We start from the raw sequence: 57,671 nt of genomic DNA on the forward strand, positions 1-57,671 counted from the left end.
TTTAGCAAAGAAAGCTAAGGCATAGAGAAAAACGCTTTAGCAAAGAAAGCTAAGGCATAGAGAAAAACGCTTTAGCAAAGAAAGCTAAGGTATAGAGAAGAACGCCTTAGCAAAGAAAGCTAAGGCATAGAGAAAAACGCTTTAGCAAAGAAAGTTAAGAAATAGAGAAAAATGGTATTCGGCCTTTATAAAGGGAAGATCGAAAATGGAACGGAAGAATTCTTTGAACAATAAGAGAAGGTAAGGAAGATAAAATGGACTGTGCTTTTGGAAACGAAATTGGCTTAGAGGAAGAAGCGCTTTGCCTCCGAAAGGCGGAGCCTTCAGATTTGGATGCGGTAGCCGGGCTGGAAGCGGAATGTTTTCCCAAGGCGGAGGCGGCTACGAAGGAGCAATTTCAAGAACGCCTGAAAGCCTACAGCAACCATTTCCTTCTTCTTTTTTATGCTGGAAGGCTGATTTCCTTTATCAACGGCTTCGTCAGTAATCAAAAAGATTTGTTCGATGAAATGTATGAAAATGTCAGTCTCCATGATGAAGACGGAGACTGGCAGATGATTTTTGGGGTCAATACCCACCCTGAGTTTCAAAAAAGAGGCATTGCCACAAAGATGATGCAGGTCTTTTTGGAAGAGGCTAAGAAAGAGGGAAGAAAAGGGGCAGTGCTTACCTGTAAAAAAGAAAAAATACCCTTCTACAGTCGCTGTGGCTTTGTCTTAGAAGGGAAGTCTGCTTCTGTTCACGGTGATGCGGAATGGTATCAGATGCGGCGGCGCTTCTAAAGATAAGGAATTGTGCAATACCACAATAATGCTTATATATTCTTAAGGTCACAATTCGATAATCTTTAGAAGCACTTTAAATCCATGCCCCGTCAAAGGGTATCACCTGGGCTGTAAGGTAGAGCGGAGCGTTGGAAAGAAGGTAGAGAAAGTCTGCGGCTTCTTCTACGGTAGCCATTCTGCCGTAGGGAATTTCCTCTTCTAAGCTTTGCTTTTCTTCAGCGCTAAGCCAGGAATTCATATCCGTGTCAACAGCGCCGAAAGCTACGGCATTAACAGAGATGTGAGAAGGGGCGAGCTCTTTTCCCAGAGCTTTCGCAAAGGTGGAGATTCCGCCTTTGGTGAGGGAATAAAGACTTTCCATGGAAGCCCCTACGTTTCCCCAAACGGAAGAACTGAAAAGAATTCTTCCTTCCTTTGCTTTTAAAAGATAGGGCAGGAGGTTTTGGCAAAGGGTGAAGGGTTGTAGGAGATTTGTTTCCAAAAGAGCCTTTGTTTCTTCCTCCCTGTAGTCTTGCAATAATTTGATAGCGTCTTTACCGCTGTTGGCGATAAGAATCAGTTTAGAAAGGCTTTTTCCTTCAAGAATACGGGAAAGGCCTTCTTTTGTGCCCAAATCTTTACAAAGAAAAATTTCCGGACAGTTTTCCGGCAAGTCTGACTGAATTTCCTTTTTCAATTCTTCCAAAAGCGTCCAGTTTTTTTCGCAATTTAATAAGAGGCTGTAACCTTCTCTTGCAAAACGCTTGGCCGCGGCTTTACCGATTCCTCGGGATGCACCGGTAATAATAGCAATGTTCATAGCTTCTTTCTCCATTAAAACAAACTGTTTGTAGAAAAACGAGATGCCATAGGGGGCATCTCGTTTAATAAAAATCTATTTCCTAATGATAGTTCAGTGCCTTCCTGATAAAAGTAAAGCTCTTCAGCGCACAAATACCTTATTAGTTAAAGCCGTAAAACTTCTGTGTCAGCTTATACGCCATAATGGTTAACTTGTTTCCAATCTTTCCGGGAAGATTTACGCCTTGTCCAAGGAAGCCGGAACGCATCCTCCACCATAGGGGGAAGTGCTTCTCTCGAAGCTCTGCCCAAAGCTCTTTCTTTCTTTGCAGGTTTTCCTCTGTACCGGACTTAATGGCCAGAACAGAAGATACGGTGGTAATGATTTCCAAATACAAAATCATATATTTCCGAAGCTTTTTGGGCTGTACCTTAAGGACATCGCAGCAATCAATCATCAGACGGTTTACCCTATACTGCTGGTCCAGACGGGAAATCATAACGGTTTCATTTACGGACTGATCCTCTCTACCGATGTAGTAGTGGTAAAGATTTTGATTTAGATAATAAATCTTCTTTACATGGGGGAGAGGTTCATATACAAAGAGATTATCCACATAGAAGGTATGCTTAGGAAGCTGTAAGCCGCAATCCTTTAGCATTTTGGTCCGGTAAATAACGGAATGCATTAAAATGTACTGTCCCAGGTGAAAGTTCTTCATTTCAGCCCAGCCAAACACCTTATCTTCGGGGAAAGCATTGGCATAGGACATGACCTTTTTATTCTCCTGTCCCACCTTATCGTAGATGAAGTTGGCCACCAGCATGTCAATGGATTCACCGGAAAGGGTTAAATTCCGGATTCTTTCCAAAATATCCGAGAGAACCTTGGAATCTAACCAGTCATCGGAATCCACTACCTTAAAATAAAGTCCGCTGGCATTTCTAAGGCCTGTGTTCACCGCTTCACCGTGACCGCCGTTTTCTTGATGAACAGCCTTGCAAATGCCGGGATATTTCTCTTCGTACTCCTTGGCGATTTCCAAGGTATTGTCTTTTTTGGAACCATCGTCAACAATGATGATTTCTACTTCTTCCCCGCCGGGAAGAATGCTTTCAATGCAGTTCCGCATATAAGCGGCAGAATTATAACAGGGGATTGCAAAACTAATTAATTTCATAAAACCTCACCATAGGGGAAAAGAGGATAGCATACGTTGAATCGTAGAAAAAAATTTCGCCGTTTCTCTATTCTCGTATCTTTCCGTTAAAATGTAGTGTTTTTAATCTTCCTTACTATAGCATAAAGGAAGGAAGAAACAAAGAAGAATCCATGGAGAAAGAAAAGGAAGGTTACTGTCAAGTAATCGTTGGCAACTCCTTCATACAGACTAATGAATGTCTTGCTTCGGGTTAGGCTCTGCCTCAAAGACACACTACGTTTCCTACTCGCTGCACTCGCTTTTGCACTCAGGCTCCTGCGCAAACTCGCCCTTCGGGCTCAAACATGCGCCCGCCTTCGTTGCTAGAGTGCAGCTCCCTACGGAAGCCTCGCGACCGTCTTTTTCGTGCATAGCCTAAGCCCTAGCAAAGATTCTTTAATACCCCGCCATAGAAAGCAACTTCCTGCGATCCCCTCTTATTTCCGTATCAAGCCCCAACATGCGGCCTATGACCGGATACCGGTATCCTTTTCCAATCTTTTCTCTACCCATCCGTCATAAGCGATTGCCGCCTTCATTTCCGCCTTGGGATAGTTTCTTCTTGCACGATCTTTTCCCTGTAGATTAAGCCAAACGCCATCCGCTTCTTCAAATAATACAGGAACTTCCCGGCTCCCCCTTAAATCTTCCTTCTTTCCTGTTTCTACCAGTTCCTTCTCATCATGTACCGGCTTATCTCCAAGAGCCTGAATCACATTCCAGACTGCAGCATGGCTAATAGATAGTCCTGTTGTTTGGCTCAGTTTTTCTGAACAGTTACGATAAGACATTTCTTTCCTCATGTAACTTGCCATCATATCTTTCCAAGATTTCTTGCTCAATCTCCTTGAAACTTATGCCTTTTTCCTCTAACATAGAATTCACCATACAGCTCCTGACCTTAATATTTTTTGCCAACTATAGAATAGGTTATTTCTGTATGATGAAGAAGAGGCTTCGGCCTCTTCCTATTTTTTTGCCAACTAAAATTTTACTCTAAGTCTCTTAACTGTAAATTCTCGCTACTTATGTTAGTGTTGATTTTTTATATTGTTAAACATGCCTATTACATTGTTGACTTCTCTATTTTTATATTGATAAATTGCACAAAAAGTAATACTATAATTATAGGTAGAGCTATCATTGTTCATATAAAATGCTACCAATATTAAGTTGATAGTCTGCCCCAATATTATCTTTAATACTTGTTGGTCACATTTGAATAGGAGATAATCGTGAGCTCTTTATTTTATGCTAAAGTATCAAAGAGGTATCCTGCTTTTGAACTACAGCCATTTGACTTCTATCTCAATGAGTGTGATATAGTTGGGCTAATTGGCGCTAACGGTGCCGGAAAAACTACTTTTTTGAATTTGCTGGAAGGCAGATGCCTTCCGTCATCCGGCGAGGTTTATTACAAAGGCAGGGTTATGAAGCCTATTTCATGGAAAAAAAATCCTGTTGTTTCATTCTATGATGGCATTTGTCCATTTTGCGAGAAGTTTAATCCCAGAGACATTTGCACAGTCATGGCTGATTGGTATCCTAAATGGAGTTCAGAGCAATATTTTGATTATCTGAATTTCCTAAACGTACAGATTATTGCTATAAAGCAAATGTCTCTTGGGACAAAAAATAAATTAATGTTGGCCACCATGCTGGCTCAAAACCCTGAAATATTATTTTGTGATGAATTAACTACCGGACTGGATCCTGTTGCAAGAGAAAAAGTTTTGCATTTATTGAAAGAATATATTAATAAGACACATTCAGCCGTTATCTTCTCCACTCACATTATTAGCGACTTAGAAAAATTTGCTTCCAGAATCATCTTACTCGATAACGGTAAGGTTGTTTTGAATACTGATATTTCTTGCATTTTGGAAGGAAATAAAATTTCTTTAGAAAATGTAGTATATGACTATCTAAGTAAATCCACTTTAGCGAAAGGAAATGATAATTTAATTTTGTAATTATCAAATGAATAATATATGAAAGGGTTGCTTTATAAAGATTTTAAGTCCATTTTGAAGTTAATATCCCCTGTATATTTAATGTCTCTTATTCCAATTATTGTCTATATTGGAAAAGATATGTTTCTGTTTATGTTCTCCATAATTATTGGGATATTATTCGGAATGCAAGTTTCAATAACTATTTCCGTAGATGAAAAAACAAAACTTGTTAATTATTATCGTATACTACCACTTTCCTATCATGTCATTGCTATGGAGAAATATATTTTCACGCTCATCATTTCTCTCCTTACAGGTATCATAATCTTCCTTGTTACTTTCAGTTATTCTGGACAGCTTAGCCTTTTGTATCCATTCATTGGTTTCTACGTTGCGCTAATTTATAACATGATAGTAATTCCCGCATCATTTTATTTTGGTGTAGAAAAAGGAAGATATATCCTCATAGGATTTACCATTCTTCCTATTATCATTACAAAATTTAATAATGTTTTATTAAAACTATATTCTATTCTTCAGACCAACTTGATTGCATTAGCAGTGATTTTACATTTGATTATTTTTGTCATCTCATACGTAATTTCAGTAAAAAGCATTGAAAAATATCGCATATAATTTCGATTTATAAAACATCAGACAGGCATAGTTCTTGCCGCCTCGGTTGGTTTTATGTGGTAACTTAATTTTACCGACGGCAATAGACTATGTCTGATAACATTGTACAGCTCAATGAGGATCTTATAAAGAGCAAGTCAAGGATCTGGTACGCGGTAGATGCAAAAATGGGGATAATCGAAGAAATATTTAAAAAGAGACATGGATCAATATTTATAGAAGAAAAAATGCTGTGAAAAGTGAAGAAAAACAAAGAAAAGGCTTGTTTTTTCATTGCTTTCGTGTTAGTGTGTAACAGTATTTGTAACGTAGGAAGGGGCAAGCAGCAGCTTGTCCCTTTTGCTTGAATGGAGCGTTGGCATGGAAATTGAGAGAACGAAAGCGTATTTGGAAGAAATTCTTCCCGGAATGGGCTATGTACTGGATAGTGTGACTTTTACCCTGGAGGCAGGAACCCATTATCTTAGAGCATTTATTTTTAGAGAAGACGAACAGGACATGACGGTCAATGACTGTGCCATGGTTTCCAGACGGCTGTCCAAGTGGTTGGATAAGGAAGACTTTATCGAAGAAGAATATATTTTGGAAGTATGTTCTTTAGGCTTTAAGGATAATCCGGGGGGAGAGGAGCTTTCCGAAGTGGAAGAAGAACTGCTTTCCGAGGAAGAAGCTACGGAAGAGTAAATTGTAAAGCACAAACAGGTGAAAGTATAATACAGGCGGAATAAAAGGCGGTTAGGATAGAAAACGCCTGATGATAAAAATAAAGAGGAGTAAAAACGATGAACGAGGAATTACGCTTAGCGCTAGACATGTTAGAGAAGGAAAAGAAAATTTCCAAGCAGGCTTTAATTGAGGCTATCGAGCTTTCATTACAAACCGCTTGCAAGAATCACTTCGGTTCCGCAGACAATGTGCACGTAAGCATGAATCCGGACACTGCAGTGTTTTCCGTATTGGCAGATAAAACAGTTGTAGAGAAGGTGGGAGACAAGTCCACAGAAATCAGCTTGGAAGAAGCCCATGAAATGGATCCTTCCTATACCTTGGGAGATGTGGTGCAGGTACCCATTGATTCCAAGTCCTTCAGTAGAATTGCAGCCCAGAATGCCAAGGGCGTGATTGTGCAGAAGATTCGTGAGGAAGAGAGAAAGAACCTCTTTGAAGAATATTATGCTATGAGCAAAAAGATTTTCACCGCCCTTGTGGAAAAGAATACCGGAAGAGCTCTGATTATGAATTTGGGCAAGGTAGATGGTTACCTTGCGGAAGCGGAGCAGATTCCGGGAGAGAATTTGACTCCCGGACAAAGAGCAAAGGTCTATGTGGTGGAAGTGAAGGACAGCCCCAAGGGACCAAAGCTAATGCTTTCCCGTACCCATCCGGAGTTGGTTCGTAAGCTGTTCTTTGAGGAGGTTTCCGAGCTTAGAGAAGGCATTGTGGAGATTAAGTCCATTGCCAGAGAGGCAGGTTCCCGTACCAAGATGGCAGTCATTTCCAATGAAGAGGATGTGGATGCAGTGGGTGCCTGTGTAGGTCTTAACGGAAACCGTGTAAATACCATCGTGGAAGAGCTTCGGGGAGAGAAGATTGATATTATCAACTATGATGAGAACCCGGCATACCTGATTGAGAATTCCTTATCCCCGGCTAAGGTAATCGCAGTTATTGCGGATCCGGACAACAAGGAAGCTTTGGTCATTGTACCGGATAATCAGTTGTCTCTGGCCATCGGTAAGGAAGGACAGAACGCAAGACTTGCGGCAAAGCTGACCAATTACAAAATTGATATTAAGTCCGAGTCTCAGGCTCAGGAACAGGGAATCTTCGATGAAATGGGAATTGATTACCATGGAGAAAGCCTGGAGGAAGAAGATTTAGGCTATGATGAGGACTATGAGGATGCTTCCTATGAAGAAGGGGAAGAGGAAGCGGAAGCTTACGAGGAAGAATAAATAAAAGAGAGACTTGGTTTTCGAAAAAGGATTGGTCTTTTTCGAAAAGCATTTTCATAGAACCGATAGAACCATAGGGATGTTTTCCGGGAGGGAAAATGAAGGTAGAGCCACAACGAAGCTGCATAGGCTGCGGAGAAAAGAAGGACAAAAAGGACTTGCTTCGGATTGTCCGTTCTCCGGAGGGGGAATATGCCGTGGATTTGCAAGGAAGAAAAAATGGAAGAGGCGCTTATCTTTGCAAGAATCTTTCTTGCCTGGAGAAGGCTGAGAAGAAAAAGGCTTTTTTCCGTTCCTTCAAGGAAGCAATCCCCAAGGAAGACTTGGATAGACTGAGGGAGGAAATCAAAGAAATTGCAAAATAAGATATTGGGACTCTTGGGTTTGTCCATGAAGGCCGGAAAGGTCAAGGCGGGAGAGTTTTCCGTAGAAAAGTCCATTAAAGCCCATAAGGCCAAATTGGTGCTGGTGGCTGCCGATGCTTCGGAAAATACGGAAAAAAAATTCCGACAAAGTTGTTTTTATTATCAGATTCCCATATTTTCCTTCGGAACGAAGGAGGAGCTGGGGAGAGGGATTGGAAAGGAAATGCGTTCTTCTCTTTGTATAGAGGATGAAGGCTTTGCAAAGAGAATGATTGAGATTTTAGATGGAGGGAATGCGGATGTTAGAAGATAATAAGAAAGAAAATATTGAACAAAAAAGTGAGGAAGCTCCCGTTAAAAAGAAAAAATTAGCGGTAGTTTTCCATTCCCAAAATTCGGTGAATCACAAGAATCATCCTCTGGGAAGAACACAGTTTTCCGATAAGGCAAAGGCCAAGGTAAAGAAGGAAGCAGGGAAAGAGGAGGGAGGAAAGAAATCCCCCAATGGAAGACCCTTGCCTCCCGGAACTGCAAGGGTTACTCCTTTGAAGGCTTTAAATGCTATTCAAAAAAAACAGGCTGAAGAGGAGAAGAAGCTGGAAGAGGAAAGAATCCTTTTAGAAAAGCAGGAAGCGGAAAGAAGAGCCCAGGAAGAAGCTGCAAAGGCCAAAGAAGAGGCGGAAAAGAAGGCTTTGGCGGAAAAGGAGAGTCAGGAAAAGGCGAAGAGACCCACTATTTCCGGAATCAAACCTTCCGTTTCCGGAATTGCGGCTAAACTTGTTCCCGGAAGAAGTCAGAGTAGAGAGGCTACAGGAGAGCGCAGAAGTAGTGGCTTCGGAACAGGAAAGCCTGCAGAGAAGAGATTTACTCCCGGAGGAAGAAGCGATAGTCGTGGAGAAGGCAGAAAGGATGGGGATTTTGCAGGAAAGCCCCGTTTCGGTGCTACGCCTAAAAAGCCTGCTATTGCTGCGGCTCCGGAGATTGTGGAGAAGCAAAGCAGAATCAAGCATGATGCTACAAAGCCTCAGAAGAAGGTTTACGGAAACAAGAGCTTTGAAAATGAAAAGGCCAACATTTCCCAGAAGAATCGTGCTGCCAGAAAGCAGAATAAGTACGGCGCTACCCAGTCCTACGAGAGAGATGAGCAGGTAAAGGTAAAGAAGACCGGAAAGGGTGCATTTATTAAGCCGGAAGTGGTGAAGGTTGCGGAAGAAACCATTAAGTCCATTACTTTACCGGAGGTAATTACCATTAAGGAATTGGCGGATAAGATGAAGCAGAAGTCTGCGGACCTTATCAAGAAGCTTTTCTTAAAGGGACAGATGGTTACCCTGAATACGGAATTAACGTATGAAGAGGCGGAAAATATTGCGGTTGAGTACGACATCCTTTGTGAAATGGAAGAGAAGGTAGATGTTATCGCTGAGCTGGTACAGGATTCCGAAGTGGATGAAGAGAAGGATTTACAGCCCCGTCCTCCTGTAGTAGCGGTTATGGGACACGTTGACCACGGTAAAACCTCTATTCTGGATGCGATTCGAAATACCAATGTGACCAGTAAGGAGCATGGCGGAATTACCCAGTCTATCGGTGCTTATCAGGTAACGGTAAAGGTTAACGACGAAGACAGAGTGATAACCTTCTTGGATACTCCCGGACATGAAGCCTTCACTGCTATGCGTATGCGTGGAGCCCAGTCCACCGATATTGCTATCCTGGTTGTTGCTGCAGATGACGGCATTAAGCCCCAGACCATTGAGGCGATCAACCATGCCAAGGCGGCCAATACAGAGATTATTGTAGCCATCAATAAGATTGATAAGCCTGCGGCAAATATTGACAAGGTAAAGCAGGAATTAATGGCCTATGATTTGGTGGCGGAGGACTACGGCGGAACCACCATTTGCTGCCCTGTTTCTGCAAAAACCGGAGAAGGACTGGAAAGTCTTTTGGAAAATATTGCTTTACAGGCGGATGTGCTGGAATTAAAGGCGAATCCAAACCGTAAGGCCTACGGTGTTGTGATCGAGGCGGAGCTGGACAAGGGAAGAGGTTCCGTAGCCCGTCTTTTGGTACAAAAGGGTACCCTGCATATCGGAGATGTGGTGGCTGTAGGATCTGCCTTCGGTAAGGTTCGTGCCATGATTGACGACAAAGGAAAGAGAATCAAGAAGGCAACACCTTCCATGCCTGTAGAGATTTTAGGATTGAACTCCGTGCCTAATGCGGGAGAAATTTTCCAGGTGAAGGACAACGAGAAGGAAGCCAAGGCTTATGCGGATACCTTTGTTAGTGAAGGAAAGCAGAAGATGGTGGAGGATTCCCGTAAGAAGGTTAGCTTAGATGCCCTCTTTGACCAGATTAAGGCCGGAGAGCTGAAGGATCTTCCGATTGTCATCAAGGCGGATGTACAGGGATCTGTGGAAGCGGTTCGTGATTCCTTACAGAAGATTGAAAATGCGGAAGTTCAGGTGAAGGTGATTCATGCCGGTGTTGGTGCCATCAATGAGTCCGATATTAACCTGGCTATTGCTTCAAATGCCATCGTCATCGGATTTGACGTTAAGCCGGATCCAACCGCAAGAGATATTGCCGAGCGGGAAAATGTAGACGTAAGACTTTACAATGTCATTTATAAGGCTATTGAAGATATTGAGCTTGCCATGAAGGGAATGTTGGCTCCTGTTTATGAGGAAAAGGTTATCGGTCATGCGGAGGTTCGTATGATCTTTAAGTCCTCCGGAGTTGGTGTTATTGCCGGTTCCTTCGTTCTGGACGGAAAGGTACAAAGAGGTGCCAAGGTTCGTTTGACCAGAGGCGGAGAGCAGTTATATGATGGAACCATTGCTTCCGTAAGACATTTTAAGGATGACGTAAAGGAAGTGGGAACCAAGCAGGAATGCGGTATTGTATTAGAAGACTTTACCGATATTCAGGAATTGGATCAGTTGGAAGTTTACGTTATGGAAGAAGTAAAACAGAGATAAGAGGGAGGGGAGCCGAAGGCTCCCCTGTTCCTACTTTTTTAGGAAAGTATAAAGAGGTAAAAAGTGAAAAAACTGAGCTTTAAGAACCAAAGAAGAAATGAGGATGTGAGAAGGTGTCTTTCTCTTTTGATTCGGGAAGAGGTAAAGGATAGCAGGGTTTCTCCCTTCTGTGACGTTACCGGTGTGGACCTTACTCCGGATTTACAATACTGTAAGGTCTTTGTTTCCTGCCTTGGCAGTGAAGAGGAGCTGGGAAAAACCATTGAGGGATTAAAGGCTGCCGGGGGCTTTTTACGAAGAGAATTGGCCGGGAGTCTTAATTTAAGACATACACCGGAACTGCAATTTATTGCGGATCACTCCGTGGAATACGGTTCCAGAATGGATGCTTTGATATCTCAGGTTAGCAAAGAAGATAAGGAAAGAGCTGTGGGGGAAGTAGTAAATCAGGATAATCGCTATAAAGAGGAGGAAGAATGAGAGACAAGCTGGAGGAATTATTAGCTTCTTCCCAACGGATTTGTCTACTGGGACATACCCGCCCGGACGGAGATTGCCTGGGATCTACTCTGGGTTGGAAGAATTATTTAAAGAATCGCTATCCGGAGAAGGAAGCACAGGTTTATTTGATGGAGGCCCATGAGAAATTTTCCTATCTTCCCGGTTTTTCCGACATTCGCCACGACGTGCCAAAGGAGAGTTATGACCTGGCTCTGATTTGCGACTGCGGAGCTTATGAAAGGTTGGGAGAGTTCGGCTCTTTGGCAAAGTCTGCAAAAAACTGTTATGTGGTGGACCATCATGTAACAAGTAATGGGGAGGATTTTCCTTTTCATACTATTTTACCCGATGCCTCCAGTACCTGCGAGGTGAGCTTTGATCTGATGGAAGAAGAGTTTTTCGATAAGGCGGTGGCTACCTGCATTTATACCGGCTTAATCCATGATACCGGAGTTTTTAAGTATAACTGTACTTCTCAGCATACCATGGAGATTGCAGGGAAATGCATAGCTAAGGGAATTCCTTTTTCCTACATCATTGATGACAGCTTCTACATGAAGTCTGTGGATCAGCAGAAAATGACGGGGAAGGTCTTGCAGGATGCAAAGCTTTATTGTGAGGATAGAATCCTGGCTTCTTCCTTAAGCCTAAAGGATATGCGTTCCTTTAATCTGGAACAAAAAGATCTGGACATGGTGGTCAGTATCCTTCGGGAAACCAGAGATGTGGATGGGGTGATTTTCCTCTATGAGGTAGGGAATCAGCTGTATAAGGTGAGCCTACGTTCCAACAACAATGCCTTTGATGTTTCACAGGTGGCGGCCTTCTTTTCCGGCGGAGGACATAAGATGGCAGCAGGTTGTAGCCTAAAGGGCAGTCCGGAGCAGATTTTGGAGAAGCTTTTCGGAGAAATGAGAAAGCAGCTGGACGCAGAGGGCTTCAAAAGCAATAAAAAATGTAGAGAGTAAGCATGGATGGAATTATTAATGTATATAAAGAAAAGGGGATGACCAGCTTCGACGTTCTTCGGGCTCTTCGAAGAATTCTAAGAGAAAAAAAGATGGGGCATACCGGCACCTTGGACCCCATGGCGGAAGGTGTGCTTTTGGTCTGTGTCGGAAAGGCTACCAAATATGTGGATGCTTTGATGGCGAAAGAGAAGATCTATCAGGCGGAATTGACCTTAGGGATCGAAACGGATACGGAGGACATTACCGGAAAGATTCTTTCCGAAGAAGAGGTTTCTATTTCGGAGGAGGATATTGAAAAGATTCTTCCCCGCTTTCTGGGAAAGCAGGAGCAGATTCCTCCCATGTACAGCGCAAAAAAGCTGGAAGGAAAAAAGCTTTATGAACTGGCAAGAGAAGGGAAAACGGTAGAAAGGAAGCCCAGCCAAATTGAAATTTTTGCTCTGGAAATTCTTTCCTATGATTGTCCTAAGCTTCGTTTTCGGATTCATTGCTCCAAGGGAACCTATATTCGTACCCTCTGTAAAGATATCGGAGAAGCGCTGGGGACCAAAGCCTGTATGTCTGCGCTTTTGCGAGAAAAAGTGGGAGAGTTCTCTTTACAGGATAGCTTCAGACTTTCGGAAATTGAAAAGCTGGAAGGAGCAGGGGAAAGAGATACATACTTGCTGCCGCCCCTTTACAGTCAAAAAGACAGCATTTTAACCTTCGGAAAGTTTGATGGTCTTCATCTCGGACACCAAAAAATATTTGAAGAGTTGTTTAAGGAAGGAAAGGCGGAGAATTTAGTGCCTTCCGTTTTGTCCTTTACCACCCATCCTTCGGTTTTATTTTCCGGAGAGCGGCAGGACCTTCTTTGTACGGAGGATGAGCATTATACTCGTTTGCAAAATGCAGGATTTTCCCAGATTTTTCTTTTTCCCTTAACATTGGAAACCGCCAAGATGCCTCCGGAGAAATTTCTAGAGGATATTCTGGTAAAGGCTTTAAAGGTAAAGCACCTTGTGGTGGGAACGGATTGCAGCTTCGGCTATAAGGGAAAAGGTGATGTGGCCTTGCTTCAGGAAAAGGCTGAGGATTTCGGCTATAAGCTGACCGTGGTGGAGAAGGCATTAACCCGGGATGCCACCGGGAAATCCGTAGAAATTTCCAGTACCTATATCCGGAAATGTTTGGAAGAGGGGGCTGTGGAAGAGACGGCAAGGCTTTTGGGACGGTACTATACCCTGTCCGGCACCGTGGTGCACGGAAAGAAAATCGGGCGAAGCATCAATTTCCCCACGGCCAACATTCTCCCGAAGGAAGGAAAGCTTTGCCCCATGGAGGGTGTGTATCATACTCGCGTGCTTCTGGGGAAGGACTACTATGAGGGAATGACCAGCATAGGAAAGAATCCCAGTGTGGCGGAGAATAACCCGCTGACCATAGAAACACATATTCTGGGCTTTCAGGGAGATATTTACGGAGAGAAGCTTCGCTTGGAATTTATCAGCTTTATTCGGGAGCAAAGACATTTTAAGGATATCGAAGAGTTGAAGAGTCAGCTGGAGAAGGATTTGGCCTTTGTAGAGGAAGAGAGTAAAAAGAGGAAGTCGTAAGAATGTCTTTTCCTGGCTTCGTGAAACTTACGGTTTTTGCCAAAGCAAAGTGTGAAAATCCTTGACGAAAGCCGGAAATTCGCGTATTATAGTCTGGCATTTATGGACTGATTTTGGAGAAGAAGAAAAGTTATCATAAAATGCACAGCACTTCGCGTTAGGCCTAGGAAGGCGATTTCCTAACGCCTTCCTCAGTCTAACGTGTGTTAACGCAAGAAATTGCTAAAAAAAGGAGAATCAAATGATTACAAGAGAGAAAAAAGCAGAGTTGGTAGCGAAGTACGGAAGAAAGCCCGGAGACACCGGATCTCCTGAAGTACAGGTAGCGATTCTTACAGAGAGAATCGTTGAGCTTACCGAGCACTTAAAGAGCAATCCTAAGGATCACCACAGTAGAAGAGGACTTCTGATGATGGTAGGTCAGAGAAGAGGTCTTTTAGACTACTTAAAGAAGACCGACTTAGAGGGTTACAGAAGCTTAATCGAGAAGTTAGGCATCAGAAAGTAAGAAGAATCAGGGCGGAAAAGCATGGCTTTTCTGCCCTTTTTTACTGTTCATTTTCTTATTTTCCTGTATAATAGGAATCTATGACAAAAGCTATCCGGAAGGTAGTCCGAGATCACTGAAGAGGCGGTGAACCTCACAGTTTCTTCAGTGGCTTTGGATCTTCCGGATTAAACAAAGGAGGATTTATGTATAAGAGTTATTCAATGGAACTTGCCGGAAGAACCCTGACGGTGGATGTGGATAGGGTTTGCGCGCAAAGTAACGGTGCCGCATTGATGCACTATGGAGACACTACGGTGCTTTCCACCTGTACCGCTTCTGCAAAGCCAAGAGACGGTATTGATTTCTTCCCCCTTTCCGTGGAGTACGAGGAGAAGATGTATTCCGTAGGAAAGTTCCCGGGAGGATTTAAGAAGAGAGAAGGAAGAGCCAGTGACAATGCGATTTTAACCGCAAGAGTTATCGACCGTCCTATGCGTCCTCTCTTCCCTAAGGACTATAGAAATGATGTTTTATTAAACAACCTGGTATTATCCGTGGATCAGGATGCGTCTCCGGAACTCTTGGCGATGCTTGGTTCTTCCCTGTCCACCTGTCTTTCCGATGTTCCCTTTGACGGTCCCTGTGCAACCACCCAGATCGGCATGGTTGGGGGAGAATTTGTGGTAAATCCCGGAAACGGAGAGAAGGCGGTTTCCGACCTTTTATTGACTGTAGCTTCCACAAAAGAGAAGGTTATCATGATCGAAGCCGGAGCTAACGAGCTTCCGGAGGACAAGATGATTGAGGCAATTTATCTTGCCCATGATGTAAACCAGCAGATTATCGGTTTCTTTGAGAGCATTATCGAAGAATGCGGAAAAGAAAAGCACAGCTATGTTTCCAGCGCCATTCCTGAAGAATTATTTGCGAAGATGAAGGAAGTGGTAAAGCCGGAGGAGATGGAGAAGGCTGTATTTACCGATGATAAGGCGGAAAGAGATGCCAATGTTTCCCTTCTTAGTGAAAGATTGGTAGAAGCTTTCCAGGATGATGAGGAAGCCTTAGCCATTTTACCGGATGCCATCTATCAGTATGAGAAGAAGACTGTTCGCAAGATGATTTTAAAGGATCATAAGAGACCGGACGGAAGAGCCATCGATGAGATTCGTAAGTTAGAGGCTGAGGTAGATCTTCTCCCCAGAGTACATGGTTCTGCCATGTTTAAGAGAGGACAGACCCAGATTATGAATATTACTACCCTGGCACCTCTTTCCGAGGTTCAGAAGGTAGAAGGTTTAAATGAATTTGAAACGGAAAAGCGTTATTTACACCAGTATAACTTCCCCGGATATTCCGTAGGAGAGGCTAAGGCTTCCAGAGGTCCCGGAAGAAGAGAAATCGGTCACGGTGCTTTGGCAGAGAAGGCTTTAATCCCTGTACTGCCTTCCGTGGAAGATTTCCCCTATGCGATTCGTTCCGTTTCCGAGACTATGGAGTCCAACGGTTCTACTTCCATGGCTTCCACCTGTGCATCCTGTATGTCTTTGATGGCTGCCGGTGTTCCTATTAAGAAGCCTGTTGCCGGAATTTCCTGTGGTCTTGTAACCGGAGACAGCGATGATGAGTATTTGGTACTTACTGACATTCAGGGCTTGGAAGACTTCTTCGGGGATATGGACTTTAAGGTAACCGGAACAGAGGACGGAATCACTGCTATCCAGATGGATATTAAGATTCACGGCCTGACTCGTCCCATCGTGGAAGAGGCTATTCGCAGAGCAAGAGAAGCAAGACTCTTTATTATGAACGGTGTTATGAAAGAAGCGATTGCAGAGCCTAGAGCGGAGCTTTCTCCCTATGCACCGAAGATTTTGACTATGTCTATCAATCCGGAGAAGATTGGAGATGTTATCGGAAAGCAGGGTAAGACCATTAACGGTATCATCGAAGAAACCGGCGTGAAGATCGATATTGATGATAACGGAACTGTTTCCATTTCCGGAACAAACCTGCCTGATTTGGAAAGAGCGAAGAAAATCATTGAGTCTATTGTAAACGATATTGAGCCGGGACAGATTTTTGAAGGAACCGTAGTCAGAATGATGGATTTCGGTGCATTTGTACAGTTAAGCCCCAACAAGGACGGCATGATTCACATTTCCAAGCTATCTGACCAGAGAGTGAATAAGGTAGAGGATGTGGTTCATATCGGCGATAAAGTTCGTGTAAAGGTTCTGGAAGTGGATAAGATGGGCAGAATCAACCTTTCTATGCGCCCACAGGATTTGGTAGAGAAGCAGGAAGCGTAAGCACAGCTTAAGGGGGAAAAATGAAGATTAGAACGAGATATGCACCTTCCCCTACCGGAAGGATGCATGTGGGAAATTTGCGAACCGGCATGTACGCCTATTTGATTGCCAAGCATGAGGGAGGTGACTTCCTCCTTCGTATTGAGGATACCGACCAGGAAAGAGAAGTGGAAGGCGCTGTGGATATTATCCGTAGAACCCTGGAAGCTACAGGACTTTTCTGGGACGAGGGGCCGGATAATCCCGGAGACTGTGGACCTTACGTGCAGTCGGAACGAGTGAAGACCGGCGTTTATATGGACTATGCCAAGAAGCTGGTGGATAAAGGAGAGGCTTACTACTGCTTCTGTGACGAGGAACGTTTAAAGAGCCTGCAAACCGAGGTAAACGGAGAGACGCTTTTCCATTATGACAAGCATTGTCTTTCTCTTACTAAAGAAGAGGTGGAAGAGAAGTTAAAGCAGGGCCTGCCCTTTGTTATTCGCCAGAATAATCCGACAGAAGGCAGCACTACTTTCCATGATGAGCTTTACGGGGATGTTACCGTGGAGAACAGCGAACTGGACGACATGGTGCTGATTAAGTCCGACGGCTATCCTACCTATAACTTTGCCAATGTTATAGATGACCATTTGATGGGGATTACCCATGTGGTTCGTGGAAACGAATATCTCTCCTCCAGCCCTAAGTACCAAAGACTCTATGATGCCTTCGGTTGGGAGTCTCCGAAGCTGATTCATTGTCCTTTGATTACGGATGAGAATCATAAGAAGTTATCCAAGAGATCCGGACACTCCTCCTTTGAGGATTTGATTGACCAGGGCTTTGTGGCTGAAGCGGTGGTAAACTTTGTGGCTCTTTTAGGCTGGAGCCCTGAGGAAAATGAAGAGATTCTTTCTTTAGAGGATTTGGTTCGACTTTTTGATTATCACAGAATTTCCAAGAGTCCTGCGGTTTTCGATATGGGTAAGCTTCGTTGGATGAACGGAGAGTACATCAAGAAAATGGACTTCGACAAGTTCTATGAGAGAGCTCTCCCCTTCGTGAAAGAAGCTGTAGGTGAGGGATTGGATCATAAGAAGATTGCCGAGATGGTAAAGAGCAGAATCGAAATCTTCCCGGACATTCCCGAGCAGGTTTCCTTCTTTAAGGAAGTACCGGACTATGAGCTTTCTCTTTATGAAAATAAAAAGGCAAAGTGCAATTTAGAGAATTCTTTAAGCCTTCTGGAAGAGGTTCTTCCTTTATTGCAGGAGGAAAATGACTACAGTAACGACCATTTGTATGAGAAATTACAGGCCTTCGGTCAGGAAAAGGGCTATAAGACAGGCTTTATGATGTGGCCTATCCGTATTGCCCTTTCCGGAAAGCAAATGACTCCTGCAGGAGCCACAGAAATTCTTTCCGTACTGGGTAAGGAAGAATCCTTAAAGAGAATTGAAAAAGCAATAGAGAGATTAAAAGAAAAGAGGTAATGGCATTGGATAAGCAGGAATTTTTAGAGAGATACAGACATTCTCTTGCACATATTTTAGCAAAAGCCATGGTGGAGCTGTATGGTCCGGAGGTACAGTATGCGATCGGACCACAGATTGAAGATGGTTGTTATTATGACTTTGCTCTGCCCAAGTCCTTGTCCGAGGAGGATTTTAAGACCATTGAGGACAAGATGAGAGAAATCATCAAAAGAAGAGAGAACTGGACCAGAGAGGAGCTATCCCGCGAGGCGGCCTTGGCGCTCTTTGATAAACAAAAGTTCAAAAAGGAGCTGATTCAGGATCTTCCTGCCGATGAAGTCATCAGCATTTATCGTACCGGCGATGATTTTGTGGATCTTTGCCGGGGACCTCATGTGGAGAATTCTCAGGAACTCATGAATGTGGCCTTCCAGATTAAATCCATTTCCGGAGCTTACTGGCGTGGAGATGAGCACAGAGATCAGTTACAGCGTGTTTATCTTTTTGCCTTCCCGGATAAGAATGCCTTAAAGGAGCATTTGAAGTGGTTACAGGAAGCCCAGGAGAGAGACCATAAGAAGCTGGGTAGCCAGCTTGACCTCTTCATGTTTGATGAGACTGCTCCCGGAATGCCATATTGGCTTCCCAGAGGTTGGAAGATGTATCAGGCGCTTTTAGCCTATTCCAGAAGTGTGCAGGCAAAGCACGGTTACACGGAGATTTCCGCACCCCTTATCAATAATAAGAAATTATGGTTGATTTCCGGACACTGGGCACACTACATTAACAATATGTTTATGGTTCCCGGCATTTCCGGCTGGTTAAAGGCTGATGCTGACCTTTCCGGTGTACTGGAGCATCCTACTGATGCCAGTCTTGGGGAGAAGATTGTAAAGATTCAGGCAGGCTCTGTAATCTACAATCGTGAGAATATTGATACCATGGCGGCAAAGCCCATGAACTGCCCTAACGCCATGATTACCTATAAGAGAAGAAATCGTTCCTATAAGGAGCTTCCAATTCGGTATTCCGAGTATGATGTACTCCATAGAAAGGAAAAATCCGGACAAATGAACGGACTTTTCCGTGTACAGGAGTTCCGTCAGGATGATGACCATACCTTCGTAATGGAATCTCAGATTGAGGCGGAAATTGCGGACATCATCTCCATTGCGGATGAAGTATACAAGACCTTCGGTGTTACTTATCGTGCAGAGCTCTCCACAAGACCTGATGATTTCATGGGAGATATCGAGGTTTGGGATAGAGCGGAGGCTGCTTTAAAGAAGATTCTCACCGACAAGTACGGAGAGGGCGGTTTTGAAATCAATGAAGGAGACGGTGCCTTCTACGGACCAAAGATTGACTTACAAATTAAGGATGCTTTGGGAAGAGAGTGGCAGTGTGGAACTATCCAGCTGGACTTCCAGCTTCCTCACAACTTTGGCTTAACATACCAGACTGCTGAAGGAAGCACCGCTATGCCGGTGGTAATCCATAGAGCAATTTACGGTTCTCTGGAACGTTTTATCGGTATTATTATCGAGAACTTCAAGGGAAGCTTCCCTTTCTGGTTAAGCCCTGAGCAGGTAGGCATCGTACCGATTCGAGAAGAGCATAACGACTACGGAAAAGAAGTTTATGATGCTCTGACGGAAATCGGAATTCGAGCTGAAGCTGATTACAGTGACAAGAACATGAAGGAGAAGATTAAGGGCTATAAGAACTATAAGAATCCATATATTCTTGTGCTGGGAGACAGAGAAAAAGAAGAAAGAACCGTATCCATCAATATGCGCGGTTCCAATAAGCAGATTAACAATGTTCCATTAGATGCTTTCTTAAAAGCTTGTGAGAAGATGCAGAAGGAACACAGCTTAGAGCTGATGGATGAGTTTTAATGAATTTGTTCTAAATATAATAGAAAAATAGAGACAGAGATAGAAGAATGATTTATCGCTTTTTGCAGTATAACTTGGAACAGGGGCACGCTCTCGCTAAGCTCGCCTCGTAGCGGTTCTAAGCTTTCAAAAGACAAAAGCTAAGAACCGACGGGCTCACATTACCCCTTATTCTCAAGCTATACTGCAAAAAAGCGTAGTACAGATTCGTTCTTCCTCTGTCTATTTTATTTGAAAATATTTAGAAAAAATTCATGGAAAACTCAAAAAAAACATCTGCTCAAAGCTGTTAATGCGGTATAATAAAAAAGTTTTTATAGAAATAGGTATATAGAAGCATTATTGTACAAGGTTTCTGTTTTACAAGAAGATTATATGTAAGAGATAGCTAAGGATCTATATCTTCTATTTAAAGGAATATCTTGATGTAAAATGCTTATTTTATTACCGGAATCAAAAGCATTTAGAGTAAGGAGAGTCTATGAATAGTGAGCATGTGAGAGAAGGGGTACAGTCTGCGCCTCATAGAAGTTTATTTAATGCCTTAGGCTATACCAAGGAAGAGATGAGAAAGCCCATGATTGGTGTGGTTTGTTCTTATAACGAAATCGTACCGGGGCATATTAATCTGGATAAAATTGCGGAAGCGGTAAAGATGGGTATTGCGGAAGCCGGCGGTATGCCGGTGGAGTTCCCTGCCATTGCGGTTTGCGATGGTATTGCCATGGGACATACCGGCATGAAATATTCTCTGGTTACCAGAGACTTGATTGCGGATTCCACAGAATGTATGGCAAGGGCACACCAGTTTGACGGTTTGGTCATGATTCCGAACTGTGATAAGAATGTGCCCGGTCTTTTGATGGCAGCAGCCAGAGTAAATATCCCTACGGTTTTCGTATCCGGCGGACCTATGCTTGCCGGTAAAGTAAGGGGAGAGAAGCGTTCTCTTTCTTCCATGTTTGAAGCTGTGGGAGAGTATGAGGCAGGAAAGATTAATATGGAGGAGCTGAAGCTCTATGAGGAAAATGTTTGTCCTACCTGCGGTTCCTGCTCCGGTATGTATACCGCCAACTCCATGAACTGTTTAACAGAGGTTATCGGTATGGGACTTCCCGGAAACGGAACCATTCCTGCGGTTTATTCTGCTCGTATTCGTTTGGCAAAGATGGCGGGCTATGCCATCATGGATATGATTGAGAAAAATATTCGCCCCAGAAGCATTATGACAGAGGCGGCATTCCGAAATGCGCTTACGGTAGATATGGCTTTGGGATGCTCCACCAACACCATGCTTCATCTTCCTGCCATTGCTCACGAATGCGGCATTGAGTTGAAGGTGGAAAATGCCAACGAAATCTCTGCAAAGACTCCGAACCTTTGCCATTTGGCTCCTGCAGGCTATGCCTATATGGAGGATTTGAACGAAGCTGGCGGTGTTTATGCGGTGATGAAGGAGCTGTCCAAGAAGAATCTTTTGGACCTTTCCGGCATTACTGTTACCGGAAAGACTATGGAGGAAAATATCGCCCATGCCAGAAATAAGGATGAGGAGATTATTCGTCCTATTGATAAGCCCTTTATGCCTATCGGGGGTATTGCGGTGCTGAAGGGAAATCTGGCTCCGGATACCGGTGTGGTAAAGCGTTCCGCAGTGGCTCCGGAAATGATGGTGCATGAAGGACCTGCCAGAGTCTTTGATTGTGAAGAGGATGCCATTGCTGCCATCAAGGGCGGAAAGATTAATCCCGGAGATGTGGTAGTAATCCGTTACGAAGGACCTAAGGGCGGTCCCGGAATGAGAGAGATGTTGAATCCGACCTCTGCCATCGTGGGTATGGGCCTGGGCAGTACCGTGGCTCTGATTACAGACGGTCGTTTCTCCGGCGCTTCCCGTGGCGCTGCTATCGGACACGTTTCTCCCGAGGCGGCAGTAGGTGGACCTATCGCTCTGATTGAAGAAGGAGATATAATTTCCATCGATATTCCAAACTATAGCTTGAATGTAAAGCTTAGTGATGAGGAGCTGGAGAAGAGAAGAAAGGCTTGGAAGCCGAAGAAGAGACCTGATCTGGACGGATATCTGGTTCGTTACCGTGCACTGGTTACCAGCGGAAACCGCGGAGCGATTTTAGAGCTTCCAAAGGATTGGGAATAAAGAGATAAGCGAATCTATTACAAAGAATTGGGAATAAAGAGATGAGCGAATCTATTACAAAGGATAAATCTAGAGCGGAAGAGAGATGGATGTATAGCTTCCTGTGAGGAATGAAAACATAGAAAACAAATAAGTTTTAAGGAATTCACTGAAAATTGTATTTTATAAATACGATTCCTCTAAATTTCCTTTCCATGGATTGTAATATTGAAAATATTGAGTAAAATAAGTAGGGTTTGCCTTTTCTCTAAGGTAAACTCTATTTCTTTTCTTTTTTTGGGGGCTTAGTCTAAAAATAGCAAGATAGGATAAATAGTTTTTACAATAATACAAATTGTTTTTTATGGATATTTCCTAAAAAATCAAATAAATAGGAAGTATTATAGATTTTTACGTAGCCAGAGAAATCATTTTACGTTAGAATAATGAGATTAAGAATTTTGTAAGGAAACGATAAGCCTGTAAGGAGGACCGGTGGCACAGATGGGAGATAAGGAACGAAATAAAATTATTCGTTTTGCTTTGCTTTTGGCAAGCTTTCTTTGTCTGCTTCTTTTTGTGTTCTTAACTTTTTTTGCATGGCAGAACTTTTTCAGTCAGAAACCGAAGGAATGGAAGGAATGGAAGGAGAGCGATGAGAGCTATATGCTCCCGGAGAAAAAGAACATTCTTTTTCTGAGCTCCTACGATACATCTTCTCCGCTTTTTGCCAGTGAGCTGGAGGGAATAGAATCCATCATTAATCAATCTAATATTCATTTGGATACCATCAACATGGATTTTCAGCATTTTGGACATGATAAGGATATCGAGGCAATTTATACCTTTGTACAAACCCGTTTGGAGAACAGAGAAAAGCCCTATGATGGCGTTTTGGTGGGGGATGATAGAGCTTTGGAATTCGTTTTGGAAAAGCAGGAGGAGCTTTTTCCGGATATTCCCATCATTTTTTTCAGCATCAACAATCAGGAACTGGCAAAGAATGCAGCTAAAAATCCCAAGTTTTCAGGATATTACAGTCCCTCCTATTTAAAAGATACTTTAAGCTTGGCAACTTCCCTGCAAATGGGTGCGGATACCATTATGGTGCTTTATGATAATACTTATTGGGGAAATCAAGCTAAGGAAGAGTTTTTCTCCCTGCAACGAAGCTTTTCCTCCTATCGTTTTGCGGGCCTGAATTTTTCTCAGATGAAAAAAGAGGAGTTTCTGGAAGCCATTGAGAAATTAGATGAAAAAAGTATTGTGCTTTACATTTCTACCACATTGGATGAGGACGGCAATTACTACCCGGGCAATCAGGCTAGGAAAATGATTTTGTCCAGAGTCAATGTTCCGGTGTATAGCTATGCTATGTTGGATAATGTAAGGGGATTTTTGGCCGGAAGAGCACCGGACATAAAACAAATGGCCAAGGATGCCAGCCTGCTGATGTTGGATGTGTTATCGGGCAAGAAGGATGTGGAGAAAATCTCAGCGGAAGAAGATAGCTCGGGAAAGCTTGTGGTGGACAATCGTGTTCTTAGTGCTTACCATCTTTCCAAAGCACGACTTCCGAAGAACGTTGTCTTGGAAGATACACCTCAGCAATGGATTATGCGCTATGCCCGCTTTTTATTTATTGCCGCTTTCCCTCTGTTGGCGGTATGTATGATTGCTGTTTACTTCCTCATGAGTCGTTTACACAGTAAGAAGGTTCTGCAGGAATTGGAAGAGAAAAATGAGAGTCTCTTGCTGGCGAAGGATGATTTGGAACATAAATTAAGCTACGACTTATTGACGGAGCTTTTGAACCGTCAAACCGCATTGGCAAGGCTTACGGATTATATTGGAGACAGCAAAGATTACTCCTGTGTTTTAGTGGACATTGATAATTTAAAAGAGTTAAATGAATCCAGGGGCTATGATACGGGAGACTTATATCTGGTAGCTGTGGCCAATCGACTTCGTCGCTTTGAAAAGGATCATGGCGTCATTCTTTCCCGTTACGGTGGAGATGAGTTTATGATTATTTTCCCCAGAAAATGTTTGCAGGAGGATTCTCCGGAGCTGGCGGAAATCCTTTCTATCTTCCGAAGGGCAATTACCGTGGGAGAAGAGACGGTATATATGAATGCCTCGGGAGGTGTGGCCTCTTCCATAGGCGGGGAAAGCCCCCGGACGATTGTAATGTACGCCGGACTGGCCATGAGCTTTGCAAAACGGAAGGGAAAAAACCGCTTGGTGTTCTATAGTGAGGAGCTTCGATACAAAAAAGAAAAAATCAGTCAAATTTTGAAGATTGTGGAGAATGCCATTCAGGAGAATTCCTTCTATATGGTATATCAGCCCCAGGTGGACTGTAAGACCAGAAAAGTAGTAGGCTTTGAATCCCTTATGCGTATTCGAAATGAGGATTGCTCTCCGGATCAGTTTATTCCTGTGGCAGAAAGCTATGGCTATATTGCCAAGCTGGGAAAGATTGCGGTGGAACAGGTTATAAGACAGCTGGCCAAGTGGAAGGAAGAGGGGCATGCTCTTTGCCCAATCTCCATTAACTTCAGCAGTTATCAGATTTATGATGATGACTTTGTGGAATATCTTTTTTACCAGCTGGATCGTTATGAAATTCCTCATGAATACGTGGTTTTGGAAATCACCGAGGGAATTCTTTTTGAGGAGAGTAAGCAGACCAAGAAAATCTTCAATCGTCTGGTGGAAGCCGGAATTCAACTGCATTTGGATGACTTCGGAACCGGCTACAGCAGCTTTAGTTACCTGCCCTATATTCCCTTGAATACAGTGAAAATGGATAAGTCCTTAATCGATCATTTCCTGCCGAACAATGGAGACGTGATTCGAAACCTGATTGACATTGTTCATGACTTGGGAAAGGTTGTTATCGTAGAAGGTGTGGAGGATGAGTGGCAGTACGAAAAACTCCTGGAGTATCAATGCGATATTATTCAAGGCTACCTTTTTGGCGGACCTTTGCAGGCGGGAGAAATTCCTTAAGGAGGAAAATTTAAATGGTATTTCAGAATTTAAAAAATCATGACAAGTACGATTTATCCAATGAACGATTTCAAGCGGCGTTTCAGTTTTTAAAAAGAGAAGATTTGGGGCAACTGGAAGACGGAAACTATCCTATTTTGGGAGAGGAGGTCTTTGCCATGGTGCAAAGCTTTGAAACGGCATTGGATAAAGACCGGCGTTTTGAAGCCCATGACATTTACTTTGATATCCAGAATCTCCTGGAAGGAGAGGAAAGAATCGATGTGCTAGCCCGTTCCTCCTGTGAGATTACAGAGAATCCGGAGGGAAAGGATATCTGCTTTTTAGAGCCTAAGGGGGCATATTCTCAAATGCTTTTAAAAGCAGGGGATTATCTCATCCTTTCTCCGGAAGAGGCTCACAGACCTGCTGTTGCGGTACACAATCCAATGTCATGCAGGAAAGTTGTTGTTAAGGTAAAGCTGTAATTCTTTTTGAAATAAAAAAAGAAGAAATAGAAACTAAATTCTAAAAAAAATATAAATTAAATTCTTCCTAAAGTAAGAGGAATGTGAGAAAAATGTTCATTTTCAGAAAGGAAAGAAGCATAAAAGGATAAAAAAGAAGTGCAAAAAACTTAAGAATGAAAAATCCAATCTTCTTTATACGGTTTTTTCTTTTTTCGTCCGGTTACAGCAGAAAATTCCAAGAATCAAGCCTTGTCAGGATGTCTTGTTTTTTTGAAAAGCTGTGGTAGAATACATTAGCTATTGTTTAAGTATTAATTTTTAAATCATTATGAAGGAGTAGAAGACATGAAGCGTAAAAGAAAGCTGTTAGCGATCTTGATGGCCGTGGCTATGGCTTGGCAGGGAGTATCCTTTGCAAATGCAGATGAGCTTACTTCCCCGGCATCCGCAAGTACGGTGACAAGCGGTACGGAAACCGGCAGTCAGGGTAGCCCCTCGGAAGAAGATATCCGAGCTGAACAGGCGAAACAGGAAGCAGCAAGACAGGCCGCTGCCAGTGCAATTAATGCAACCACCGGTAAAGCTATCAACGTAAACGCTAATGCCGTTTATGTGAATAAGGATAACTCTGCAGCATATAATAATGAAGGAATCGACAACTATGCGCAATTTGGTGTAAGTGTGGATTTTACCGTACCGGAGGGACAGAGCCCAAAGGCGGGAGATACGACCACCTTCCAGTTGTCCGATTCTTTAAGAATTCAAAAATCAGACAACTTCGATATTAAAGATGGGGATCAGGTCGTAGCAAAGGCTAGCATTGATGCGGCAAATAGAACCGTTACCTTGACTTATACGAATTATGTAGAGCAGAGAAGTGATATTAAAGGAAAGTTCTGGCTTTCTCTTCAGGTTAACTCCGATAAGGAGACAGAAGCTAAACAGCTTAGCACTTCTATAAAGGTTAACAACACTTCCAATTTGGCGATTGCCGGTTCTATCAATTATACCGGAATCACAAAAGATAGTGATTTTGATTTGGTAAAGGATTCCTGGCAAAATTTCGTAGAGGAAACCGATGCGGCCGGAAACAAGGTGTACTTAATTCGTTACCGCGTTTTGGTAAATGTTGGAGCAAGAACCAATATTACTTTAAAGGATACTTTGGGAGAGGGAGCATTTTCCTACTACAGCAGTGATGAACATCCCGTATCTATTCGTAAGGGTGTTTGGCAGAGAGGACAGTATGTCAACGGAAACTGGGTTGCTGATGAAGTAAACGGTAAGAACTTTGACATTCGTAATTCTCAGAAGACAGGCCCTGCTACCCAGAGCACAGCACTGGAAGCACAGTATAAAGCTGCTGTAGGCAAGAAGACATTTACCTTAAATCTTGGAAATACAGCTTCCAATGAAGGCTTTGAAATTGTTTACTATGCAAAGGTTGACGGAAAGCCTGTAACAAACTTTAATTATCACAATGAGGTTGAATTGGATTCTGACGGAAACGGTGGAAAGCCGTTGAAGAAGGAATACAATGTTAATGTACAGAGCGCAGGAGGCGAAGCTTCCGGTGACACCTTTAAGATTAAGTTAAAGAAGGTTAATGAAGATCAGAAGGCCTTGGCCGGTGCGGTATTCAGTGTCAGCAACAGTGAGGGAGCTGAGGTGGGTAAATTAACCACTGATGCAAACGGAGAAGCTATTCTTTCCGGCTTGTTAAGAGGAGACTATACCGTTAAGGAGATTCAGGCTCCTGCAGGATATATTTTATCCGATGACAGCTATAGTGTAAAAGCGGATATGTTCGATGTGGCTAAGGTTGCAAGCCTTACCGTTGTAAACAATAAGGCGGAAGCAAAGAGAAATCTCTATGTTACCAAGAAGTGGGTAGATGCAGGAGATAAGGCACAAAGCAGACCGAAGCAGGTAACTGTAGAGCTTCTTCGTAACGGAGAGGTTATCGGCGTAACGCAGGAGTTAAGCCAGGCAAATGCTTGGAAGACTTCCTTCTCCGACCTTCCAAAGTATGACGAAAACAGTAAGGCTTACAGCTATACCATTCGTGAAAAAGCAGTGGAGGGATATGCTCCGGCTATTTCCGGAACACAGGAGCTTGGCTTTACCTTAACCAATACCATCAGCAATAAGATTTCCATTCCTGTTACCAAGGTATGGAGCGGAAAGGGAGATCATCCCTCATCCGTAACTGTTCGTCTCTTAGCAGACGGAAAGGAAATTGCTAAGCAGGATCTTTATGCCAACAATAACTGGCAGTACACCTTTACCAATCTGGAGAGAAGCAAGAATGGTAAGGAGATTCAATATACCGTTACAGAGGATGCGGTAGCAGGCTATACCACCAAGATTAGCGGAGATGCTGCTACAGGCTATCTCAATGTAATTACCAATACCAAAGTTAGCCAGGATCCTAACGCTCCGGGTAATAGGGGCGGCGGAAACGGTGGCGGAAATGGCGGCGGAACTCCAAGCAGAAGCAATAATCGTGGAGGAAGTAATAAACCCAATACTCCCGGATCTGTATTGGATGCTTCCAGAGAGCCGGGCGGTAGCCAGGATAAGGCTCAGGGCAAGAACGGTTCCGTATTAAACGCCAGCAGAAACAAGAAGGCTGACGGTTCCGTATTGGATGCATCTCGTTCCACATCTACCGGCGACAACAGCAGAGCCCTTCAGTATCTTGCATTATTTGCAACTACCGGAGTAGGACTTTTCGCTTGGGTATTGGCCGAGAAGAAAAGAAAGAAAACTGAGAAGTAAAACGCAGTTTTCGCCCCATGAAAATGGCAGGAAGCATAATTACTATGCAGGAAGCATAAAGGAAAAACCGTCTAAGATTTCTTAGGCGGTTTTTTCATATAGCAAATAATTATTTAAAATCTCTGTATTAATTCTTTAAAAAAACTTATTTTTTCACCTTGAAATTTTAAGAAAATATGCTAGAATAGCGAGTGACGCTAAAATTAAGTATTTTTTAAGGAGAAGAAATATGAAAGCTAAGAGACAGATTTTGTCCCTTTTGCTGGTTCTTTTAATGGTATGGCAGGGATTTTCCTATGCCAATGCCGAAACCGGTACTAGCGGGGGAACAACTGTAGTGGCAAGCGGAAGTACAGGGACTGGTACAGAAGCTTCAGTAGCAAGCAGCAGCACAATTTCCGGAGCCGGCACCGGAAGCACAAGCGGAAAGGCAATTGAAAATGCTTTATCCGATGTAGAACTGTTTGTAGACGGAAAGGCTCTGAAGGAGGGTAGCAGTTTTGCCAACTATCAGAGTATGCAATTTAAAGCCACCATCAAAGTTCAGGGCTTAAGTATTCAGGAGGGAGACTATATCTCTATTCAGCTTCCCAAAGAATTAAAGTCCTCCGACTTGAGCTTTAATATTCCGGGAGATAACGGAAAGATTCTGGCTAAGGGAGAGTATAATCAGGCGACCAAGGAAATGCGCATTGTGTTTACCAAGGACGCTGAACATTACAGCGGTACGGACGGTAGTGTATTTTTTAATACGGAAATCGACAAGGAAGTCGTAAAAGCCGATACCAAAACTCCACTGGAACTTAAGGTAAACGGAAAGACCGTAATTAATTACAATGTGGGCTACCAGATTATCGGTAAGGAAAATCCTGTCAGCTTTTGGAAGAGTCGTGACAGAAAGCTGGTTGAACTGGTAGACCAGGACGGAAATACCCATTACTTGATTCATTACACGGTTTCCCTTGATGCTCGACATATCGAGAAGGTACAGGGGGCTACGGATTATGAGAATGTTGTTTTCACCGATACCCTGCAAAGTGATGCGCTTAGCTATTTTGATGTAAAGCATCATTTTACGGATGCAAATCTTAAGCAGTCCGATATTGACACTTATGCTCCTATCTTAAGAACGGGAATCTGGCGTTCCGGACAGTGGCAGAACGGTGTTTGGGTAAGTGCTCCGGATGATACGGATGCGAATCGGGGCCCATTCTGGAGTCTTCGTGATAAGCAGAACTATACAGCAGAATCCTCCAAAGACTTTTTTACTCCGAATTACTCTGCGGATGGACGAAGCTTTACCTATACTATCGGAAAGCTGAATCCGGATGACGGCTTCTTCTTCAGCTATTATGTTGAGATTAATGAAGCATTTAAAAATGGTACTATTTATAAAAATCAGGCAAAACTTACCGGTGACGGAATTGTCAGCAGAGAGCAAATCAGAAATTTTGAAGTCAGTGAAGCCGGCGGTTTCTTAAATGGAAAAACCTTCAACCTTCAGGTTAAGAAAATCGGAGATGAGGGCGAGGCTCTTCAGGGGGCTAAGTTTACTTTAGTTAATCCTAAGACCAAATATACAAAGACCATTGTGACCGACGAGAACGGTATTGCAAAGTTGGAAAATGTTTTCAAGGCCGACTATGTATTGACCGAGGTGGAGGCACCGGAAGGCTACGAGTTGGATTCCACACCTCGTACCATCAGCAAAGAGGATTTTGAGAATTCCATCGCAAAGGGTGCTACCGTAGAAGTGGAAATGCTGAATAAGAAGAAGGAAGTTCTTGCCAAGGAAACCAATCTTTCTGTTAAGAAGGAATGGGTATTGGATCCGGCTCTTGCAACAAATAAGCCTGAAAAGGTTGTAGTTTCCGTTTTAAAGAACGGTGTGAAGGATGAGAATCTTACAGTAGAGTTATCCGCAGCCAACGGCTGGAAGGCAAGCTTCTCCAATCTTCCCAAGCAGGATGCCAATGGAAAGGAAATTGTTTATACGATTTCAGAAGAGGAAGTAGCAGGCTTTAAGGCAGCAATTTCCGGATCGGAGAAGACAGGATTTACCATTAGCAACTATAACGGTTCCAGAGTGGTAATTCCTGTGACCAAGATTTGGCAGGGTAAGGGTCCTCACCCCGACCATTTGAACGTACAGCTTTTTGCTAACGGAGAGAAGGTAGCTACCTATACCTTAAATAAGGCTAACGGTTGGCAGCACAGCTTTGATATGCCGAAATTTGATGCAAACGGTAAAGAAATCCGTTATACCGTTACCGAGGATAGTGTTGCCGGCTATACAGCAACAACACAGAGCAATCCTGCTACCGGCTATGTCAATGTGTTTGTAAATAAGAAAAATGACGATACTCCTACCCCCAATGGTGGAGGCGGCAGAAATGGCGGCGGCGGAAACGGTGGAGGAAACTCCCCCAGTCCAAGTCCTTCACAGCCAAATCCAAGAGGTGGAGATGTATTGAATGCGAATCGTACACCTGCAGGAAATCCGGATGTAATCACTGCGGATGGAGCTGTACTTGGTGCAGATAGAAATGCACAGCAGAATGTTGAGCCGGGAGCTGTTCTGGGCGCTGAGCGTGGACAGACCAAAACCGGAGACAGCAGTGCAATGCTTCTGTACTTTGCGCTCTTTAGCTTAACCGGACTGGGCTTTGCCACAGCGCTGGTTTACGGTAAAAAGAGAAAGACTGTGAAGAGATAATATAAAATTATTTAAGAAGAGTTTGTAAAAAATCATTTGATTTTTTGCAGACTCTTCTTTTTTTGTCCTCGAATGTAGCTTTCTCTTTTTTACGCTCTATGCGCTTTGTTAAAAATATGTTAAAATAGCATTTCAACAAATTAGTAGAGAAGGAGTGGCTATGGAGGGAAATCTGAATCAAATGCTATTGATGTGGGGGATTGTCATTTTCTTCAGCGTTTTTTTGAAAAAGCTCTCTGTAAGAATGGGTCTTCCCATGCTTTTAGCCTTCCTTTTTTTAGGAATCGTCTTCGGTAGTGACGGCGTATTTAAGATTCCCTTTGAAAACTATTCTCTGGCTGAAAATATTTGCAGCTTTGGATTAATCTTCATTATGTTTTCCGGCGGTTTTGGAACAAGCTGGAAGGAGGCAAAACACATTTCCAAGGAAGCAATGGTTTTATCCACTTTGGGCGTAGTCCTAACGGCAGTGGCTGTAGGGCTTTTCTGCATGTTAGCGTTTAACTTAAGTTTTTCCTGGGGCTTATTGCTGGGCTCCGTAATAGGGTCTACCGATGCGGCTTCCGTCTTTTCCATTCTCCGTTCCCGAAAACTGAATTTAAAGGATAGAACAGCTTCCTTACTGGAGTTTGAATCAGGAAGTAACGATCCCATGTCCTATATGATGACCTTGATTTCCATGCTGATGATTCAGGGGGACCTATCCTTCGGACAGATGCTCGGCATGCTCTTTGCTCAGGTCTTCTGGGGTTTGTCCGTAGGTTTTGTGGTGGCTCTGCTTACCCAGTATCTTATGCGGAAGGTGGATGTCTCCGGAGATGGCTTCGACTTTGTCTTTGTTTTGGGATCGGCGGTAACTGCTTATTCCCTTTCCTCCGTACTGGGGGGGAACGGTTATCTTTCTGTTTATCTTACCGGGATTATTCTGGGAAATGGAAAAATCAAAGAAAAGAAGGAGATGGTGTCCTTCTTTGACGGCTTAACGGGACTGATGCAGTTAGTGATTTTCTTTTTGCTGGGGCTGTTATCCCAGCCTTCAGAGCTTCCTCATGTGGCGTTTCAGGGCTTGATTATTTTCTTTTTCCTGACCTTTATTGCCAGACCTCTTTCCGTATTCCTGCTTATGAGATTCTTCCCCTCCTCTAAAAATCGAAATTTCCTTATTTCCTTTGCGGGACTTCGAGGAGCGGCTTCCATTGTATTTGCAATTTTAGCGGTGGAAAGCTTGGGAAGCGGAGACTTTTTGTTCCATCTGGTATTTTTTATCGTGATTCTATCGATTCTCTTTCAGGGGAGCTTTTTACCGAAAATGGCAGGACGCTTGGATATGATTGATGACCAAAGCGACGTTATGAAGACCTTTACGGACTATACGGAGCAAAAGCCGGTGCAGTTTATTGAGTTTATCATTCCTGAAGGGCATCATTGGGCGGGGCAGTTGATTAAGGATATAATTACGCCGCCGGACACCCCTATCATTTTGGTGGAAAGAAATGGAGAAAAAGAATTACCAAGGGGAGATACGAAGATACAGGTGGGAGACCGGGTGGTTATCGGTTCTGCCAAGTCTACCATGGCCTCGGACTTGGATATCGTTGAGCTGGAGGTAGACAGGGACAGTGTTTATGCCAATAAAACCATTGCAGAAATCCCAAGAGATGAGATGGCCAGAGTGCTTTTGATTGAAAGAGGTAAGGAAATCGTGATTCCTAATGGGAACACTACCATTGCAGTGGGAGATATTCTGGTGATTTACAGATTGAATGAGTAATAGACCTAAAAAAGTTTTGTATTGTAGAGCTAAAAAAGTTTTGTATCGTAGACCTAAAAAAGTTTTGTATCGTAGACCGAAAAACAGATCTGTATCATAGGTCTAAAAACAGTTCTTTATTGCCTGTACTTCTTCCTCCGAAAGCTTGCGGTATTCGCCTGGGGCAAGGGCAGGATCTAAATGCAGTGGTCCCATGGAAAGTCTTTGAAGCTTGGTGACCACATAATCCGGAGACAGGGCCAGAAACATTTTTTTGATTTGATGGAATTTTCCTTCCATAATAATGACTTCCACCTGACTTCCTTCCTCCGTGGAAGATAGGCAACGGGCTTTTGCAGGCATGGCAATTAAATCCGTATCGTATTGGATGCCCTGCCGTAAGCGATCCAATTCCTCTTCGGAGATTTTACCGGGGATTTCCACCAAATATTTTTTCTCAATATGCATTTTCGGAGAAAGTAGCTTATGGGCTAAAGCACCGTCATTCATAATCAAAAGAAGCCCCTCACTGTCCTTATCCAAACGCCCTACAGGAAAGAGATCTTTTCTATGCTTGTCGGAAAAGAGATCCAGAACGGTTTTTTGTTTTCTATCCTCAGTGGAGGAAAGCACTCCCACAGGCTTATTCATCATGTAATAGGATAACTCTTCATAATGAATAGGCTCGTCTTTATATATAATCTCGGAATCTCCGGGCTGAACCTCCATGCTTGGATCCTTCACAATCTCACCGTTAATGCTGACCAAGCCCTTTCGAATTTCCCGTTTTAATACGGAACGGCTCTCTACCCCCATGTCTGAAAGATATTTATCCAGTCTCAACTTTGTCTCCCATCCGGAAGGAGAAATGCTCCTAAAAATTCTCCTTCCCTTTTTTATTCATCGTTCTTTCTTTTATTCTTAACAAGTGGCGCAGGCGAACCTGAGACATCTCGTTTATTGCTCTTCCTTTTCCGCAAGTCGTCTTCGTATGGAAATGCCGTTGCATTCCAGATTGTCGGATATGGGAAGTAAGAGATATTCTTTTCCGTCAATGATTCTACTTTCCAAAATTGCGGAAACTTCATTTTTAATCCTTAAATGCACATTATCCGAATCCAAACGAAGGGTGGAATCTGCCAGATTTTCCAAAAAAAGACTCTCGTTTTTCTCTCCCAGCTCTTCTTCATACAGAGAAGAGAAGTTCAATAACTGTTCTTCAGTGGCTCCGGCCTTCTCCAAAAGAGCCTTTACCTGGTTTTTCGGAAGGCTTTGCTCCCGCTCTTCTTCATTTTCCTTATTCTGTAATTCGGAAAGCTCTTCCTGAAGGAGACGAACGTTTTCGAAGGTGCAGTCCTCCTGCAAAATTTCTTCTACCAGCTTGGAAAAACAATTCTTTTGCTGCTTTTCTCCCATGGGAAGGGAAGTGCCGAAGAGGATTTCGGGAAGACTGTCCAGACTATCCTCTCTTTTTTTGCAGCGATACAATAGCTCGTGGATATCACTGCCTCGATCATGAAAGGCGGGATAGAGGAGGGAAATCTCCGGCTTTTGAACGACGAAGTCTTCGGAACGGCTGATAAAGGAATCACTCTGTTGATCAAAGCAAAGACCTTCCTTCAGAAGACTTACCGGACAAAGGGCAAAAAGGATGAAGGAATAAACATTTTCGGAAGCATCCTCTAAGACCAAACCGTCGGTGGTCTTTTTAGGTACGTCATAAACTCCATGGGCCAGAAGCAGAAGATGCTTTCCGGGAATGGGATAGTCCTTACGAATTTTTTCGAAAAAAGCATCATAAAGAGCCTCCTCCTTTAGCTCGGACTGCAAAAGCTGATAAAGCTCCTGTTGCTTTCCCCCTTCCTTTTCTTCCTCGAGTGGGAAAGCCAGGGTATAGAGATTTCTTCCAAGCTTACCGGAAAGAGACTGCTTAAAAAGCTCGCAATATTTAAACAATTCCTTATCCTCCAAAGCATAGAAGGAGTCGGAGAAACGAGAAATAACTTCTCCCTCTTCATTTACAAAGCAACTAACCATACGGTCAATACGACAATCTTCTTTTTTGAAACACCTTTTAACTTCCGCAATTCCTTTTTTATCCATGCTATACTCCTTTTTCTTCTCGGCTAGTATTCTAATAAAAATGCTTCGGATTAACAAGTCTTAAAAAACTCTTCCTTTTTTTTTTTGAAAAAACTGTGGTATAGTAAGAAGGAAATGGCAGAATTAAAAAAGAAGGGTTAATCATGGCGGACAAGAGAAATATAGACAGCGGAGAGAGAAAATTTCGTAATCGAAGCGATAAATATAGAGCAGAACGACAGAGCAAGCTTAACAGCAGTGCAAAGAGAAGGAGCAGTACCGGAGGAAATAGAATTCCTCGAAGCCTAACGGAAGAGGAGAGACGGGAATATAGAAGAAGAAAGGCAAGAATCAAGAAGAGAAGAGAAGCGGTAAGAAATGTTCGGATACTTTTCGCTTGTGTAGCCTTAGTGTTTATGTTCTTGGTGTTTAAGGCCTTTGCCGGAATTGTACATTTTATTGAGAAGAGCAGAACGGAGCAAAAAGGAGCTATTGAGACGGTGGTGGAGAGCTCCATTTCTGAGGGGCTTTCGGAAGAAAGCGGAGAAGGGCAGGAAAGTGCTTCGGAAACCGCAGAAAGTGCCAGTGAAGACAATGGTCTTGTGCTATCCGGAGGAAGATACATCGATCCCACCAAACCCATGGTGGCTTTGACCTTTGATGACGGACCGGATGTGCAGGTGGACAGTATTTTGATGGATGAGCTGGAGAAGGTGAATGGAAGATCTACCTTCTTTGTTGTGGGACAGCGAGTGGAAAAGTTCCCCGAGGATATTAAGAACACTGTTGAGCGTGGCCATGAGGTAGGCAATCACTCTTATGACCATGATATTCATTTAAGCAAAAAAGGTGTGGACTATATCCGGAATGAGTTCGATAAGACGGATCAGGCGGTTCAAAATGCCTCCGGCGTTGCTCCCGCATTGGTACGTCTTCCCGGTGGAAATTACACGGCAGACGTGAAAACAGCAGTAAGTAAACCTCTGATTTTCTGGTCTATTGATACGGAGGATTGGCGTTCTCGGGACGCGGAAAAAACCAAGCAGATTGTTTTGAGTCAGGTAAAGGATGGGGATATTGTGTTGATGCATGCCCTATACCTGTCTACGGCTGAGGCCTGCAAGGCGATTATTCCGGAATTAACGGCCAGAGGATATCAGCTGGTTACCGTTTCGGAGATGATTCGTTTCCGCGGTCAGGATGTTGCCGGCGGAAACGGCATACAGTATAAGCATTTCCCGCCTGTGGTAACGGAAACACAGGTTGCAAGTACGGAAAGTACCGTTTCCGTGGTGCAAAGCTCGGCTAGTACCCAATCCGCCACCGCTTCATCTACAAAGTCCGCAGAGACTAAGGCGAAAAGCAGTACGGAAAGTACAAAAAGCAAGAAGAGTAGCAGCGAAAGCAGTTCTTCTACGAAGAAAAGCAACACAAACTCTACGAAGGAGAGCACAAAATCCACCAAGGAAAGTACGAAATCCACAAAGGAAAGTACAAGTGCTACGACTGCCCAGACAACGGCGGAAAGAAATCCCGCAACAGCAGCACCGGAAACCTCAGCCCTTGCTCCGGCAAATTTTAACGGAGCGATAGATGCGGAGGATCCTCATTAGAAGAGAGATTCAAGGCGATAATAATTATTTTAGAAAAACCCTCTTTTGTATAAGAGGGTTTTTTGTTATAATAGTTCGGATTATTATTCATAACGAGTATCGCTCGCAAAGCGTGCGATATCTCGTTTAAACGGTTGCTACGGTTTAAGCTGAGGCAGCTCGTTCAAAAGGAAAAGTTTATGGATTTTAGCGGATATGAAAAGGAAATACAAGATCTATCCCTACTAATAGAAAAACAGTATACCTTATTTGATGAGGGGATTTTTCACAGCTTAGGATACCTTCTTGGAATGGCGGAAAAATTAGATGATGAATCTTTGAAGGGCTATGTGTACTATCAGTTGGCTGATGCGTACTATAGCTTTCATTTTGACGTGGATCAAATGCAACTTTATCTTTCCAAAGCCATTAAATCCCAGCAGGAGGTACAGGATTTTTCTCTTTTGACCCGTTCCCATAATCTCTTGGGCATCACGGAGTTTTTGCGTGGAAACTTCGCTCTGGCACTAGATTATTATATGACGGCCTTAAAGTATTATGAGCAGATGGAAGAAGCGGATAACAGCCTCAGCGGTATTGTGAAATCCAATATTGCAAGACTCTATTTCAGCTTAAATGACTATGATCATGGTCGCTATTACGCCGAAGAAGCCCTCTATGACATTAGTGGAACTACCGTAGACAGTGCGTATGTTTCCAATATGATGAGCATTTATATTTTCCTGGGAAATATCTATTTAAGCAGAAGTCGGGATGTGCAGGCGGCAAGAGCCTGTCTGGATTCCGTTCTAACCCTGGCAAAGAATTCCCCCTATACAGGAGAGCTGCTGTCCGGTATAGACATTTTAAGCTTTTCTATTCGTCTTGCTCATTACGAGGATAAAATATCGGAGCGGGATCTTTTGATTCGACGTTTTGTGGATCGGGCGGTAATGACGGCTCTCCGGACCCATATGATTGAGGATGTGTGCGATTTGGCGGATTTCTTTTTGGAAATTGATAAGCTTAAGGAATGTCATAAGGTTTTACATCTTCTGGAGGGAAAGCTTTCGGAAATCAATCTTCCTGAGTTGCAGAAACGCTTTTTGGAATCCAAGCTCCGATATTTCGACAAGGTTTCCGATGAGAAATCCAGAAATGAGTCTGCATATCACTACTATGAGATGGTGAAGCAGCAGGAGGTGGAGAAGGTCAATGCCTTTTTATTTGCCTTAAAGATTCGGAAGGATTTGGAGGATTTAAAGGAGCAGAATGCCTTTATGGAGGAGGAAAATGTTCGCCTCACCCAGAAAGCGGATCACGATGAATTGACCGGCCTTCCCAATCGCTATCATTTAAGCACCTTTGCGGATGCAGCCTTTGAGAGAGCATATAATTCCAGAACCCCTGTAGGCTTTGAAATGGTGGATTTGGACTATTTTAAGCAGTACAATGATCGCTACGGTCATCAGGCCGGGGATGAATGTCTTCGTTTGGTTGCCGGGGAAATCAAGAAGCTCTGTGCAAAGCATCCAGGCATCTATGCTGCCCGTTACGGCGGGGATGAATTTGTTCTGATTTATGAGAATATGCAGGATGAAGAGCTTCTGAGCTATGCCAAGGAATTGGGAGAATCGGTGAAAGCCTTGAACCTACAACATTCGGAAGAAGTGGGAGGGGGAGTTGTGACCATTTCCCAAGGAATCCGTAATTCCGTTCCGCTGAAAAAGAACAGGGTTTGGGATTATACCTTTGCGGCAGATACCGCCCTTTATAACGTAAAGGGAAAAGAGAGGGGAGGAATTCTGCTGATTCATAAGGCAAAGCTTTCGGATGAAGCTTTGTATGTCTAGCGAGAAATGTATGAAATCAAAATAATATAGGATTTTCGGCAATATAGGTCTGAATGCGGGGTAGTCTGAGCCCGATACTTGCGAAATCCGACGAAGTGAAGAACTGTAAAAATCAATAAATGAAGCGAATAATGCAGTATAGGTCTGTAAGAGGGGCAATCTGAGCCCGCCGGTACTTACTGAAAGCGAGCAAAGCGAAGCTTGAAGTTAGTTCCGATGCGTAGGCGAGGTTAGCGGGAGCGTGCCCCGATTATAGACCTATACTGCATTAGAGCACATCTTTATAAATAAATACAGTCCTTCAATACATTGGATTAGGCTAGCGAGCATGCCCCAATTCAGACCTATATTGCTGGGAAAATCCATTTTGTTTTTTTTACAGTTTCTTATACCCTTCTATAATCGTTCCCCCCCCGAGAACCAGGTCTCCGTCATAAAGCACCACGGCCTGACCTTTGGTTACGGCTCTTTCCTTTTCCGGGAAGCGTAAGAAGACGTCACCATTTTCCCGTAGGGAGACGATTGCGGGAACAGCCTTTCCGTTATAGCGGGTTTTGGCTTCTACTGCCCTTTCTTCCGTTGGGGGAAGGCTGATCCAGTTAAAATCATTGGCCAATAGGCCTTCAAAGTAAATCCCTTCTTTGTCAGAGAGAATCACTTGATTTTTTTCAATATTTTTTCCGGAAACATACATGGGCTTTTTCAAGGAAAGTCCCAAGCCCTTTCTTTGGCCGATGGTGTAACGGATAGTACCTCTATGCTCTCCCAGCTTTTTTCCGTTTTCATCTACAAAGTCTCCGCCTGGATAGGGCTTTCCCCGAAACTTTTCCAAAAAATCTCCGTAATCTCCATTGGTTACAAAACAAATATCCTGAGAATCCGGCTTATCGGAATTGATAAAGCCGTATTTGTCCGCAATCGCCCGAACCTCTTCTTTAGAAGAATATTCTCCCAAGGGAAAGAGGGTATGGGCCAGCTGTTCCTGGTTTAAGAAATAGAGAACATAGCTTTGATCCTTTTTCTCGTCCCTTGCCTTCTTCAAAAGATATCGACCGGTACTTTCGTCCTTTTCGATTCTGGCATAGTGTCCGGTAACGATATAAGAGCAGGAGAGCTCCTCCGCCCTTTGGTATAGCTTATCGTGCTTCATAAAACGATTGCAACGAATACAGGGGTTAGGGGTTCCGCCATTTTCATAGGTCTCTACAAAGGGAAGAATGACTTTCTTCTGAAAATCGTCCTTGAAATTCAAAACATAAAAGGGCATGGAAAGGGTAGAGGCCACTTGTCTTGCGTCCTCCACATCTTCTAGTGTACAACAGGTCCTGCTTCGGCAGGCCTGTCCGGTTTCGCTATCGTATAATTTCATGGTGATGCCGATACAATCATATCCTCTTTCCTGCATAAGCGCTGCGGCAACTGAGCTGTCCACACCGCCACTCATGGCAATTAAGGCTTTTTCCATGCTGAACTCCTTTTGAAAAGTATTGTCTTTAGCTAGTGTAGCATAGGAGAAAATGCCTTGCAAAGGTGGGGAAGAGAGTTTATGAAAAAATAAGAGGAAGCGAGAAGCGAGAAGCATGAAGCGAGAAGCATGAAGCGAGAAGAATGAAGCTAATTTTTTAAGCAATAGTTTTTGCCGGAAACGGCTTTATAAAAATTCTTAAAAAAGCTCCTATAAAAATTAAGCTAATTTAACAGAAAAAGCCTTTGTATATCTGCTTTGCCTATGCTAAAATTTACAGCAGTATGCATTATTTTAAGAGGGGAGAAAAACCATGAAAGGTATTATTCTTGCAGGAGGTTCCGGTACCAGATTATATCCGCTGACAAGGGTGACTTCTAAGCAATTGCTTCCGATATATGACAAGCCTATGATTTATTATCCTTTGTCCGTTTTGATGGATGCAGGGATTCGGGATATTTTGATTATTTCCACACCTACAGACACACCCAGATTTCAGGAGCTCTTGGGGGATGGAGAGGCTTTCGGTTTACATTTACAGTATGCGGTTCAGCCCTCTCCGGACGGATTGGCCCAAGCTTTTTTAATCGGAGAAGAGTTTATCGGTGGAGAGCCGGTAGCCATGATTTTGGGAGACAATATCTTTGCCGGACGAGGCTTTAGAGAAATCTTAAAGAAGGCTGTGGCAAAGGAGCATGGTGCTACCGTATTCGGCTACTATGTGGATGACCCGGAGCGTTTCGGTATTGTGGAGTTTGACGGTACGGGAAAGGCGATTTCCATTGAAGAGAAGCCGGAAAAACCCAAGTCAAACTACTGTGTAACCGGCTTGTATTTCTACGACAATAAGGTTGTGGACTATGCGAAAAGCCTAAAGCCTTCCAAGAGAGGGGAGCTGGAAATCACCGACCTGAACCGTATCTATTTGGAGAAGGGGGAGTTGGATGTGGCACTTTTGGGGCAGGGATTTACTTGGCTGGATACCGGAACCCATGCCTCTTTAGTGGATGCTACCAACTTTGTATGTACCATTGAGACTCATGAGCACAGAAAGATTGCCTGCCTTGAGGAAATTGCCTACCGTAATGGCTGGATCAGCAGGGAAAAGGTTTTGGAAGCCTATGAGCTTTTAAAGAAAAATGAGTATGGCAAGTACTTAAAGGATGTTTTAGACGGAAAATATATCGAAGAGCAGTAGGAGGAGAAGATGAAAACAATCGTAACCGGAGGCGCAGGCTTTATTGGAGGAAACTTCATGCATTTTGTGGTAAATGCCTATCCCGATGAGGAGTGGATTTGCCTGGATAGCCTGACCTATGCAGGAAATTTGGAGACCTTGGCTCCCTTAGAGGGAAAGAAAAATTATCGTTTTATCAAGGGAGATATTACAGACAGAGCTTTTATCTTTGATTTATTTGCAAAGGAAAAGCCGGATGTGGTGATTAACTTTGCGGCAGAGTCCCATGTGGATCGCTCTTTAAAGGATCCGGAAATCTTTTTAAAGACCAATGTTTTGGGCACGGTTTGCCTGATGGATGCCTGCAGAGAGTACGGTATAAAGCGTTATCATCAGGTATCCACCGATGAGGTATACGGAGACCTTCCTTTAGAAAGAACAGACCTTTTCTTTACAGAGGATACTCCTATTAAAACCTCTTCTCCCTATTCATCCTCCAAGGGAAGTGCGGATCTTTTTGTCCTGGCATATCACAGAACCTTCGGACTGCCGGTGACCATTTCCCGTTGTTCCAACAACTACGGTCCCTATCATTTTCCGGAGAAGTTGATTCCGCTGGTAATTTCCAGAGCCTTAAATAACGAAAGCATTCCTGTTTACGGTAAGGGGGAGAATGTTCGTGACTGGCTCTATGTAACCGACCATTGCAAGGCTATTGACCTCATTGTCCGTAAAGGAAGAGTGGGAGAGGTCTACAATGTTGGCGGACACAATGAAAGAACTAATCTTGAGGTTGTGAAGACGATTTTAAGGGCCTTAGACAAGCCGGAATCCCTGATTCATTATGTGACAGACCGTCCAGGACACGATATGCGTTATGCTATCGACCCCACGAAGCTGGAGACTGAGCTTGGTTGGAAGCCGGAATATACCTTTGATACCGGAATCCCCGTAACTATTCAGTGGTACCTGGATCATAAGGACTGGTGGGAGCACATCATTTCCGGAGAGTATCAGGATTATTATAAGAAGCAGTATGGAGAATAAGCATGAGAGTTTTCGTTACCGGCGTTAATGGTCAGTTAGGTCATGATGTGATGAATGAGCTGGCTCGAAGAGGCATAGAGGCGGTAGGCTCCGGGATTGAGTCGGAGTATGTGGGAATTATGGACGGAAGTCCGGTTTGCACGATGCCCTATGTGGGACTGGATCTGACCAATGAAGAGGAAGCCAGAAGAATTCTTACCGAAGAGAAGATTGACTGTCTGATTCACTGTGCCGCATGGACTGCGGTGGATGATGCGGAGGATCCGGAGAAAAGAGATTTTGTTTTTCGTATTAACGGAGAGGTTCCCGGAAGTCTTGCAAAAGTCATGAAGGATTTAAAGGGGAAGATACTCTATCTTTCCACAGACTATGTTTTCTCCGGCGAGGGAACAAAGCCCTGGGAAGAGGAGGAAAGAGATTTCCATCCCATCAATGTGTATGGAGCTTCCAAGCTTGCGGGAGAAGAGGCGATTCGAAAGGTTTTACCGGAGCATTTTATTGTTCGTATTGCCTGGGTTTTCGGCTTAAACGGAAAGAACTTTATTAAGACCATGTTACAGGTGGGGAAGAAGCATCCCAGTGTGCGAGTGGTTTCCGACCAGGTAGGAAGTCCCACCTATACCTTGGATTTGGCAAGGCTTTTGGTGGATATGGTGGAGACGGAAAAATACGGTACTTATCATGCCACCAATGAAGGAGAGTACATTTCCTGGTATGACTTTACCAAGGCCATTTACGAAGAGGCGGGACTTTCCACGGAGGTGATTCCCGTTACTACGGAGGAGTACGGTTTAAGTAGAGCAAGACGTCCCTTTAACTCAAGACTGAGTAAAGAAAAGCTTAAGAGAGAGGGATTTCAGGGCCTTCCTCATTGGAAGGATGCTTTAAAGCGTTATTTACAGGCGTTAGAAGCGGAATAAAGAAGCTTTCTTTTATAGAAAGGAGAGAGGACCTGTTTGCAGATTCGGCAGACAGGTCCCTTTCCAAAAATAAGGGACAGAAGAACCCGGTAGAAGGGAATAGCAATATATTTAAAGCCGGAATGAAAAAATGCACTGGCTCAATTTGCAAAAAAAGTTAAGGAGAAAAGATGGGAAAATATTTTGGAACAGACGGTTATCGTGGAGAGGCTAACGTAGATTTGACAGCGGATACCGCCTTTAAGGTGGGAAAGTTCTTGGCCTATTATTTTTCGAACAAAGGCACAAAGGAGTGCCGCATTGTTATCGGTAAGGATACCAGACGCTCCAGCTATATGTTTGAATATGCTCTTTCCGCAGGAATTACCGCTGTGGGAGCAGATGCGTATCTGATGCACGTTACCACTACGCCTTCCGTTAGCTATATTGTTCGTTCCGAAGACTTTTCCTGCGGAGTAATGATTTCCGCCTCCCATAATCCTTTCTATGACAATGGTCTTAAGGTCATCAATGAAAACGGAGAAAAGGTTTCCGATGATTTTATTGCGGAGATTGAGGCCTATCTGGATGGAGAAACCGGGGAAGTTCCTTTAGCCACCGGAGATAAAATCGGAAGAACCGTAGATTTTGCTGCAGGAAGAAACCGTTATATCGGTTATCTGATTTCTTTGGCTACCCGTTCCTTTAAGGGAAAGAAGATTGCTTTGGACTGTGCCAACGGTTCCGCATCCTCCTGTGCCAAGGCGGTATTTGATGCTCTGGGAGCGGATACCCATGTACTTTCCAATGATCCTAACGGCTACAACATAAATGCCAACTGCGGTTCTACCCATATGGAAGCTTTGCAGGAGTATGTGAAGAACGGGGATTGCGAAATCGGCTTTGCCTATGACGGCGATGCGGATCGTTGTCTCTGTGTAGACAGTGACGGAGAACTGGTGGACGGAGATCAGATTCTCTACCTTTGCGGAAAGAATATGCGGGATAAGGGGCAGTTAAAGGACAATAAAATTGTAACTACCATTATGTCCAACTTTGGCTTATACAAGGCCTTGGATGGGGCAGGCCTTTCCTATGAAAAAACCAAGGTTGGGGACCGCTATGTTTATGAAAATATGGCGGAAAACGGTTATTCTCTGGGAGGTGAGCAGTCCGGACATATCATCTTTATGCGGCATGCCACTACCGGGGACGGAATTCTCACCAGTATTAAGCTGATGGAAGTGCTTTTAGAGGAAAAGAAGAGTCTTAAGGAAGCTTTGGCGGAGTATCAGCGTTTTCCACAGGTACTAAAGAATGTTCGGGTGAAGGATAAGCTTTTGGTGGAGCAGAATGAAACCGTACAGGAGGCGGTGAAGAAGGTGGAGGAAAGTTTGGGAGAGGATGGAAGAATTCTTCTTCGTGCTTCCGGAACAGAGCCTCTGATTCGTGTTATGGTGGAGGCTTCCAAGGAAGAGCTTTGTGAGAAATATGTAGAGGAAGTTATAGCTGTTATGAAAAAGGAAGGACTAGTCCTTTCCTAAGTTTATTGATAGAGTAAAAGGAAGCCCTGCAGAGCTTGGAAAAGCTTGTTTGGCAGTACAGGGTAGACTCAAAATAAGAAGTAAGTAAGAGTAGTAGTGGAAAAATACAATAGGAGGTAAGAATGGATCAGGTAAAACGTTACAGAAAATTTCCGATTTTTCGTTATCCGGAAAGAACTTGGATGGATCAGGAAATCACTAAAGCACCGATTTGGTGTTCTGTGGATTTAAGGGATGGAAACCAGGCCCTTGTGGATCCCATGACCGTAGAAGAAAAGGTGGAATTTTTCCAACTCCTATGTAAGCTTGGTTTTAAGGAGATTGAAGTCGGTTTTCCTGCGGCTTCTCAGATTGAATTTGATTATTTACGGACTTTGGTGGAGAAGAATCTGATTCCGGAGGATGTTACGGTTCAGGTTTTGGTACAGTGTAGAGAAGAGCTTTTGGAAAGAAGCTTCCAGGCTCTTCAAGGAGTAAAGAAGGCCATTGTCCATATTTATAATTCTACCTCTGTATTGCAAAGAGATGTGGTTTTCGGAAAGTCCAGAGAGGAGATTACCGCCATTGCCCTTACCGCTGTGGAAATGGTGAAGCGGCATGAAAAGGATTTTTCCGGAGAGCTTCGTCTGGAGTATTCTCCGGAAAGCTTTACCGGAACGGAGATGGATTATGCTTTGGAAATCTGTAATGCGGTGATTTCCGCCTGGGGAACCAAGGCGGGACGGGAGATTATCATTAACCTGCCTAATACCGTAGAGATGCATAGCCCCAATGTCTATGCGGATCAGATTGAGTTTATGTCCAAAAACATGAAGGAAAGAGAGCATGTGATTCTTTCCGTGCATCCCCATAATGATAGAGGAGAGGGCATTGCCTCCGCAGAGCTGGCCCTTCTTGCCGGAGCACAAAGAGTCGAAGGAACCCTTTTCGGAAATGGAGAAAGAACCGGAAATGTCGATATTTTAACCCTGGCTTATAACCTTTTCTCCCACGGCATCGACCCCAAGTTGAATCTGGAAAATGTTCGGGAAATTCAGGAGGTTTATGAGCGTTGCACCAAGATGAGTGTGCCGGATCGTCATCCCTATGCGGGAAAGCTGGTATTTACCGCCTTTTCCGGCTCCCATCAGGATGCCATCAATAAGGGTGTATTAGCTATGCGGGAACGAAAGAACCCCTTCTGGGAGGTGCCTTATCTTCCCATTGACCCTGCAGATATCGGAAGACAGTATGAGCCTGTGGTTAGAATCAATTCCCAGTCCGGTAAGGGCGGAGTTGCCTTTATTCTGGACTTTGATTACGGCTATAAGCTGCCCAAGGCAATGCAGAGAGAATTTGCGGATTATATTCAGAAGATTTCCGAGCAGGAGGGCGAGGTAAATCCGAAGAGAATTTTAGAGGTATTCCGGGAGGAATATGTGGAAGCCAAGGCTCCGTTATTCTTCAAGAATCTTCGTACCACCGATGTGGAAGGAGAGGGAGATTCCTACATCAGCTTTATTAACCTGACCTTTGAAAATCGCGGTGTACTGCGAGAGGTTTCCGGTCAAGGATCCGGTCCTATCGAGGCGGTAATCAGTGCCTTGAATAAGGAATTTAAGCTGGCTTTAAAGGTTGTGGATTATACAGAACACGCTCTTAGTGCAGGTTCCTCTGCAAAGGCGGTGTCCTATATTCAACTTGCAGAGGAAAATAGCGGAAAGTCCGGCTTCGGTGTGGGAGTTTCCTCCAACATTACCCGTTCCTCCGTTAGAGCGATTTTCAGTGCGATGAACCGTCTGCTTTTCCCGGAAGAGGCTGAGGCGGAAGGAAAGCGTAGAGTGGCGGAAGAAAGAAGCTCTTAAAGCAAGACTAAGTAGAATACAGCTTAAAGCGAAACTAAGTAGAATACAGAAGGGAGAAAAGTATGCACATCGTTTACGGAGTCAATGAGGCCTTTATGCCGATTCTTGCGGTGTCACTTTCCTCTCTTCTTTTGCATGCGGAGGGAGAAGCTCTTCATTTTCATATCCTATCCTTGGGGATAGAAGAGGAAAGTAAGGAAAAACTTCGGCAATATGTGGAGACGGAAGGACAGAAAATTAGCTTTTATGATTTGGAAGAGAAATTATCCGAATGGAAGGAAAAGCTTCCCGCCCTTTTCACCGGAAAATTTTCCAAAGCTACCCTGCTTCGACTCTTTATCCCTTCCACACTTCCGGAAACTATTACCAAGGCTTTATACTTGGATGCGGATACAGTGGTGCTCCAATCCATTTTGCCCCTTTATCATCTAAAGCTTGGAGATAAGCTTTTGGGCATGGCTCCGGAGCCCAGTATTTATAAAAAGCATAAGGAATTTTTATCCTTAGCAGAGGAAAGTCCCTACTATAATGCGGGAGTGATGCTTATGAATCTTTCATTGCTTCGGGAGGAAGGAATGGAAGAAAAATGTCTTCGCTATTATCAAATGAAGGAAGGTCAGCTTCCTTTTAATGACCAGGACATTTTGAATATGGTGTGCAAGGGACGGATTCGCTCCTTGCCCCAGCGTTTTAACTTCTTTTCCAACTATGCTTATGCAAGGTATAGTGCCTTGTGTCGTTTTTCTCCCTGGTATCAGGAGCTGGAAAGCAAAAAGAGCTATTCGCAGGCAAAGGCCCATCCGGTGATTGTCCATTTTGCCGGAGACGAAAGACCTTGGAGAGAAGGCAATCACAATTATTATCGCAGAGCCTTTGACTATTATGCGGAAGAAAGTCCCCTTCCGTTGGAAAAAGAAAAGGGAAAGCAGGGCTATTTATTTTGCTACCATGTCCTAAATCTCCTGACTTTTGTATTCCCTAAGCTTCGGGAGAAGGTGGGAGAGCTTTATTATCGTTCTATGGGGAAGGAAAACTAATGTCCTGTGCTATAGTGATTTTAAATTATAATGATTTGGAAAATACCCTTCGGCTATATAAAGAGCTGAAGGATTTTTCCGTGTTAACGAGAATTTATATCGTGGATAATGCCTCCACGGATGGTAGCAGGCAGACTTTAGAGAAGATTCAAGACCATAAGTGTAAACTGATTTTTGCCAAGGAAAATAAGGGCTATGGGGCAGGCAACAATCTGGGATTTCGGGCCGCCTTTTCGGAAGGGATGGAATACTGCTTTTTAGCCAATCCCGACACCTGCTTTCAGAAAGCTTACTTTGAAAATGTTCTGTCTGTTTTTGCAAAGGAGAAGCAGGTGGGATTGGTCTCCGGCAGAATGAAGGACCCTTACGGAAAACAGGCTACAGCTTGGCCTTTACAAAGCTTTTCTAAAAATCTTCTGAGCATGGGACCCTTTAGCAAGAGAATTTTTTCTTCCCTGCTCTTTTATCCTAAAGCCTATTTGGAACAAAAGCCCTATGTGAAGGTGGATGTGCTGCATGGCTCCTCCCTTTGTATTTCTAAAGAGGCATTCCAAAAGACCGGAGGCTATGACGAGGAGTTCTTCCTTTATGAGGAGGAAAAGGTAATTGGTCAAAAGCTGAGAAGGGCAGGCTACAAATCCTATCTTTGTACGATTTGTTCTTACCTTCATGAGGACAGCGGTAGCACCAAGAAATCCTTGAAATCCCTGGTGCAAAGACAAAAGCTTCGGCAGCAGTCCGAGGCATTGTATGCCCGAAAATACCTCCATGCCAATTTTTTACAAATGCTTTTGTTAAGGCTTGTGCAGGCAGTGATTTTGGGAGAAACCCTTTTTTATTCTCTTTTGCTTTCTAAATGAGCCGAAATCAAGAATGCTAAAGTCCTATTTTATGGGTGGAACTTGTGTAGAAAAAAACTAATGCGGAGCCGGAATTCCTTAGTCAAAGAGAGGAATTGCTTAGTCAAAGAGAGGAATTGCTGAAATGCATTGTGTGATTTTATGTACTTATAATGGGGAGAAATATCTGGAAAAGCAGATTAAATCCATTATGGAGCAGGATAGGGAGGATTTTTGCCTCCTTTATTCTGATGACGGCTCCACCGATAGTACAAAAGCAATTCTGCAAAGCTTGCAGGAAAAGTATGGAAGGAGGATGAGGGCTTTCCCGAGACCTATGCATAGTGGAAGTCCGGCAAAGCATTTTCTCTCTATTCTTTCCGCCTTGGCTAAGGGGGAGGTGGAGATAGAAAATTTAGAATATATTTTCCTTGCAGATCAGGATGATGAATGGTTTCCGGACAAGCTCTCCAAGACGATTTCTGCCATAAAGGAGGAAGAAAGAAAGTTTGGGGAAAGCCTTCCTATCCTTTGTCACACAGACTGCTCTTTGGTGAATTCAAAAGGAGAGCTTCTTGCCAAGTCCTATAGAAGGTATCAGAAATTACCGGGTGCCTCCTGCCGTTTTTCCCGCCTGCTTTTGCAAAACCATGTGACAGGAGCCTCTGTGGGAATCAACAAAGCTTTGCTGCAATATTGCAAGGAAATTCCTGTGGAAGTAAAGATGCATGACCATTGGCTGGCCTTGTTGGCAAACTGCTTTGGGGAAATTCAATATTTGCCCTATGCCAGCTATGCCTACCGGCAGCATGGAGAAAATGTCTTAGGGGCGAAAAAAGCCAGTATATTGCAGGAATGTGGAGACAGGCTGGCGGATTCCGGAGAAAAGGATAAGGAAGAGATTATTCATACTTCTTACAGGGCATTGTTTGCCCAGGGGAGAGAATTGAAGCGTTTATTTGGAGAAAATTTTCCGGAAGAGAAGAAAAAGGTCTTGGAAGCCTTTTTATCTTTGGAAGGGAAGAGTCGTTTAGGGAAAATAACAACCATGGCCCTCTTCGGTATTTACCCCTATCCTCTGTATCGGGGCATCGGAGCAATGCTGTTTTTGGATAGTTAAGTGATTAGAAACTTATTAGCCAAGAGCTTAGACTCATATTAGACAATAGCTTATGTGGCTTAATAATCAATAAAGTGTATGGCTTAGATTATGGAAGAAAGGAGGCGGCATGAAGGAAAAACCGTTAATTTCCGTATGTATTGTGACCTACCGGCATAAGGACTATATCGGAAAATGCTTAGACAGTATTCTTTCCCAAAAGGGAAATTTTTCTTTGGAAATCCTTCTCCATGATGATGCCTCCACAGACGGAAGTCAGGAGATTATCCGTTCTTATCAGGAGAAATATCCGGAGATTCTTTTTCCAATCCTGCAGACGGAAAATCAGTATTCTCAGGGGAAAAGAAACATTACCGGCATCTTTAATTTTCCAAGAGCAAGGGGAGAGTTTATCACCGTAATTGACGGGGATGATTTTTACCTTCGGGAAGATAAACTGGAAAAGCAGATGAAAGCATTACAGAGAGAAGAAGAGGCTGTTCTTTGTTTTCATCCGGCAAAGGTTTTGCTCCCCGACGGCAGGGAGGGGCCGAAGGACTTACTTCGTCCCTATTCGGAGGGGAAAATATTGGAAGGAAGAGAGCTAATCAATCATCCTAAGGGGATTGCCTTTTCCTCTATGTTTTTTAGAAGAAGCTTAATTGAAAAGCTTCCGGACTTTTACTATGCCTGTCCGGTGGGGGACAGACCTATAGAGTTGATGGCGGCATTGGCCGGAAAGGCGGTATACTTGCCGGAGGAATACACTGCCTATCGCTTTCATTTGCAAAGCTCCTGGACGGAAAGGGAAAAAGGACGGCAACAGCAGGAGAAATATCTTTTGGAAATGAAGCATTGCTATAAGCTGTTCTTAGAGGAGTCCAAGGGGAAATACAGGTCGGAGGTGGAGGAAGCCATCAATAGACTCAGCTTTTCTATAGCACTGAATCTTAGGGATTTTTCTGAAATTTATCAGAAGGAATATAGAGCCTATTTACAAGAAATGTCTTTCTCGGAGAGAACTTTGCTTCGCTTGGAGCGGTACTGTCCTAAGCTTTATCGCTTCTTACAGAAACAGTTCGGTATGGAGCGGAAGAAATAAATAGAAGAGCAAGTTCAGTGAAACAGAAAGAGCAGCTTCAGCAAAGCAAAAAGAAATGTAAAAAAATCAAAGGACAGTAAGGCAAAGGATAGTAAGGAGAATGCTATGGGAGAAATGACGCAAAATAAAGAGGGATGGAAGGGGAAAATCCTTTCCGGCCTTTTTTGGCGTTTCCTGGAGCAGATTTCCTACCAGGGCATACAGCTGATTTTCTCCCTGTTTCTCCTTCGGATTTTGGATACGGAAGAGGTAGGGGCGGTGAGTGTCATCAGCATCTTTATCACCATTGCCAATACCTTTATTCAATCCGGTTTTTCTCAGGCGCTGATGCAGAAAAAAGAAATCAAAGAGGAAGATTATTCTTCCGTGTTTTATCTCACCTTGGCTTTGTCCGGAGGAATCTACCTTCTGTTTTACGGCATAAGCCCTTTTGTGGCAGAGTTTTATCATCTCCCGATTTTAGAGTCTCTTTTACGACAAATGAGTATTTTGCTCTTCCCCGGAGCGGTAATATCCATCCAAATGGCTTATGCCGGAAGGGCTTTGCAGTTTCGCCCGATCTTTCTGGCCAGCTTCTTTTCCTCCCTCTTTTCCGGAGTACTGGCAGTATTTTTAGCCTATCGGGGGCTTGGCTCCTTTGCCATGGCCTATCAGCAGATTTCCTATTACTTTTTTACCATGCTGATATTATTCTTATGCCTCCCTTGGAGACCGAAGCTTTTATTTCGACTTTCCTCTTTATCAGCTTTATTTCATTTTGGCTGGAAAATCCTGTTTTCCGGACTACTGGATCAGATCTGGCAAAATATCTATGGTCTAGTCATCGGAAAACGCTACAAGGTAGAGGAACTGGCGCTTTACAATCGAGGAGAAATGTTTCCAAAGCTTCTGTCCTCCACCCTATCCACCATGATATCCGGAGTAATGTTTCCCGCCTTTTCCAAGATGCAGGAGGAAAAGGATACCTTGCAGGAAATGGCCAGGAAAACCATTCGTTTTTCCGCCTTCCTTTTGTTTCCCATTCTTTTTGGACTAATGGCAGTGGCAAAGCCCTTTATCATCTTACTGCTCACCAAGAAATGGATAGGGATGTTACCCTATCTACGTTTTCTTTCCGTGACGTATTTATTCTTACCCCTGCACATGTGCAATCTACAACTGATGAACAGTCAGGGGCGCTCGGATTTATTTCTGAAGCTGGAAATTATCAAGAAGATTTTGGGCATAATTATTCTTCTGTTAACTTTTCCCTTCGGCATCTTCGTCATGCTCTTTGGGAAAAATGTTGGAGAAGTTCTCTGTCTGTATTTAAATGCCAAACCCAATGAAAAACTGATACAATACGGCTTCTTCTCCCAATTAAAAGACTGCCTGGCATCCTTTATCGCATCCTTTCTCATGGGAGGAATCGTTTATCTATCCCAAGGACAATTAGAAAAAAGAGGAATGACCGAACTATGGCAACTCATAGCCCTCATCCCCCTGGGAGCAATCTGCTATATACTATTTTCTTTGCTGCTGAACAGAAAAGATATCAAAACACTAATGGAATTAAACCCTTTAAAGAGAAAAGGAATATAGAAAACAATTAGCCAAAGCAAACGAAGCTGTATAGGCATGAAAGCGTGTAACCTGAGCCTGTTGGTACATGTAGAAAGCCTTCGAAGAGAAGAACAGTAGAAATCAAATAATGTAAGCGAACGATGCTTAATAGGCATGAAAGAAGGCAATCTGAGCCTCTCGGTATAAGCAGAAAATCTGCGAAGAGAAGAACTGAAGAAAACCAAAGCCAAAGCGAACGAAGCTGTATAGGTATGAAAGAGGGTAATCTGAGCCCGTCGGTACTTGCGAAAAACACAGGTACTGTGTTTTTCGCTTAGTATCCGCTACGTGGCGAGGTTAGCGGGAGCGTGCCCGATTTCATATCCATACAGCTTCGGAGCGTTGCCTTTTATCATTTTACAGTTCTGCACTACGAAGGCGAAGCTAGCGGGAGCGTGCCCGCTTTCATCCCTATACAGCATCGGAGCGCAGCCCTTTTCTTCTCCTCTTTCTCTCCGAAAGATATACAAAGCAGTTTTTAAACAGCCTAAGCTCAATAGCGATCAATCTTCTAAGCGGCACTTCCCGGAAATCCACCTTCTTCATTTCCTGTCTTTCCTTTAAGCCTTTAAAGATACCCTTTCGATAGGCCTTTCCGTAGCCCTTCTTTTGAAAGTAGAGAGCCTTAATCAAAATTCCCAGTAAGAAGGGCAGGAAATTCAGAATTTTCAGCCCGAGAGGAAAGTTTTTATAAAGCAGGAAAATAGAGTTTCTGGCAGAAAGCTCTACCTTAAAATCGCTGTATTTTCCTCCGCTGGTTCCGGAACCCACATGCTTACAAAGGGCAGTGGGGCAGTAGTAAACGGAGTAGCCCTTCCATTGGGCCCGAAAGGACAGGTCCACATCCTCCAGATAGGCGAAGTGCTTTTCGTCAAAAAGTCCGGTTTCTTCCAAAAGAGGAATACTGTATAGGGAAGCTCCTCCGCAGGCGGAAAATACCTTTTCGGCCTTAGTCCACCGGGAGGCTTCATCCTCTAAACCTCTTTGGAAGGGAAAACCTAAGAGACACAGTTCGTCCCCGGCATCATCCATCAGGCTGGGGTCATGCATCTTTACCATTTTGGAGGAAAGGGCAAATACCTTTTCTCCTTTTTTTTCTTTTTCTTCCATGAAAAGCAGAAGCTGCTCCACAAAGTCAGGAGCTACCTCCGTATCGTTGTTTAAAAGCAGGGCATAGCTTGCTCCCTGCCCCTTGGCCCAGAGAATTCCCTGGTTCACTGCAGTGGCAAAGCCTGTGTTTTCCGTATTTTGAATCAGGAAAATCCGCTCCGGATCCTGCTCCATCCAATACTTGATTTGCTTTTCACTATCATCCTTGGAAGCATTGTCCACAAAAAGAATAGAAAAGTCCTGCCTGCTTTGAGAAAGCAAAGCAGGCATGCACTTTTCTAAAAAATGAGCTCCATTATAGTTTGGTATAACGATGGTTGTTTTCATTTGTTTGTCCCTTAGGCATTGGGTTCAATGATATTTTCTTCCGCTTCCTTCGCCACTTCCTTCTTGGAATCGGCTACACTCTTGGCATCCTCTGCACTTTGCTTACCGGCAACAACAGGATCGGTAGGATCGTAGTTCTGCTCTCTGGGGATAGCCTGCATGATGGCATCCTTTTCGATGGGACCCTTGTCCCAGGCATCGGAATACACATTTACGGGAGTTCCGTTCTTACAGTTTTCATAGACCCACTGGGAATCGATGGCTCTTAAACGGATACATCCGCCGGAGATGGCCTGGTCGATAAAGTTGTAGTTGATGGCATCAAAGCTGTGGGGATCTGCCTTTTCATACAATAAGGAATGAATCAAAAATCCCTTATAGAAACGGGAGAGGAACTGGGTATAGCAATCCTTATGCATGAAGTGCCAACGATATTTTTCGTAAATCTTGAAATTTCCAAGTGGCGTATCCGGTCCCACACTGCACATCATAGTCTTATAAGGAATAGTGAACTTTCCTTCCTCGTCCTTGGTCATGACATAGAGGGTTCTGGTTTCCTTATTAATACGAATACTGTAGGCTGCCTGCTTACCCATAATCGGCTCTAAGTCCTTTAAAGCAATTCCCTGCTCATTCAGGTAAATGCGATAGCCGTTTACCACCTTCCAGCCTCTCTGGGCAACACCGTTTTCAAAGTAGTACTGGTTGGAATCCGGGTCGAAAGCATAGCCGGTATAGGGGCTGTTGTCAGCGGTCTGGTACTTAGGTTCTCCATTTTCAAAATAGAGTCCCTCCTGATATGCACTGTCCAATGCTTTTCCGCGCTTTCCGCTAAACTCCACACCGTTTTTCCAAAGGGCAATCTTTAAGCCCACAATGTACTTATCCCCGGAAAAGCTTCCACAGGCTTCTCCGCTTTTCGCCCAATCCGTTACGGTACCGTCACTTAATACCGCACGGTAGTAGATTTCTCCCATGGTATGGGTATATCCCTTGACTCTCAACATAATGGCAGTAACGGTTCCCTTATCCGGTGTGGTTTCTCCGGAAGCTGCCCAGGGACCCCAGGAGCCGGAGGGAGAATAGGTACGATAATACCATCTTCCTACGTTCTGGTGCTCCAGCATGATTCTTTGGAAGCCGTTGGGGCTGAAGGTAAAGGACTGGTTGTCCTGACTGTAACCGTAGTCGATTCGTTCTCCGGCGGAATTATAAATATAGTAGGTCGCCAAAGGAACCAGATTTAAAACCGGGTCTGCGGCCACGTCTCCCGCATGATCGGTGGTCATAAAGGGACGAATGGCATCTACGGTAAGCTCTGTTTTTTCCAAGGGAGCGGATTCCTGTACGGTGGCATTATTCTCTCCGCCGTTATTCTGGGAACTACTGTTTGTATTCTCTCCGGCATTGCCGCTTCCGGAACTTGTATTTCCGGGGCTTAGCACTGCACTATTACTTCCGTCTACAGGACCCTGAGAAATTGAGGGGGCATTTTCCTCTGTATATACAATGGCAGTATTCTCTGTACTCTCTACCGGATTTGCCATGGCAAGAAAGGGTTGTGATGCAGAGATACTCATTAGCGTAAGAATGGCAGCGAACTTTTTCGCTTGATTCATAGTTAACCTCCTTAAATTCTAATATACCTATGAACCTTAACACAAAAACGCAAAAAGAACTAGGGAGCATTTACATTTTCATGGGATTACTATAGAATTGTAAAAATCTCGACAGAATTTAAGGAGGAAGTAATGAAAAAGAAAGAAGAGCTCTACGTTACAAAATCAAGCCTTCCTCCTTTGGAGGAATTTCTTCCCTATTTGGAAAAGCTATGGGAGACTCGTCTTTTAACCAATATGGGGGAATTCCATGAACATTTTAAAAAAGAGCTTTCCGCCTTTCTTTCCGTGGAAAATACGGAGCTTTTTGTGAATGGTCATATTGCTTTAGAGCTTTTGATTGAAAGCCTTGGAAAAAAGGGAGAAATCATTACCACTCCCTTTTCCTTTGCCAGCACTACCCATGCCATTGTAAGAAACGGCTGTACGCCGGTGTTTTGTGATATTGAAGAGGATTTTTATACCTTGGATGTAAAGAAGATTCGCTCCCTTATTACAAAGGATACGGTGGCGATTTTACCGGTGCATGTCTATGGACATATTTGCGAAGTGGAAGAGCTGGATAAAATCTCTAAGGAATACGGCATTCCGGTACTCTATGATGCTGCCCATGCCTTTGGGGAACGCTATCATGGAAGAGGCGTAGGGAGCTTTGGTTATGCTTCCATGTTTTCTTTTCATGCCACCAAGGTTTTTCACAGCATTGAGGGCGGAGCGGTTTGCATTGGAGAGAAAAATCCTGAGCTTATGCATAAGCTTTATGCCTTGAAAAATTTCGGTATTATGGGGCAGGAAAGCGTAGAGTTGGTGGGTTGTAACGGGAAAATGAATGAATTTTCCGCTGCCATGGGACTTTGTAATCTTTGGCATATCGAGGAATATATCAAGGAAAGAGAGAAACGATACCGGCATTATGAAAGCCTGTTAAAGGACGTCCCCGGTCTTGTTTTCCCTAAGGGGCAGGAGGGGGTGGAGAAAAACTATGCCTACCTTCCTGTACGGATTTTAGGAGAGGGAAGAAGAAATCAGATCTTCTCCCTTCTGGAAAAGGAAGGCATTCATCCCAGAAAATACTTTTATCCTTTGATTTCCGAGTATGATTGCTATAAAGGAAAGTTTTCGGGGGATAGCACGCCGATAGCCAAGAGAATTGCGGAGGAAATACTGACTTTGCCCATCTATCCTGATTTGGATTTTTCCGATATTGAAAGAATTTCCGTTATTTTACAAAAGGAGTGTTCATGAAAAATATTCTGTGTACAGCCTTGGGCTCCTTTTCCACCAAGACGGTTATAGAAGGACTGGAAAAGAAGGGCTACACCGTATATGGTGCGGACTGTTATCCCGGAGAGTGGATTCCCATGGCGAAAAGGGTGAAGGACTTTGCGCAAATTCCCTTAGTACGGGAGGAAGAGGTATATTTGGATAGAATTCTTTCCTTATGTAAGGAGTGGGAGCTTTCCGCTATTTTTCCGCTGATTGATTTGGAAGTGGATTTTTATGAAAAACATAAGGAACGCTTTCAAAAGGAGGGAATTACCCTTTGTATTCCCAAGGGGGATCTAAGTCTGATTCGGGACAAATACCTTTTAAGTAAATTTCTTTCCGACAAGCTGGAAGAGGGATTTTCCGTGATTCCCGGAGAAGAGTATGAAGATTTGGATTTTGAGAACCTATCTTTTCCCATGATTGCCAAGAAAAGAAACGGCCGTTCCTCAGAGGGCTTGTGTGAGATAGAGGACGAGGATCAGCTGGGCTTTTTCTGCAATAAGATGTGGCGGGAAGAGGAGAAGAACTACATTTTCCAAAGAAAAATCGAAGGGAAGGTCTATACGGTAGATTACTTTCGAGGTCATGGGGGAGTGGATAGAGCACTGGTACGGAAAGAAAATCTTCGGACGAAAAATGGAGCCGGAGTCAGTGTGGAAATTTTGCCGGAGAAGGGCATTGAAAGGCAGTGCAAGCGGATTGCAGAAGCTTTAAATCTTTATGGTCTTGTGAATTTTGAGTGGATTTATGAGGAGCAGGAGGACTGCTTTTATTTTCTGGAAATTAATCCTCGTCCCTCAGGAGGCATCGGATTTTCTGTCCTGGCAGGAGCGCCCTTTGTGGAAGAGGCGGTGGACTTTTACCTTTCTGAGACATCGGAACCGGATGCCGAAGGAGAGAAGGCTGCAGGAAGTCTGTCAGAAACAAAGGCGATGGCGGATGTTGTTTCTCAAAAGCCGGAAGCCGGTATTCGTTATGGTTTTTACGGAAAGTATTATGATGATTTTTATCTTTCCTAGCTAAGACAGATAAAAAGTTCAAAAATTCTTCTAAGGAGGATATGTTGGAAGAAAAGAAATTACTCTGGATTATTCCCGCTTACAATGAGGCGAAGAGTCTGGACGCGGTGGTGGAAGATATTTTGTCCGTAGACCCTAAAGCGGAATATATTATTGTTTCCGACGGTTCCACAGACGGAACTGTGGAGCTTTGCCAAAAAAAGGGCTATTCCTACCTTGCCCTTCCGGAAAACCTCGGCTTAACAGCCTGTTTTCAAACCGGTATGCGTTATGCGGATCAAAGGGGCTATGCCTATGCTTTGCAGTTTGACGGCGACGGACAACACCGGGCGGAGGATGTGGCGGCTTTGCTGGAGGAGGCGGAAAATGGCGTGGACATTGTTTGCGGTTCCCGTTTTTTGGAAAAGA

At 43.7% G+C, this 57,671-nt stretch carries 43 protein-coding genes and 1 pseudogene (1 of these 44 running past the window's edge); 36 read left to right on the forward strand and 8 right to left on the reverse strand.

Annotated features, from left to right (window positions below; translation table 11 throughout):
- The first annotated feature begins 254 nt into the window (after nucleotides 1-254).
- Nucleotides 255-782, forward strand: a complete 528-nt coding sequence (locus tag RYO92_RS05945; protein ID WP_183681690.1) for a GNAT family N-acetyltransferase — start codon at nucleotides 255-257, stop codon at nucleotides 780-782.
- 76 nt (nucleotides 783-858) lie between these two features.
- Here the strand turns inward: RYO92_RS05945 and RYO92_RS05950 are convergent, their stop codons facing one another.
- From RYO92_RS05950 to RYO92_RS05960, 3 genes and pseudogenes are all read right to left on the reverse strand, one after another.
- Nucleotides 859-1,584 (reverse strand): SDR family NAD(P)-dependent oxidoreductase, encoded by a 726-nt coding sequence (locus tag RYO92_RS05950; RefSeq protein WP_315369782.1) that lies wholly within the window; start codon nucleotides 1,582-1,584, stop codon nucleotides 859-861.
- Nucleotides 1,585-1,726: 142 nt separating this feature from the next.
- Nucleotides 1,727-2,746 (reverse strand): glycosyltransferase family 2 protein, encoded by a 1,020-nt coding sequence (locus RYO92_RS05955; protein WP_315369783.1) that lies wholly within the window; start codon nucleotides 2,744-2,746, stop codon nucleotides 1,727-1,729.
- A gap of 530 nt (nucleotides 2,747-3,276) precedes the next feature.
- Nucleotides 3,277-3,561 (reverse strand): annotated as a pseudogene (locus RYO92_RS05960) (UPF0236 family transposase-like protein); the annotation flags it as partial.
- Nucleotides 3,562-4,002: 441 nt separating this feature from the next.
- Between RYO92_RS05960 and RYO92_RS05965 the strand changes: the two are divergent.
- The 20 genes from RYO92_RS05965 to RYO92_RS06055 all read left to right on the forward strand — a co-directional run bounded on the left by RYO92_RS05965 (nucleotide 4,003) and on the right by RYO92_RS06055 (nucleotide 32,758).
- Complete coding sequence (locus tag RYO92_RS05965; RefSeq protein WP_315369784.1) at nucleotides 4,003-4,740, forward strand: ATP-binding cassette domain-containing protein; 738 nt, start codon at nucleotides 4,003-4,005, stop codon at nucleotides 4,738-4,740.
- Between the two features lie 18 nt (nucleotides 4,741-4,758).
- Nucleotides 4,759-5,358: an ABC-2 transporter permease gene (locus tag RYO92_RS11225; RefSeq protein WP_183681701.1), complete on the forward strand. Its 600-nt coding sequence runs from the start codon at nucleotides 4,759-4,761 to the stop codon at nucleotides 5,356-5,358.
- A 360-nt stretch (nucleotides 5,359-5,718) separates the two neighbouring features.
- Nucleotides 5,719-6,042, forward strand: coding sequence for a ribosome maturation factor RimP (rimP, locus tag RYO92_RS05970; RefSeq protein WP_315369785.1), 324 nt, complete (start codon nucleotides 5,719-5,721; stop codon nucleotides 6,040-6,042).
- A gap of 98 nt (nucleotides 6,043-6,140) precedes the next feature.
- Complete coding sequence (nusA, locus tag RYO92_RS05975; protein ID WP_007155789.1) at nucleotides 6,141-7,313, forward strand: transcription termination factor NusA; 1,173 nt, start codon at nucleotides 6,141-6,143, stop codon at nucleotides 7,311-7,313.
- Between the two features lie 98 nt (nucleotides 7,314-7,411).
- Entirely contained in the window at nucleotides 7,412-7,678 is a 267-nt protein-coding gene (gene rnpM, locus RYO92_RS05980; protein WP_007155791.1) for an RNase P modulator RnpM, read from the forward strand.
- Nucleotides 7,668-7,991, forward strand: coding sequence for a L7Ae/L30e/S12e/Gadd45 family ribosomal protein (locus RYO92_RS05985; protein WP_314328833.1), 324 nt, complete (start codon nucleotides 7,668-7,670; stop codon nucleotides 7,989-7,991). Before rnpM ends, RYO92_RS05985 begins: the two co-directional genes overlap by 11 nt.
- Nucleotides 7,978-10,665, forward strand: coding sequence for a translation initiation factor IF-2 (gene infB, locus RYO92_RS05990; protein ID WP_315369786.1), 2,688 nt, complete (start codon nucleotides 7,978-7,980; stop codon nucleotides 10,663-10,665). Before RYO92_RS05985 ends, infB begins: the two co-directional genes overlap by 14 nt.
- A 63-nt stretch (nucleotides 10,666-10,728) precedes the next feature.
- Nucleotides 10,729-11,145: a 30S ribosome-binding factor RbfA gene (gene rbfA / locus RYO92_RS05995; RefSeq protein ID WP_007155794.1), complete on the forward strand. Its 417-nt coding sequence runs from the start codon at nucleotides 10,729-10,731 to the stop codon at nucleotides 11,143-11,145.
- A complete protein-coding gene (locus RYO92_RS06000) occupies nucleotides 11,142-12,134 on the forward strand; it encodes a DHH family phosphoesterase (protein ID WP_315369787.1) in 993 nt (330 codons plus the stop codon). Before rbfA ends, RYO92_RS06000 begins: the two co-directional genes overlap by 4 nt.
- Nucleotides 12,135-12,136: 2 nt before the next feature.
- The gene (truB, locus tag RYO92_RS06005; RefSeq protein WP_315369788.1) at nucleotides 12,137-13,732 is read left to right on the forward strand and encodes a tRNA pseudouridine(55) synthase TruB; all 1,596 of its coding nucleotides are present in this window, start codon (nucleotides 12,137-12,139) and stop codon (nucleotides 13,730-13,732) included.
- Nucleotides 13,733-13,973: 241 nt separating this feature from the next.
- A complete protein-coding gene (gene rpsO, locus RYO92_RS06010; RefSeq protein WP_007155797.1) occupies nucleotides 13,974-14,240 on the forward strand; it encodes a 30S ribosomal protein S15 in 267 nt (88 codons plus the stop codon).
- Between the two features lie 185 nt (nucleotides 14,241-14,425).
- Nucleotides 14,426-16,531, forward strand: a complete 2,106-nt coding sequence (locus tag RYO92_RS06015) for a polyribonucleotide nucleotidyltransferase (protein WP_315369789.1) — start codon at nucleotides 14,426-14,428, stop codon at nucleotides 16,529-16,531.
- A 20-nt stretch (nucleotides 16,532-16,551) separates the two neighbouring features.
- The gene (gltX, locus tag RYO92_RS06020) at nucleotides 16,552-18,006 is read left to right on the forward strand and encodes a glutamate--tRNA ligase (RefSeq protein ID WP_315369790.1); all 1,455 of its coding nucleotides are present in this window, start codon (nucleotides 16,552-16,554) and stop codon (nucleotides 18,004-18,006) included.
- Complete coding sequence (locus RYO92_RS06025; protein ID WP_331648419.1) at nucleotides 18,006-19,889, forward strand: aminoacyl--tRNA ligase-related protein; 1,884 nt, start codon at nucleotides 18,006-18,008, stop codon at nucleotides 19,887-19,889. Before gltX ends, RYO92_RS06025 begins: the two co-directional genes overlap by 1 nt.
- 481 nt (nucleotides 19,890-20,370) lie before the next feature.
- Nucleotides 20,371-22,047, forward strand: a complete 1,677-nt coding sequence (gene ilvD / locus RYO92_RS06030) for a dihydroxy-acid dehydratase (protein WP_304070308.1) — start codon at nucleotides 20,371-20,373, stop codon at nucleotides 22,045-22,047.
- Nucleotides 22,048-22,530: 483 nt separating this feature from the next.
- A complete protein-coding gene (locus RYO92_RS06035) occupies nucleotides 22,531-25,041 on the forward strand; it encodes a bifunctional diguanylate cyclase/phosphodiesterase (protein WP_315369814.1) in 2,511 nt (836 codons plus the stop codon).
- A gap of 14 nt (nucleotides 25,042-25,055) precedes the next feature.
- Nucleotides 25,056-25,508 carry a YhcH/YjgK/YiaL family protein gene (locus tag RYO92_RS06040; RefSeq protein ID WP_314833522.1) on the forward strand — a complete coding sequence of 151 codons (453 nt, stop codon included), beginning with the start codon at nucleotides 25,056-25,058 and terminating at the stop codon, nucleotides 25,506-25,508.
- Nucleotides 25,509-25,835: 327 nt separating this feature from the next.
- On the forward strand, nucleotides 25,836-28,271 hold the full coding sequence (locus tag RYO92_RS06045; RefSeq protein ID WP_315369791.1) for a Cna B-type domain-containing protein: 2,436 nt from the start codon (nucleotides 25,836-25,838) through the stop codon (nucleotides 28,269-28,271).
- Between the two features lie 229 nt (nucleotides 28,272-28,500).
- Nucleotides 28,501-30,987 (forward strand): Cna B-type domain-containing protein, encoded by a 2,487-nt coding sequence (locus RYO92_RS06050; protein WP_315369792.1) that lies wholly within the window; start codon nucleotides 28,501-28,503, stop codon nucleotides 30,985-30,987.
- A gap of 160 nt (nucleotides 30,988-31,147) precedes the next feature.
- The gene (locus RYO92_RS06055; RefSeq protein WP_315369793.1) at nucleotides 31,148-32,758 is read left to right on the forward strand and encodes a potassium/proton antiporter; all 1,611 of its coding nucleotides are present in this window, start codon (nucleotides 31,148-31,150) and stop codon (nucleotides 32,756-32,758) included.
- Nucleotides 32,759-32,860: 102 nt separating this feature from the next.
- Here the strand turns inward: RYO92_RS06055 and RYO92_RS06060 are convergent, their stop codons facing one another.
- Nucleotides 32,861-33,580, reverse strand: a complete 720-nt coding sequence (locus RYO92_RS06060) for a pseudouridine synthase (RefSeq protein ID WP_315369794.1) — start codon at nucleotides 33,578-33,580, stop codon at nucleotides 32,861-32,863.
- A gap of 114 nt (nucleotides 33,581-33,694) precedes the next feature.
- Complete coding sequence (locus tag RYO92_RS06065) at nucleotides 33,695-34,840, reverse strand: DUF4317 domain-containing protein (RefSeq protein ID WP_315369795.1); 1,146 nt, start codon at nucleotides 34,838-34,840, stop codon at nucleotides 33,695-33,697.
- A gap of 143 nt (nucleotides 34,841-34,983) precedes the next feature.
- Between RYO92_RS06065 and RYO92_RS06070 the strand changes: the two genes are divergently transcribed.
- Nucleotides 34,984-36,432, forward strand: a complete 1,449-nt coding sequence (locus tag RYO92_RS06070) for a polysaccharide deacetylase family protein (protein ID WP_315369796.1) — start codon at nucleotides 34,984-34,986, stop codon at nucleotides 36,430-36,432.
- 179 nt (nucleotides 36,433-36,611) lie between these two features.
- Nucleotides 36,612-38,264 carry a tetratricopeptide repeat-containing diguanylate cyclase gene (locus RYO92_RS06075; RefSeq protein ID WP_315369797.1) on the forward strand — a complete coding sequence of 551 codons (1,653 nt, stop codon included), beginning with the start codon at nucleotides 36,612-36,614 and terminating at the stop codon, nucleotides 38,262-38,264.
- Between the two features lie 376 nt (nucleotides 38,265-38,640).
- Here RYO92_RS06075 and mnmA read toward each other — a convergent pair whose 3' ends face one another.
- Nucleotides 38,641-39,729, reverse strand: a complete 1,089-nt coding sequence (gene mnmA, locus RYO92_RS06080; protein ID WP_315369798.1) for a tRNA 2-thiouridine(34) synthase MnmA — start codon at nucleotides 39,727-39,729, stop codon at nucleotides 38,641-38,643.
- A 313-nt stretch (nucleotides 39,730-40,042) separates the two neighbouring features.
- On the opposite strand from mnmA, the gene rfbA reads away from it, so the two are divergent.
- From rfbA to RYO92_RS06130, 10 genes are all read left to right on the forward strand, one after another.
- A complete protein-coding gene (gene rfbA / locus RYO92_RS06085) occupies nucleotides 40,043-40,927 on the forward strand; it encodes a glucose-1-phosphate thymidylyltransferase RfbA (protein ID WP_315369799.1) in 885 nt (294 codons plus the stop codon).
- A gap of 9 nt (nucleotides 40,928-40,936) precedes the next feature.
- Entirely contained in the window at nucleotides 40,937-41,953 is a 1,017-nt protein-coding gene (gene rfbB / locus RYO92_RS06090) for a dTDP-glucose 4,6-dehydratase (RefSeq protein ID WP_007155814.1), read from the forward strand.
- A gap of 2 nt (nucleotides 41,954-41,955) precedes the next feature.
- A complete protein-coding gene (gene rfbD, locus RYO92_RS06095; RefSeq protein ID WP_315369800.1) occupies nucleotides 41,956-42,873 on the forward strand; it encodes a dTDP-4-dehydrorhamnose reductase in 918 nt (305 codons plus the stop codon).
- 170 nt (nucleotides 42,874-43,043) lie between these two features.
- Nucleotides 43,044-44,396 (forward strand): phosphoglucosamine mutase, encoded by a 1,353-nt coding sequence (glmM, locus tag RYO92_RS06100; protein ID WP_315369801.1) that lies wholly within the window; start codon nucleotides 43,044-43,046, stop codon nucleotides 44,394-44,396.
- 122 nt (nucleotides 44,397-44,518) lie between these two features.
- The gene (leuA, locus tag RYO92_RS06105; RefSeq protein WP_315369802.1) at nucleotides 44,519-46,240 is read left to right on the forward strand and encodes a 2-isopropylmalate synthase; all 1,722 of its coding nucleotides are present in this window, start codon (nucleotides 44,519-44,521) and stop codon (nucleotides 46,238-46,240) included.
- A 62-nt stretch (nucleotides 46,241-46,302) separates the two neighbouring features.
- Nucleotides 46,303-47,277: a glycosyltransferase family 8 protein gene (locus RYO92_RS06110; protein WP_315369803.1), complete on the forward strand. Its 975-nt coding sequence runs from the start codon at nucleotides 46,303-46,305 to the stop codon at nucleotides 47,275-47,277.
- Entirely contained in the window at nucleotides 47,277-48,137 is an 861-nt protein-coding gene (locus RYO92_RS06115) for a glycosyltransferase family 2 protein (RefSeq protein ID WP_315369804.1), read from the forward strand. Before RYO92_RS06110 ends, RYO92_RS06115 begins: the two co-directional genes overlap by 1 nt.
- A 124-nt stretch (nucleotides 48,138-48,261) precedes the next feature.
- Complete coding sequence (locus RYO92_RS06120) at nucleotides 48,262-49,236, forward strand: glycosyltransferase family 2 protein (protein WP_315369805.1); 975 nt, start codon at nucleotides 48,262-48,264, stop codon at nucleotides 49,234-49,236.
- 109 nt (nucleotides 49,237-49,345) lie between these two features.
- On the forward strand, nucleotides 49,346-50,317 hold the full coding sequence (locus RYO92_RS06125) for a glycosyltransferase family 2 protein (protein ID WP_315369806.1): 972 nt from the start codon (nucleotides 49,346-49,348) through the stop codon (nucleotides 50,315-50,317).
- Between the two features lie 105 nt (nucleotides 50,318-50,422).
- Complete coding sequence (locus RYO92_RS06130; protein ID WP_315369807.1) at nucleotides 50,423-51,898, forward strand: lipopolysaccharide biosynthesis protein; 1,476 nt, start codon at nucleotides 50,423-50,425, stop codon at nucleotides 51,896-51,898.
- Between the two features lie 432 nt (nucleotides 51,899-52,330).
- Here RYO92_RS06130 and RYO92_RS06135 read toward each other — a convergent pair whose 3' ends face one another.
- Together RYO92_RS06135 and RYO92_RS06140 are read right to left on the reverse strand one after the other, a co-directional pair.
- Nucleotides 52,331-53,356 carry a glycosyltransferase family 2 protein gene (locus tag RYO92_RS06135; protein ID WP_315369808.1) on the reverse strand — a complete coding sequence of 342 codons (1,026 nt, stop codon included), beginning with the start codon at nucleotides 53,354-53,356 and terminating at the stop codon, nucleotides 52,331-52,333.
- Between the two features lie 11 nt (nucleotides 53,357-53,367).
- Nucleotides 53,368-54,975 carry a L,D-transpeptidase family protein gene (locus RYO92_RS06140; protein WP_315369809.1) on the reverse strand — a complete coding sequence of 536 codons (1,608 nt, stop codon included), beginning with the start codon at nucleotides 54,973-54,975 and terminating at the stop codon, nucleotides 53,368-53,370.
- A gap of 132 nt (nucleotides 54,976-55,107) precedes the next feature.
- On the opposite strand from RYO92_RS06140, the gene RYO92_RS06145 reads away from it, so the two are divergent.
- The 3 genes in view from RYO92_RS06145 to RYO92_RS06155 are tightly spaced (at most 41 nt apart) and all read left to right on the forward strand, a layout consistent with a single transcriptional unit that may run on beyond the window.
- Nucleotides 55,108-56,220: a DegT/DnrJ/EryC1/StrS family aminotransferase gene (locus tag RYO92_RS06145; protein ID WP_315369810.1), complete on the forward strand. Its 1,113-nt coding sequence runs from the start codon at nucleotides 55,108-55,110 to the stop codon at nucleotides 56,218-56,220.
- Entirely contained in the window at nucleotides 56,217-57,263 is a 1,047-nt protein-coding gene (locus RYO92_RS06150; protein WP_315369811.1) for an ATP-grasp domain-containing protein, read from the forward strand. Before RYO92_RS06145 ends, RYO92_RS06150 begins: the two co-directional genes overlap by 4 nt.
- 41 nt (nucleotides 57,264-57,304) lie before the next feature.
- A protein-coding gene (locus RYO92_RS06155) for a glycosyltransferase family 2 protein (protein ID WP_315369812.1) crosses the window boundary here: on the forward strand, nucleotides 57,305-57,671 show its 5' portion. 326 nt of this gene lie beyond the right edge of the window; only the first 367 of its 693 coding nucleotides appear in the window; its start codon is at nucleotides 57,305-57,307; its stop codon lies beyond the right edge, outside the window.

It is taken from the genome of Oribacterium sinus (assembly GCF_963553175.1).
GTDB lineage: Bacteria > Bacillota > Clostridia > Lachnospirales > Lachnospiraceae > Oribacterium > Oribacterium sinus_B.

What these genes read in the sequence shown, in the direction of transcription:
- RYO92_RS05945 (WP_183681690.1), top strand. Translation starts at nt 255, where the DNA reads ATGGACTGTGCTTTTGGAAACGAAATTGGCTTAGAGGAAGAAGCGCTT.
- RYO92_RS05950 (WP_315369782.1), bottom strand. Translation starts at nt 1,584, where the DNA reads ATGAACATTGCTATTATTACCGGTGCATCCCGAGGAATCGGTAAAGCC.
- RYO92_RS05955 (WP_315369783.1), bottom strand. Translation starts at nt 2,746, where the DNA reads ATGAAATTAATTAGTTTTGCAATCCCCTGTTATAATTCTGCCGCTTAT.
- RYO92_RS11225 (WP_183681701.1), top strand. Translation starts at nt 4,759, where the DNA reads ATGAAAGGGTTGCTTTATAAAGATTTTAAGTCCATTTTGAAGTTAATA.
- rimP (WP_315369785.1), top strand. Translation starts at nt 5,719, where the DNA reads ATGGAAATTGAGAGAACGAAAGCGTATTTGGAAGAAATTCTTCCCGGA.
- nusA (WP_007155789.1), top strand. Translation starts at nt 6,141, where the DNA reads ATGAACGAGGAATTACGCTTAGCGCTAGACATGTTAGAGAAGGAAAAG.
- rnpM (WP_007155791.1), top strand. Translation starts at nt 7,412, where the DNA reads ATGAAGGTAGAGCCACAACGAAGCTGCATAGGCTGCGGAGAAAAGAAG.
- infB (WP_315369786.1), top strand. Translation starts at nt 7,978, where the DNA reads ATGTTAGAAGATAATAAGAAAGAAAATATTGAACAAAAAAGTGAGGAA.
- RYO92_RS06000 (WP_315369787.1), top strand. Translation starts at nt 11,142, where the DNA reads ATGAGAGACAAGCTGGAGGAATTATTAGCTTCTTCCCAACGGATTTGT.
- truB (WP_315369788.1), top strand. Translation starts at nt 12,137, where the DNA reads ATGGATGGAATTATTAATGTATATAAAGAAAAGGGGATGACCAGCTTC.
- rpsO (WP_007155797.1), top strand. Translation starts at nt 13,974, where the DNA reads ATGATTACAAGAGAGAAAAAAGCAGAGTTGGTAGCGAAGTACGGAAGA.
- RYO92_RS06015 (WP_315369789.1), top strand. Translation starts at nt 14,426, where the DNA reads ATGTATAAGAGTTATTCAATGGAACTTGCCGGAAGAACCCTGACGGTG.
- gltX (WP_315369790.1), top strand. Translation starts at nt 16,552, where the DNA reads ATGAAGATTAGAACGAGATATGCACCTTCCCCTACCGGAAGGATGCAT.
- RYO92_RS06025 (WP_331648419.1), top strand. Translation starts at nt 18,006, where the DNA reads ATGGCATTGGATAAGCAGGAATTTTTAGAGAGATACAGACATTCTCTT.
- ilvD (WP_304070308.1), top strand. Translation starts at nt 20,371, where the DNA reads ATGAATAGTGAGCATGTGAGAGAAGGGGTACAGTCTGCGCCTCATAGA.
- RYO92_RS06035 (WP_315369814.1), top strand. Translation starts at nt 22,531, where the DNA reads ATGGGAGATAAGGAACGAAATAAAATTATTCGTTTTGCTTTGCTTTTG.
- RYO92_RS06040 (WP_314833522.1), top strand. Translation starts at nt 25,056, where the DNA reads ATGGTATTTCAGAATTTAAAAAATCATGACAAGTACGATTTATCCAAT.
- RYO92_RS06045 (WP_315369791.1), top strand. Translation starts at nt 25,836, where the DNA reads ATGAAGCGTAAAAGAAAGCTGTTAGCGATCTTGATGGCCGTGGCTATG.
- RYO92_RS06050 (WP_315369792.1), top strand. Translation starts at nt 28,501, where the DNA reads ATGAAAGCTAAGAGACAGATTTTGTCCCTTTTGCTGGTTCTTTTAATG.
- RYO92_RS06055 (WP_315369793.1), top strand. Translation starts at nt 31,148, where the DNA reads ATGGAGGGAAATCTGAATCAAATGCTATTGATGTGGGGGATTGTCATT.
- RYO92_RS06065 (WP_315369795.1), bottom strand. Translation starts at nt 34,840, where the DNA reads ATGGATAAAAAAGGAATTGCGGAAGTTAAAAGGTGTTTCAAAAAAGAA.
- RYO92_RS06070 (WP_315369796.1), top strand. Translation starts at nt 34,984, where the DNA reads ATGGCGGACAAGAGAAATATAGACAGCGGAGAGAGAAAATTTCGTAAT.
- RYO92_RS06075 (WP_315369797.1), top strand. Translation starts at nt 36,612, where the DNA reads ATGGATTTTAGCGGATATGAAAAGGAAATACAAGATCTATCCCTACTA.
- mnmA (WP_315369798.1), bottom strand. Translation starts at nt 39,729, where the DNA reads ATGGAAAAAGCCTTAATTGCCATGAGTGGCGGTGTGGACAGCTCAGTT.
- rfbA (WP_315369799.1), top strand. Translation starts at nt 40,043, where the DNA reads ATGAAAGGTATTATTCTTGCAGGAGGTTCCGGTACCAGATTATATCCG.
- rfbB (WP_007155814.1), top strand. Translation starts at nt 40,937, where the DNA reads ATGAAAACAATCGTAACCGGAGGCGCAGGCTTTATTGGAGGAAACTTC.
- rfbD (WP_315369800.1), top strand. Translation starts at nt 41,956, where the DNA reads ATGAGAGTTTTCGTTACCGGCGTTAATGGTCAGTTAGGTCATGATGTG.
- glmM (WP_315369801.1), top strand. Translation starts at nt 43,044, where the DNA reads ATGGGAAAATATTTTGGAACAGACGGTTATCGTGGAGAGGCTAACGTA.
- leuA (WP_315369802.1), top strand. Translation starts at nt 44,519, where the DNA reads ATGGATCAGGTAAAACGTTACAGAAAATTTCCGATTTTTCGTTATCCG.
- RYO92_RS06110 (WP_315369803.1), top strand. Translation starts at nt 46,303, where the DNA reads ATGCACATCGTTTACGGAGTCAATGAGGCCTTTATGCCGATTCTTGCG.
- RYO92_RS06115 (WP_315369804.1), top strand. Translation starts at nt 47,277, where the DNA reads ATGTCCTGTGCTATAGTGATTTTAAATTATAATGATTTGGAAAATACC.
- RYO92_RS06120 (WP_315369805.1), top strand. Translation starts at nt 48,262, where the DNA reads ATGCATTGTGTGATTTTATGTACTTATAATGGGGAGAAATATCTGGAA.
- RYO92_RS06125 (WP_315369806.1), top strand. Translation starts at nt 49,346, where the DNA reads ATGAAGGAAAAACCGTTAATTTCCGTATGTATTGTGACCTACCGGCAT.
- RYO92_RS06130 (WP_315369807.1), top strand. Translation starts at nt 50,423, where the DNA reads ATGGGAGAAATGACGCAAAATAAAGAGGGATGGAAGGGGAAAATCCTT.
- RYO92_RS06135 (WP_315369808.1), bottom strand. Translation starts at nt 53,356, where the DNA reads ATGAAAACAACCATCGTTATACCAAACTATAATGGAGCTCATTTTTTA.
- RYO92_RS06140 (WP_315369809.1), bottom strand. Translation starts at nt 54,975, where the DNA reads ATGAATCAAGCGAAAAAGTTCGCTGCCATTCTTACGCTAATGAGTATC.
- RYO92_RS06145 (WP_315369810.1), top strand. Translation starts at nt 55,108, where the DNA reads ATGAAAAAGAAAGAAGAGCTCTACGTTACAAAATCAAGCCTTCCTCCT.
- RYO92_RS06150 (WP_315369811.1), top strand. Translation starts at nt 56,217, where the DNA reads ATGAAAAATATTCTGTGTACAGCCTTGGGCTCCTTTTCCACCAAGACG.